Origin of the sequence: Pseudoduganella sp. LjRoot289 (assembly GCF_964252925.1) — a bacterium.
GTDB lineage: Bacteria > Pseudomonadota > Gammaproteobacteria > Burkholderiales > Burkholderiaceae_D > Rugamonas.
The window spans coordinates 5,623,945-5,679,259 of record NZ_CAXUPN020000001.1; the positions used below are offsets into that span (position 1 = coordinate 5,623,945).

Here is a 55,315-nt window from a genome sequence, read left to right on the forward strand (position 1 = left end):
CCTGGCCGCTGGACGACGTGATGGCGCTGTTCGAACTGCCGTTCAATGAACTGATGTTCCGCGCGCAGGAAACCCATCGTGCCCACTTCCCGGCGGGCGACGTGGAACTGGCCACGCTGCTGTCGATCAAGACCGGCGGCTGCGAGGAGGACTGCAGCTACTGCCCGCAGGCCGCGCGCTACGACACCGGCGTCGAAGCCAAGAAGATCCTCGGCATCGACACCGTGCTGGAAGCGGCGCGCCAGGCGAAGGAAAACGGCGCCACGCGCTTCTGCATGGGCGCCGCATGGCGCAGCCCGAAAGAGCGCGACATGGACAAGGTCGAAGAGATGGTGCGCGAAGTGAAGGCCCTGGGCCTGGAAACCTGCGCCACGCTGGGCATGCTGGAAGAGCAGCAGGCCGAGCGCCTCAAGGCCGCCGGCCTGGACTACTACAACCACAACCTGGACACCGCGCCCGAGTTCTACAACAACGTGATCTCCACCCGCGAATACCAGGACCGCCTGGACACGCTGGGCCACGTGCGCAACGCCGGCCTGAAGGTATGCTGCGGCGGCATCGTCGGCATGGGCGAGACGCGTTTGCAGCGCGCCGGCCTGATCGCGCAGCTGGCCAACCTGAACCCCTACCCGGAGTCGGTGCCGGTCAACCACCTGGTGCAGGTGGAAGGCACGCCGCTGCACGGCATGGACCCGCTGGACCCGTTCGAATTCGTGCGCACCATCGCCGTGGCCCGCATCACGATGCCGAAGGCGCGCGTGCGCCTGTCCGCCGGCCGCCGCCAGATGGGTGAAGCGGTGCAAGCCATGTGCTTCCTGGCCGGCGCCAATTCAATCTTCTACGGCGACAAGCTGCTCACCACCGACAACCCGGAAGCGAACGACGACCGCGCGCTGCTGGCCAAGCTGGGCCTGAACACGCGCGCCAGCACGCTGGAATCGGTGCAAAAAGAAAGCTGCGCCTGCTGACTTGTCGTTCCCGCGTCTGCGGGAACCCATGCTGAGTATGGATTCCCGCAGACGCGGGAATGACACATGCGCGAACACTCACAAAAAAAACATCTGGCCACAAGCCGAATAGAGAGAGACCATGTTCAAGAAAATCCTGATTGCCAACCGTGGCGAAATTGCCTGCCGCGTCGCCGCCACCGCGCGCCGCCTGGGCATCAAGACCGTTGCCGTGTATTCGGAAGCGGACGCCAACGCCAAGCACGTCGCCGTGTGCGACGAAGCGGTGCTGATCGGTCCCGCCGCAGCCAAGGAAAGCTATCTGCGCGGCGACAAGATCATCGCCGTGGCCAAGGCCACCGGCGCGCAGGCGATCCATCCCGGCTACGGCTTCCTGTCCGAAAACGCCGAGTTCGCGGACGCGTGCGCCGAAGCGGGCCTGGTGTTCATCGGGCCGCCGGCGTCGGCGATGCGCGCGATGGGCTCCAAGTCCGCCGCCAAGTCGCTGATGGAGAAAGCCAGCGTGCCCTTGGTGCCGGGCTACCACGGCGACAACCAGGATGCGGATTTCCTCAACGGCGAAGCCGACAAGATGGGCTACCCGGTGCTGCTGAAGGCTTCGGCCGGCGGCGGCGGCAAGGGCATGCGCGTGGTCGAAAACTCGGCCGCGTTCAAGGAGGCGCTGGCTTCGTGCAAGCGCGAAGCGATCAGCTCTTTCGGCGACGACAAGGTGCTGGCCGAGAAGTACTTGCAGCGCCCGCGCCACATCGAGATCCAGGTGTTCGCGGACACGCTGGGCAACTGCATCTACCTGTTCGAGCGCGACTGCTCGGTGCAGCGCCGCCACCAGAAGGTGCTGGAAGAGGCGCCGGCGCCGAACATGACCGACGCGCGCCGCGCAGCCATGGGCGACGCGGCCGTCGCCGCCGCGAAGGCGGTCGGCTACGTCGGCGCGGGCACGGTGGAATTCATCGCCAACCAGGACGGCTCGTTCTACTTCATGGAAATGAACACCCGCTTGCAGGTGGAGCACCCGGTGACCGAAATGATCACCGGCACCGACCTGGTGGAATGGCAGCTGCGCGTGGCCGCCGGCGAAGCGCTGCCGAAGACGCAGGACGAACTGAAAATCCACGGCCACGCCATCGAGGCGCGCATCTACGCGGAAAACCCCGAGAAAGGCTTCCTGCCGTCCATCGGCACCCTGCGCCACATGGACACGCCGGACGCGGTCAACTTCGAGCTGGGCGGCGTGGCTGGCTTTCCGGCCGGCGTGCGCATCGATTCCGGTGTGCGCGAAGGCGACGCCATCTCGCCGTTCTACGACCCGATGATCGCCAAGCTGATCGTCTGGGGCGCGGACCGCAAGCAGGCGCTGGCCCGCATGTCGCAGGCGCTGGCGCAGTACCAGATCGTCGGCCTGGCGGCCAACATCGCCTTCCTGAAACGCCTGGTCGAGGGCCAAGCCTTCGCCACGGCCGACCTGGACACCGGCCTGATCGAACGCAACCACGAGGCACTGTTCCCGGCCGCGCAAGCGGCGCCCGCCGGCGCGCTGGCGCTGGCCGCCGTGGCGCTGATCGAAGCGGAGAAGGAGGCATCGGCCGCGCAGTCGGGCGCCAACGCGGCCGATCCGTGGGGCCAGGCGCTGGGCTGGCGCATGAACACCGCCTATACGCGCAGCCTGTCCTTCAGCGACGACTACGCGGCGGCGCTGCCGTCGAAGGCCTACGACGTGCAGCTGACCTACCGCGACAGCGACTGGGTGTTCCAGCTGCCGGCCGGCCCGGACAGCCAGCCGGAACGCCTGAGCCTGATGTCGCAGCAGGGTTCGGAGTTCAGCATCAAGCTGGGCGACACGGCCTGGCACGGCAGCGTGCGGCGCGACGGCGACTTGTTCCACGTGTTCACCGGCGGCGCGCACTACGCGCTCAACTACAAGGACCCGATGGCGCACGCCGGCGAATCGGAAGCCGAAGGCGGGCGCCTGACCGCGCCGATGCCGGGTAAGGTGGTGGCGGTGCTGGCCGAAAAGGGCCAGTCCGTGAAGAAGGGCGATCCGCTGGTCATCATGGAGGCGATGAAGATGGAACATACCATCTCCGCCCCGCACGACGGCCTGGTGGAAGAGGTGCTGTACGCGGTGGGCGACCAGGTGAGCGATGGCGCGCCGCTGCTGGCGTTCAAAGCCGCTTGAGAAGGAGACACGCATGCGTATTTTGCTGCACAGGGTAGACGGCCAGACCGAACCCTGGGTGAAGGACTTCGCCCGGCATCTGCCGGAAGCGGAGATTGTGCTGTGGCGGGCGGGCGAACCGCACCCGCCCTGCGATTATGCGGTGGTGTGGGCGCCGCCGGAGGCGATGCTGAGCGACCTGGCGGAGGTGAAAGCCATCTTCCTGACCGGCGCCGGCGTGGACGCCATTTTGAAGTTCGACTCGGCGCTGCCGCAGAACGTGCCCATCGTCCGCCTCGGCGATGCCGGCATGGGCGTGCAGATGGCCGAATACGTCACGCACTCGGTGCTGCGCTACTTCCGCCGCTTCGACGAGTACGAGACGCAGACGCGCGCGGGCCAGTGGACGCCGCTGCCGCCGCACAACCGGGAAGACTTCGCAGTGGGCGTGCTGGGACTGGGCATGCTGGGCACGCGCGTGCTGCAGTCGCTGAAGGAATTCGGCTTTCCGCTGCGCGCCTGGAGCCGCAGCGAAAAGAGCATGGAAGGGGTGCAGTGCTTCCACGGCGCCGACGGCCTGGACACCTTCCTGCGCGGCACGCGCGTGGCCGTGTGCCTGCTGCCGCTGACGAAGGAAACCAGCAACATCTTCAACCGCACCAATATGTGCAAGCTGCCCGAGGGTTCCTACCTGATCAACGTGGCGCGCGGCGCCCACGTGGCAGAGCCGGATTTGATGGCGCTGGTCAAGTCCGGCCACATCGCGGCCGCCACGCTGGACGTGTTCCGCAACGAGCCGCTGCCGGTGCAGCACCCGTTCTGGCAGGAGCCGCGCATCACCATCACGCCGCATATCGCGGCCCTGACGCTGCGGCGCGAAAGCGTGCAGCAGATCGCCGGCAAGATCCGCCAGCTCGAACGCGGCGAGCCGGTGGCCGATATCGTCAACCGCCACCAGGGATACTGAAAAATGAGCGCATTGCCCAAGCAAGTCAAAATCGTCGAGGTCGGTCCGCGCGACGGCCTGCAGAACGAAAAGGAAACCATCCCGGCCGAGGTCAAGATCGAACTGGTGAACCGCCTGAGCAGCGCCGGTTTCGCCAATATCGAAGCGGCTTCCTTCGTGTCGCCGAAATGGGTGCCGCAGATGGCCACCAGCAAAGAGGTGATGGCCGCCATCGCGCGCAGGCCGGGCACCATCTATTCCGCGCTGACGCCGAACATGCAGGGCTTCGAGGCGGCGCTGGCCGCCAGGGCCGACGAGGTGGTGATCTTCGGCTCGGCCTCGGAGGCCTTCTCGCAGAAGAACATCAACTGCTCGATCGCCGAATCGATCGCGCGCTTCGCCGACGTGGCCAGGGCGGCCAAGGACAAGGGCCTGCGCCTGCGCGGTTCGATCAGCTGCGCCTTCGGCTGCCCGTATCAAGGCGAGGTGCCGCTGGACGCCGTGGCCGACGTGGTGGGCCGCATGCGCGAGCTGGGCTGCGACGAGATCGACATCGCCGACACCATAGGCGTGGCGACGCCTTTGAAGACCAGGGCGGTGATGGAGCGCGCAATTAAAGCGTTCCGCGTCGACGGCCTGTCGGGCCACTTCCACGACACCTACGGGCAGGCGCTGGCCAACATCTACGCCAGCCTGGAAGTGGGGATTGCGATTTTCCACTCGTCCGTGTCCGGCCTGGGCGGCTGCCCCTACGCCAAGGGCGCGACCGGCAACGTGGCCACGGAAGATGTGCTGTACATGATGAACGGCCTGGGCATCCACACCGGCATCGACCTCGACATCGTGGTCGACGCGGGGCAGTACATCTCGCAGGCGCTGGGCCGCAAGGGCGCCAGCCGCGCCGGCAACGCGATCGCCGCCAAGCGCGCGGGCTGACGTTGTGGCGGGTCAGGCCTTGCGGCTTACCCGCCCATATTAAATAAAGCGCCGCCGGAATAGAAAAAACCCGCTTGATGTTGCCATCAAGCGGGTTTTTAAATTTTGGTCGGAGTACAAGGATTCGAACCTTGGACCCCCTGGTCCCAAACCAGGTGCGCTACCGGGCTGCGCTACACTCCGAAGAAGCAAGATAATACAAGCTGGGTTTTCTTCGGTCAAGGGCAGGAATGAAAAAACTTCGGAATTCCGCGTTTTTCTTCAATGTGGGACACTATCTGCATCTTCTTTAGGCACAACACCATGCGCCTGCACGCTTTTTACGCAACAGGACGTTACGGCGCCCCGGCCAGCCGGCCGGGCGGCATTGCCATCGGCGTTGCGATTTCCATCGTGCTGCACTTGATGTTGCTGTACGGAACGCGGCTCAACCGGGAAGCCAGGCCAAACGCTACGGCGCCGCCGGAAACGATTACCGTGTGGCTGCGGCCGGTCCCCGTGGTCCAGCCGTTGCCGCCGCCCCCCGCGCCGCTGACAGCGGAAAGCGAAGCGCCGCCGCCCAAGAAGCAGGTCAAGGAACGTGCGCCGCGCAAGCCAGCGCCAGCAAACGCACCGGCCGCGCCGGCTAAGGTCGCGGAGCCGGGCATGACCTGGGTCGCACCGGCGCCGGCGCAGCCGGCAAGCGCCGATCCGTTCGCGGAGCCGGCGGCAACGCCGCCCAGGTTCGACATGGACGCGGCCAGGCGCGCTGCGCGCAAGGTTGCCAGCGAACGCGATCCGGCCAAGGCGGGCACGGCGGTGGGACAGTTCCCGGAGAAGCCGCTGGCCAGCGAAACGCCGCTGGCGCGCAGCATCTCGCGGTCGGCGCGCGCCGATTGCAAGGACGGCATCCCGGGCGGCTTGCTGGCTCCGGCCCTGTTGCTGATGGATAAGAAGGACCACGGCTGCAAGTGGTAGCCGTCATTCTGCATCGGTGGACCGCCGCGCATACGGGCATCCATAGGATACTTGCTGCGAGGTTCAGTATGGATTCCCGCCTGCGCGGGAATGACAAGGTGCGGGCTTATTCGCCGGCGGCGGCCTTCATCTGCAGCGCGCGCTCGTACAGCGCATTTTTTTTCCGGCCGGTGATCTGGGCGGTCAGCGCGGCGGCCTGCTTGAGCGGCAGCTCGGCCACCAGCAGCGCCAGGATGCGCTCGGCTTCGGCGTCCTGCTCTTCCTCGGCTTCGGCCGCGCCTTCAACCAGCACCACGTACTCGCCCTTCTCGCGGTGCGGATCAGCGCCCAGCCAGGCCGCGGCCTCGGACAGCGGGCAGCGGTGGATTTCCTCGAACAGCTTGGTCAGCTCGCGCGCGAACACCACCTGGCGCGTGGGTTCGAAAGCGGCCGCCAGCGCGGCCGCGCATTCGACGATGCGGTGCGGCGCTTCGTAGAACACCATGGTCGCGGTGACGTTGCGCAGCTGCTGCAGCACGGTCTCGCGCTGCTTGGCCTTGGCTGGCAGGAAACCGATGAAGTGGAACTGGTCGTTCAGCAGGCCGCTGGCGGAAATCGCCGTCACGGCCGCCGAGGCGCCCGGCAGCGGCACCACGCGCAGGCCTGCCGCGCGCACCGCGTCGACGATGCGCGCGCCCGGGTCGGACACGGCCGGCGTGCCCGCATCCGACACCAGCGCGATGCGCTCGCCGCCCTGCAGGCGCGCGATCAGCGTCTCGGCCACTTCGCGCTCGTTGTGCTGGTGGGCCGCGATCAGCGGCTTGTGCAGGCCGAAACGGGTCATCAGCTGGGCCGTGTTGCGGGTGTCCTCGCAGGCCACCGCGTCCACCAGGCCCAGAAGATGCAAGGCGCGCAGACTTATATCAGTGACATTACCGATCGGGGTCGCCACTATATACAATGTTGCGATAGGATAGCTCTGGTTAGCTGTCTCGCCCAGGACGGGCAGGGTGGCGATGCTGGTTGCTTGTACTGTCATGGAGGTTGGATGCTGCCTAAAAGAGTGAAATTGCTGCTGTTGTGCATGGCAGCCAGTCTGACCAGCGCTTGCAGCACGCCTTGCGACGCGCCCGGCAAATTGTGCGCGCCTGTGTCATCAATTACAAGCCCGGCGCCGCAAACGCGGCCCCAGGCCGCGCCGGAGCGCCCGCCGGAGCCACCGCCGCCTGCCGTGGAAACCTTCGCCGTGCCGATGCCGGGCACGCAAAGCGGCGTGGGCATGGCTCCCCCGGCGCAGCCCGGCGCAGCGCTACCGGCACCGGCTGCCGGCGGACCGGACTACCGCATCGGCCTGATGCTGCCGCTGCATTCGGACGCGCTGCGCCAGCACGCCGACGCCCTGCGTGCCGGCTTCATGGCGGCCTGGGAGCGCGACCGCGAGGGCGTCGCCGTCACGCTGATCGAAACCGGCGACGCGGCCCAGGACGTGCTGGCCGCCTACACCGCCGCGCTCGAGCAGCAGGACATGATCGTCGGCCCGCTGGCCCGTTCCGCCGTCACCGCCGTGGCGGCCAGCCCGCTGGTGAGCAAGCCCACCATCGCCCTGAACCATCCGGACGGGCGCGGCGAGACTGCGCTGCCGCCGCAGATGCTGGTGGTCGGCCTGTCGGTCGAGGACGAGGCGCGCCAGAGCGCCGACTGGGCCGCGCGCGAGCATCCGGGCGCCGTGGCCTACATCCTGTCGAGCACGGCGCAGTACCAGCGCCGCAGCGCGGCCGCCTTCGCCGCGCAATGGCAACGCCTGGGCGGCAGCGCCAAGATCGCCGAACTGAACGTGCTGAACGGCTACCTGAGCGACGGCGAACTGGTGGCGCTGCGCGCGCGCCTGCAAAGCGAGCCCTCGGCGGTGCTGTTCGCCGGGCTCGATGCGGACCAGGCGCGCCAGCTGCGCGTGGCGCTGTCGGCGCCGCCGCTGGGCGAGCTCGCCATCTACGGCACCTCTTCCCTGAACCCCGGCAAGGCCAGGCAGTTGCCCGGCCCCGAGCTGGACGGCGTGCATCTGCTGGACCTGCCATGGCAGCTGCAGCGCGACCATCCGGCGGTGATGGTCTATCCGCAACTGGCGGCCAAGGACGCCGACCTCGAGCGCGTGTACGCGCTCGGCATCGACGCCTTCCGCGTGGCGCGCGAGATCGCCAGGGCCGGCCAGCGCAAGTCGCCGGCCCGGTTCAAGCTGGACGGCGTGACCGGATTGCTGGATGTGCGCTTCGGCGACGGCCCGGCCTCCTTCGAACGGCGCGAGCAAGCCGCCATCTACAAGGACGGCGTGCCGGTGCCGGTGCAGCCTTAGCGGCCCCGGCCATGCCGCTCACCGCCAAACAGCTGCAGGGCAACGCCGGCGAGGACGACGCGCTGGACCACTTGCGGCTGCACGGCCTGAGCCTGGTCGAGCGCAATTTCCGCTGCAAGGGCGGCGAAATCGACCTCATCATGCGCGACGGCGCGGCGCTGGTGTTCGTCGAGGTGCGGCGCCGGGCAGGCAGCGGCTACGGCGGCGCCGCCGCCAGCATCACGCCGGCCAAGCAGAAGCGCCTGATCCACGCCGCCCAGTTCTACCTGCTGCGCGTCAAGCCGCTGCCGCCGTGCCGCTTCGACGTGGTGGCGATCGATGGCAAACAATTAAGCTGGCTGAGGAATGTGCTCGAAGTCCGCGCCTGACCGGTCAGCATCGAAGTGTAAGCATATTTAACAGCGCTTGTCCGGTCCCGCGCGCGACTGCACTATAATCCCCGACTATGAATACTCAACGCATCCTCTCCCACTTCCACGAAAGTGCCGAAATCAAGATCCAGTCCGCGACCGTGCTTGCGCAGCCGATCGGACAGGCGATTGAACTGATGTTTTCGGCTTTGTCCAACGGCAACAAGATCTTGGCCTGCGGCAACGGCGGCTCGGCCGCCGACGCGCAGCATTTCGCCGCCGAGCTGGTGGGACGCTTCGAGCGCGAGCGCTTCCCGCTGCCGGCCATCTCGCTGGCCACCGACACCTCCATCCTGACCGCCGTGGCCAACGATTACAGCTACCGCGAGATCTTCTCGAAACAGGTGCAGGCCTACGGCCAGGCCGGCGACATCCTGCTGGCCATCTCCACGTCCGGCAATTCGGCCAACGTGATGGCGGCCATCGAGGCGGCGCTGGAGCGCGAGATGCGCGTGATCGCGCTGACCGGCAAGGGTGGCGGCGCCATCGGCAAGATGCTGACCGACGCCGACGTGCACATCTGCGTGCCGGCCGACCGCACCGCCCGCATCCAGGAAGTCCACCTGGTGACCATACATGCCTTGTGCGACGGGATCGACGTCGCGCTGTTCGGAGGAGATGCAGATTGAATAAGCCAAATGCCCTTGTACGCACCCTGTTGATCGCCGCCCTGGGCGGCGCCATGCTGTCCTCCCTGTCGGCCTGCGTGCCGCTGATCGTCGGCGGCGCCGTGGCGGGCACCGTGGCCGCGTCCGACCGCCGCACCTTCGGCGCGCAGACCGAGGACAAGGCGATCGCCGTCAAGGCCGAGGTGAAGCTGCCCAACCTGGTGGGCGACGCCGGCCACGTCAACATCGCCAGCTTCAACCGCCGCGTGCTGCTGACCGGCGAAGTGCGCGACCAAGCCATGAAGGATACGCTGGAACGCGAGATCCGCGCCATCGAGGGCGTGGTCTCGGTGACCAACGAACTGGAAGTGGCCGGCCCGGCCAGCTACACCTCGCGCTCGAACGACGCGCTGATCACCACCAAGGTGAAAGCCAGCCTGGTGGACATGAAGGACATCTCGGCCAATTCCTTCAAGGTGGTGACCGAGCGCGGCAACGTCTACCTGATGGGCCGCGTGACCCAGCGCGAAGGCGGCATCGCGGCCGACGTGGCGCGCGGCGTGAACGGCGTGTACAAGGTGGTCAAGGTGTTCGAGTACATCAGCGAAGATGAATGGAAACAGTACCAGCCCAAACCCGCAGCGAACTGATCATGAAATCGCCCTCCGCCTGGATCAAACCCGCCTTGGCCGCCGCCGTCATAGCGGGCCTGGGCGTGACCGCCTACTTCTCGCTGAGCAAGCACAGCAGCGCGCCCGATGTGACCTTTGTCGGCATCAAGGGCGAACGCATCACGCCGGCCAGCCTGCGCGGCAAGGTGGTGATGGTCAACTTCTGGGCCACGTCCTGCGCCACCTGCGTGAAGGAAATGCCGCAGATGGTGGACACCTACAACAAGTACAAGGCGCAGGGGCTGGAGTTCGTGGCGGTGGCGATGAAGGAAGACCCGCCCAACTACGTGCTCAACTTCGCGGAAACGCGCCAGCTGCCGTTCAAGGTGGCCCTGGACGTGACGGGCGACGCCGCCAAGGCCTACGGCAACGTGGCCATGACGCCGACCACCTTCGTCATCGACAAGGAAGGCCGCATCATCAAGCGCTACGTGGGCGAGCCGGAGTTCCAGGCGCTGCACAAGCTGCTTGAAAAGGCGCTGCAGGGTTAACCCTGCGGGTTACGCTGCACTCGGTGCGCCCCGCTGATCTGCCCTACTGCCGCGTTCTCGTTGGGCGGGTTAGCCGGGGGCGCCGAGCCGAAGGCGTAACCCGCCAAAGCTTCAAAAACCCGTTTGCAGGGACAAATACCAGCCCTTCTGCTTCTTCTTGTTGAACACGGTGATCTCGCCCAAGTGGACGTAGGCCGCCGTGACCGAGATGTTACGGTTCGGGAACCAGGCCACGAAGGCGTCGTAATAGGCCCGCTCCGGATCCACGCCCAGGTTGTGCGGCTTGTGACGGTATTCGGCCCCCAGCGCCAGCTTGCGGTTGATCAGATAGGCCAGCGACACCTCCGGCATCAGCCTGGCGCTGTCGCCCTGGTCGCCGCCGAAACCGAGCAGGCCCATCTGGTTGGCCTTGGTGGCGCGCAAGGTGCCGTTCACCAATAGACTTTGCTCAAACAGCACCTTGGTGGCCGACAGATAATAGTCGTAGCCGCTGTCGTCCCTGGCGCCCAGCTGGGTCACGTTGGTGACGCCCAGGGCTCCCAGGCCGCCTATGCCCTTGTTCTTCTTGTACAGGATGCCCAGCGCCACCTGCGGCAGCCAGCTGTCCTGCTCGTAGACCGCATCGCCCAGCAGCCTGAACTTGAGGCCGACGATGTCCTGCTTGATGTGCAGCGCGTTCAGCGGCGCCAGCTCGCCCTTGAAGTCCTGGCGCGCCAGCGACAATTCCAGCCGGTCGCCGACGCCCACCGCCACGCCGTAGCTGCCCAGCGAATAGTCCTGCGTCTTCACGTGCGTGTAATGGGCGTTGGCGGCCCAGCTGTCGCGCGAGCCGTAGCCGGTGATCAGGGCCCACGGCGTGAGGCCGCCGCCGCCCGCGCCTTCGATCTGGCTGACGCCGCCGGTGGCCAGGAACTTGCCCATGTCGAGCTTGCCCTGTACGCCGGGCGAAGCAGTCACGATGTCACGCTGCATGGGTGCCAGCTTGGCGATCAGCTTGTTCGACACGCTGCTGGGCACGCCGTGCCGCTCCATGGCGATCTGCAAGTCTTCGGCCAGCGCGTTGAACTGGGCGTTGGTGATCTTCAGGTCGATGTGCACCGACTTCATGTCGCGCACGGTGCCCACGCCGTCCATGGTCTTGTCGCGGTATTTGCCGGTGTACTTGCACGGGCCGCCGGCGAACTCGCAGAATTGTTCCTGCAGGCGCACGTTCAACTGCTGCATGTCGAAGTCGGCGAAGGTGTCCTTGATGCGGGGGTCGGCCAGCACTAGCGCAATGAAGGTGTCGGTGATGCGCTTGATGCCTTCCTTGCCGCCCAGTCCCTGGTAGGTTGAGTCCTCGGTGTACGGCGTCTGCGCGCAGGCCAGCGAGGAAGCCAGCAACAGGGCGAGGGTGGCGGCCTTGGAAAGTTTGATCATGTCATAGCTTTGTACGAAATTCGTCCAATTTAACAGATCATCCTATACAAACGGCCGCTCACTTCTCATGTTCGCGACATCGTTGGTGCTAGACGACGCAGGGCTATGTCTCGCCACTATCGAGCTCCATTTCTTCCAACAGCGCGACGCGATCCTGCGGTGAAGCCGAGCATGCATAAGCCCGCCAGGAACATGCTGATAGTCCCGGGCTCATCAACAGCCGTGCTCGGCACTTCCGCTGCGGAGACCTTGATATTGTCGAGGAAGAGCGAAGAGTCCGTCCCCGTCGCTGCTTTGAAGTCGATGGTATGGCTACTCCCCAGCAAACCGCTAATATTGAAACTGTAGGTCGCCCAGTCCGCACCTGCCGGGGTCAACACGCCGCCACCCAGCACCTTGCCGTCCAGTGTAATCTGCACACTCTGGTGGTTGTTGGGGCGCTGTGCCATATCGAACGACACCATATAATCCGTGGCGTCGGAAGTGAAGGTCTGCGACAACTCCGCCGGCGCCCAATGCAGGCTAGCCACGTCTTGCAGGAAAACCACGGAAGAGGTCCTCGCGACGCCTCCCCATGCCGTCGAATTATTCGCAATGCCCGCGCCGTTGGCGAAGACCCATGGCGCATCGACAACATAGCCGCGATAGCCGTTCCCATAACGTTCGCCCCCCAGCGGCACATTCGAGTTATCAAAACCGCCGTCTTGAATCAGTAGAGGCGTTGCACTGGCAACTGCAGCGGCGCAACCGAGGATGGCGGCCAGAAAAACCTGTTTCATTTGTTCTCGCTTTGCTGAAAAATTCCATATGGAAATTTATTATAAGAATATATTTTCCAAAATGCAATCAATGTTCCATTTCATCATATTCGGCGAAAAACGGTAACGACGTGCTGTCTCAGGCAATTACTACTTGGGGTACAGAATCATTTGCGTGCAGCGGAACAACGCTATCGTCTTGCCTGTGTCTTTGTGCGTCACCGTCGCGTCCCAGACCTGGGTGGTGCGGCCCGCGTGCGCGACCTTGGCCGTTACTGCAATCACGCCGTCGCGCGCCGTGCCAAGGTGGTTCGATTTCAGTTCCAGCGTGGTGAAATTGAGCGCTCCTTCCGGCAGGCTGGCGATGCAGCCGTAGCCGCAGGCGGTGTCGGCCAGCGTGACCACGGTGCCGGCGTGCAGATAGCCGTTCGGCGCCAGATGGTGCGGCTGCAGCGCGACTTCGGCGCTCGCCTCGCCATAAGCGATGGCCGTGAAGCGTATGCCCATGTGTTCTGGCAGCTTGCCCTTGCCGAACTGGTCGAGCTGGTCGATATTGAATTTTTTTGGTGTGTCCATGGCGGTCTCTCGTGGCGAAAATACCAATTCTATCCGTGCCCGTCTTGCACGGCAGAGGAAAAACGGGCTAAGCAGGGCCGATTTCGGCAAAGCGGTTCCCAAGCCGCCGGATCTGGTCCATATTGTTGCCTGATTCCCCACTCAGGACGAATATGGACCACGCTATGCAATCCGAGTATGCAGCAGCCCGCCCCGGTGCGATCGCCGTGTTTGGCGCCGGTTCCATCGGTACCTACGTCGGGGGCGCGCTGCTGGCAGCCGGGACCGACGTGACGCTGCTGGGCCGCGCGCGCATGCGCCAGCGCATCGCTGAACACGGCCTGACGCTGACCGACCTGCACGGCCGCGTCGCCGCGCTGGGCGGCGCGCAAGTTCCCTACACGGACGATCCGGCCAGCCTGGCCAGCGCGGCGCTGGTGCTGGTCACCGTGAAAAGTGCCGACACGGCGGCCGCCGCGGAAGCCATCCGGGCCCACGCCCATCCTTCAGCCCTCATCCTCAGCCTGCAAAACGGTGTCGGCAACGCGGACACGCTGCGCCGCATCCTGCCCGGCTGGACCGTACTGGGCGGCATGGTGCCGTTCAACGTGGTGCAGATGCCGGACGGCCGTTTGCACCGGGGCACGGCGGGCGAACTGATGGCGGAGGCCTCGCCCGCGCTGCGGCCTTGGGTGCCCGCGTTCAGTGCGGCGCAGCTGCCCATCACCGAGTGTGCCGATTTCGCGTCCGTGCAGTGGGGCAAGCTGCTGATCAACCTGAACAATTCCGTCAACGCCCTGTCCGGCGTGCCGCTGACCGCGCAGCTGCGTCAGCGCGACTACCGCCGCTCGCTGGCGCTGATGGTGGACGAGGGGCGCGCAGTATTGGCCAAAGCCGGCATTACGCCGGCCAAGGTAGTCAGCGTCGGCCCGCGCGCCTTCACGCTGCTGCTGCGGCTGCCGGACGCGCTGTTCACGCGGGTGGCGGCGTCGATGCTGAAGATCGACCCTGAAGCGCGCTCATCGATGTGGGAAGACTTGCAGGCGGGCCGCAAGACCGAGGTACATTATCTGAACGGCGCAATTACCGCGCTGGCGTCCTCGCTGGGAATGGATGCGCCCGTCAACCGTCGCATGACCGAGCTGGTCACTGCGGCGGAAGAGGGCAGGCAGGAATCCCTGAGCGCGGCGGAGATGTACCGCGCCCTGGCGGCGGCGCGCGCTTAGGCAGGCGCCAGCACCTTGTGCGCCTGTTCGTCGGCGTGGTACGAGGAACGCACCATGGCGCCGACGGCGGCGTGCTTGAAGCCCATCTTGTAGGCTTCCGCTTCGAACATCTTGAACACGTCCGGGTGCACGTAGCGGCGCACCGGCAGGTGGCTGTTGGACGGCGCCAGGTACTGGCCGATGGTCAGCATGTCGATGTCGTGCTCGCGCATGTCGCGCATCACCTGCAGGATTTCCTCGTCGGTCTCGCCCAGGCCGACCATGATGCCGGACTTGGTCTTCACGCCCGGGTACATGGCCTTGAAGTCCTTGAGCAGCTTGAGCGAATGCATATAGTCCGAACCCGGACGCGCTTCCTTGTACAGCCGCGGCACGGTTTCCAGGTTGTGGTTCATCACGTCCGGCAAGCCGTTGGCGAACAGGTCCAGCGCCTTCTGCAGGCGGCCGCGGAAGTCCGGCACCAGCACTTCGATCTGTGTTGCCGGCGACAGTTCCTTGGTCTTGGTGATGCACTCGACGAAGTGCTGGGCGCCGCCGTCGCGCAAGTCGTCGCGGTCGACCGAGGTGATCACCACGTAGCTCAGGCGCAGCTTGGCGATGGTGTTGGCCAGGTTTTGCGGCTCGTCGGTGTCCAGCGGGTCCGGGCGGCCGTGGCCGACGTCGCAGAACGGGCAGCGGCGGGTGCACTTGTCGCCCATGATCATGAAGGTCGCGGTGCCCTTGCCGAAGCATTCGCCGATGTTCGGGCAGCTCGCCTCTTCGCACACGGTGACCAGCTTGTTCTCGCGCAGGATGTCCTTGATCTCGTAGAAGCGGGTCGACGCGGAAGCAGCCTTCACGCGTATCCAGTCCGGCTTCTTCAGGCGCTCGATCTGCTCGATCGGCGTGATCTTGATCGGGATGCGCGAGGTCTTGCTGGCGCCTTTTTGCTTTTCGCTCGGGTTGTAAGCTGGGGCGGTGCTGGAAGGGGTCTCGGTGGTCATAGGCTTAGGTTGGTACAGTCGTAGATACGGTTTCTTCGGCGGGCACGGCGCTTTCCAGCACGCGTACCAGTTCGTTGGCCAGCGCCAGCTGCACGTCGGCGAGCGGCGCTGCCACCCCCATGGAGCGCATGTCGATGGTTTCCAGCCCGGAATAGCCGCAAGGGTTAATCCAGGTGAACGGGGCCAGGTCCATCGCCACATTCAGCGACACCCCGTGGTAGGTGCAGCCGTTGCCGCGCACTTTCAGGCCGAGCGCGGCGATCTTGGCGCCTTTTTTCGGGCCGCCGGCGATGTAGATGCCGGGCGCGCCGTCGATGCGTTCACCGCCGAGATTATACGCCTGCAGCACATTGATGATGGCTTGCTCGATTTTATTGACGAACTGGCGGGCGTACAGCTTGCCGCCGGGCTTGTTGCGCCGCAGGTCCATCATCAGGTAGATCACCACTTGGCCGGGGCCGTGGTAGGTGACTTCGCCGCCGCGGTCGGTCTGCACCACGGGGATGTTGCCCTCATTGCTCATCGCTGCGGCCAGCAGGTGGCCGCGGTCGGCACCCAGGCCCAGCGTGAACACGGACGGGTGCTCGACGATCCATAGTTCGTCGGGCGTGTCGGGCGTGCGCGCGTCGGTGAACGCGCGCATGGCCGCGAAGGTGGGTTCGTACTCGGCTGGACCGAGGTGGCGTATCAGCGCCGGGGCTATGGACATGGGCGGGACAGGTTTGGAATCCCCGCCATTATAAGTCAGTGCTGAAATACTTTCCTGGCTTTGCTTATTTTTGCGGCACCAGCTTCAACCAGTCCTGCACGGCGGGGCGCTGCCACTGGGCGTCGGCGTAGTCCTTGAGCCGCTGCGGCACCTCGTCGCCGCTCTTGATCAGGCGCTGCAGCATGATGGCCAGGTCGGTATCGGCCACGCACCAGCGGGTGAACAGGCTGGGGCCGTCCACCAGCTTGCCGGCGGCGCGTATCAGCTTGTCGGCAGCGGCGCGCGCCTCGGCCGACAGCGGCTGCGTGGCCGGTTCGTAGAACACGGTGATGGTGCTGCGCTCCTGGCGGATCGGCATCAGGTCGCTGCGCAGCCAGGCCTGGATCTGGCGCGCCTGGGCGCGGCGCTGCGCGTTGCGCGGGTAGACGGCGTGGTATTCGGGCGCGGGGAACACTTCGTCCAGGTATTCGCTGATGGCGCTGGACTCGGTCAGCACGAAGCCGTCGTGCACCAGCGCCGGCACGCGCGCGGTCAGCGCCAGGTCGCGGAAGGGCGCTTGCAGCTGGGCGCCCGCGTCCAGGTCGACCGTCTTCAGGTCGAAGGCCAGGCCTTTTTCCTTCAGGGTGACGAACACGGACAGGGCGTAGGGACTGGTGAACTGGCTGTCGACGTACAGGGTAAGACTCATGGCGCGCTCCGGCGATTGGTAGGGTTCCTCACATGGTAAGGCTTGCCGTTGTGGCCACATAACGATATATTTTGGCAGTCCTTGCTAATTCCATTCACAACGAGCTGCCCACGATATGCGCGAGCGCCTGCCCACTTTCCAGCAACTGCGCGCCTTCGAGGCGGCGGCGCGGCACGAGAATTTTTCACGCGCCGCCGACGAACTGCATCTGACGCACGGCGCCATCAGCCACCAGGTGCGGGCGCTGGAGCAGGAGCTGGGCACGCCGCTGTTCCTGCGCAAGGGCCGCAGCGTGAAGGTGACGGTGGACGGGCGGAAATTCGCGCAGGTGCTGGCCAAGGCTTTCGACGACATCGCCGCCGGGGCCGACGCGCTGCGGCCGGGCCGGGGCCGGGGCGGGCAGCGGCTGACGGTATCGGCCATTCCTTCGTTCGCGGCGCGCTGGCTGGCGCCGCGCCTGGGGCAGTTCATCGAGCAGCATCCGGACATCGAAGTGCTGTTGCAGGCCAGCGGCCACATGCAGGACCTGGAGCGGGAGGCGATCGACGTCGGCATCCGCTTCGGGCGCGGGCGCTATCCGGGCATGAAGGTGGACCGGCTGATGGGCGACATCTACTATCCGGCGGCCAGCCCCGCCTACCGGGGCGGCGCGCTGCCCCGGACGCCGGCCGAGCTGGCCCAAGCCACCCTGCTGCGCTCGAACGAGCCATGGCTGCCGTGGTTCCGCGCGGCCGGGCTGGCGCTGGCCGAGCCTTCCGGTGGCGTGATGTTCGAGGATTTGTCGATGCTGATACGCTCTGCCGTGGACGGCGACGGCGTGGCGCTGGTGCGCCATGTGGTGGCGATGCAGGAGATTGCTTCCGGGCAGCTGGTGCGGCTGTTCGACATCGCCACGCCCAGCCCGGACGATTACTACTTCGTCAGCCCGCCCGGCGCGGCGGACAAGCCGCAGGTACGGGCGTTCCGGACGTGGATGCTGGCCGAGATGGCGGCCTTCGCCGCCGAACTGCGGCTTACATGACGATCTTGACCATCGGGTGCGCCGACAGCTCGGTGTACAGCGCATCCAGCTGGGGACGGCTGGTGGCGCGCACGGTGACGGTCAGGCCGGTGTAATTGCCCTTGGCGGACGGCCGCTCTTCCATTTTGCCTGCGTGGAAGGTCGGGTCGTGCTTGACGACCAGGGCCAGGATGGTGGGCGCGAAATCGATGTGGGTCGGGCCCATCACCTTGATGGGGAAGTCGCTCGGGTACTCGATGAGGGATTCGGTGCCGGCCGGCGGGAGCGTTGTTGCCATGATAATTCCAGATAGTGAATGCCAGCCGATATTGTAACGCGGTCGCAATATCGGCGGCGCTGGCGGGTTACGCGGGCTCCGGACTCGACGTCCCCCCGCTAACCCGCCCTACGGCAAGACCGGCCTCACCGTCATGCGGCGGCGGTTTTGCCCGACAGGCGCTGCAAACGGGCCAGCGCGGACTCGCCGCCGGCCGCGCCGGGGTTGCTGACGGACTTGCGGATCGCGTCCAACTCGGCCGCCTGGTCGTGCGGGCGCTGGCCGATGTCGGCCACGATCTTCATGCCGGCCGCTTCATTGCTGACGGTCTGGGCGCGGCGGGTCAACGCGTTCAGTGCGCTGGAGTTGCCTTGCAGGCCCTTCAGCCCGTTCAGCTGCTCCTGGCGCTCGGCGCGTACCTGCTGCAGGTCGCGCTGGGCGTTGGCCGAGGCCAGCGCCTGCAACGCTTTTTTGGCGGCGGCGTCGAAGTCGGCCAGCTGCTGCGACAGCGCGTCGACGATCTTCTGCAACTCGTTCATGTACTCCTCGGCGTCGGCCTGCTCCTGGATCTCCAGCGGCAGACGGGCCTTGTTGGACTCCAGCTCGTCGCAGAACAGGTTGATGGTCGCTTCCGAGATGCGGCCCGAGGCCAGGCGCTCGCCCAGCGTTTCGGCGGCCTTCTCGTCGTTGGCGATCAGCTCCTGCAGTTTCACCACGTCGGCATGCTCCTTTTCAAAGGAGGAGCGGGCGGCGGCCAGCTTCTGGGCCGTGGCGCGCAGGGTGTCGGCCAGGCGGTCGCGGTCGGCCTCGGTCGCCGTTTCAGGATCGAAATTGGCAATCGCTTCGGAGACGCGGTCGCCCAGGGCGCCGAAGTGTTTGGTGATCAGACGCGCGGTTAAACCCCAGCCATTCGAGTTGCTCATGTTGTCTTTCCTTTCGTTAAGATGAAACTGCTGTGTGCGTGCCGTTATTGGATGACGACACGTTCTTGCTCAACCGGTATGCCGATGACGAAGTCGACATGGATACCGCGTTTTCCTGCGTCGCCGTTCACGCTGCGGAGGATTTCCGTCGTGATCAGCAAAAACTCCCTGCCCGCCCCGTCCAGTTCGCGGACATAGGGCATCAAATACATCTGCTGCTGCAACCCGCTCTGGCCGGCGGCGTCGTCGATGCGGGTTTCCGTGCCTTCGAACGGGGGCACGAAATCCGCCTCCGGGTTGCCGGCGTCGCGCAGGTACTCCAGCCCTTCCTCGGCGCCGAAGGCCGCGTCCAGGTCCTGCTGGTCCAGGCCGTGGTCGCCCAGCTGGGCGCGCCACAGCGTGTAGCTGCGGTCGCCCAGGCCGTAGCCGGCCTCGCCGGTGTAGGCTTCCTGGTCCTCCACCGTTTCCGGCACCACCCGCGCCAGCTGGGTGCAGTACAGGATCTCGGCCACGTCGCCCTGCTCGTTCACATACACTTGCAAAAACTTCTCGTCGGCCTCGTCGCCCTTGTCCAGGTAGTAGCGGAACAGCTTGCCGGACAGGTTGAGCTTGATGCGCGCGATTGCCAGGATGCGGGTGTCGCCGCCGTTGGGCATGCGTATCAGCGAACCGGCGGCGCTGGCGCGCAGCAGTGGCGACTGCTGCAGGCTGACCACGCTGCCGATCCGCGCGCCCAGCGGCAATTGCTGGTCGGCCGGGGCCTCGGTCATGCCGCGCTTGCTGGCCGCGCCGCGCACATAATCAACTGCATCTTTCCAACCCATCTCAATCTCCCAAAGTGTAGTTAGGGCCTGCTTTCGGCTTCATGAAGCGACGGCTGACGATGCGCCAGCCAACGTAAGCCAGACCGATCATCAGCGCCCAGCCGAACCAGCCCAGGCCGCCGGATTCGCGCCTGGGCGCCTGCTCGGCTTGCGCGGCAGCCGTGCCGGCCGTGGTAGCGGTGGCGGCGGCCGTGGCGCTGTCGGCGCCGGTGCCGTCCACCGGGCCCAGTGCGCCGATGTCGGCCGGCACATTACCCGGCGCCGGCGCCTGGGCCTGGCCGCGGTTGGCATGGGCCGGGGCGCTCAGGATGGAGCCGAGCACGGCGCCCGCCGCCGCCGCGCCGGCGGTCGCCAAGCGGCCGTTACGGTCGTAGCCACGGTTGTCGTAGCCGCGGTTGTCATAACCTCTATTGTCATATCCCCGGTTGTCATATTGCGGCTGGCTGCCATACTGTCCTTGCTGGCCGTATTGCGGCTGCTGCTGGGGCTGGCGCGGCATGACCGGATCCAGCGGCGGCAACGGACGCTGCGCTTCGTTCGCCGCGCGCCGGCTTTCCATGCTGCGCAGCGCGTTTTCCTGCGCCTGGCGCCGGGACAAGTCCTGCGACATCGCAGACTGGTTGCCCGAGCCTGCCGCCGCGTCCGGCGCCTTGCGGGCCGAGCCGAAGGAACCGAACGAGGTGTTGCCGCCGCGCGCAGCCGCGCTGTCCGACGTGCCGCTGCTCGAATTGCCGCTTCTTGCCGTGCTACTCTTTTGCGACGAGAATCCGCTTTTGAACGAACTGGAACTCTTGGCCGGACGCGTATCGGCATACGCGCCGTTCATGGCCAGCGTCATCGATAAAGCAAGCGCAATTGCAGTGCGGAGAGATTTGTTCATTTCCCCTGCCTCTCAAGTTGAATAAATAACAGCATAATGTCGGTGACAATCAAATGCATCGGTAATAAAGGACCAGCTTCACCATGACCCGCAAATACTCCGACATGAACCAGCACGACGCCCTCTACACAGTCGCCCGGGCTTACCCGGGCGGAATAGATGCATTGTCGCAATGCATGGGCATTTCAGTTAACGTTTTACGTAACAAATTGTCACCCACCATCGCGTCGCACTATCCCTCGTTCGAAGAGGTGTCGACCATCGTCGAACTGTGCCAGAAAGCGGGCGTGCAGGACGCCCTCTTGCCTCTGCATGCCATGCTGACCCGGCACGGCATGGCCGCCTTCGTGGTCCCCGTTCCGGCCCAGATTGCCCAGGACGACCTGTCGCAAACCGTCTGCCGCGTGATGAGCCAGGTTGGCGACGTGGCCGAAGCAGTTTCACAATCTTTACTGGATGGTAACATTACACCGGCCGAAGCGGACCTGATCGAACGCGAATTTCACGACGCGCTGTCGGCGCTGGGCGAATGGCGCGAACGCATCCGCAACCTGGCGCAGGGCAAATAGGCGCACGTCAAAAAAAGAGCCGGCTGGGAGGGCCGGCTCAAACCTATTTTTTAATTGGGAAAAGAAAAAATAGTCGGGAACAATTCACCGATGCACTGTATAAAAAACGGCTACAGGCATCCATCGAAATGAGATGAACTGCAAAAATGACGGCCTGGACGCTCGAAATCCGGGCCTGAATTGCAGCCTTGTTACCGATCTTTTTGCTCTTTCCCTTCACGGTCGCGCGACTGGCGCCGGTCCTCGCGTTGCTGTTGCTGATGTTGCGGCTGCGCCGGCTGCGGAGCGGCCTGGGGCGCAGGTTGTGGACGGGCCACCGCCTGCGGCGCCGGCTGCGGTGCCGGCTGCGGCTGGCGGAAGGCCGCTTCGCGCGGTTCCCTCTGCTCCCTCTGATGCTCCCGCTGTTCACGCTGATGGTCGCGCTGCTCCTCGCGTTGCTGCCGGAAGGGGTTGCCCTGCGGTTGTGGCTGCGGTGGCTGCGGTTGAGCTTGCATCTGAGGCTGGGCTTGCGGCTGCGGCCGGGCGGCCGGCGCTGCCTGCGGCGGCTGCGCGAACGGATGCTGGGCCGGCGGCTGCGGCTGTGCCTGCTGCATCAGGATGGACTGGCGGTTCGCGCGGTGCTCGGCGTCGCGGCGGTCGCGATCGCGATCGCGTTCACGGTCACGGTCACGGTCACGGTCATCCTCCCGGTCCCTGTCCTGGCGCGCGCGGCGCTCCATGTCGGCGGCGGCCGGCTGCAGCGCGCGTTCGGCTTGCTGCGGACGCGGCAAGGCGGCCGGCGCCGGGGCGGCGGCTGGCGGCTGCGCGAACGGCATGGCTTGCGGCTGGGTCTGGATTTGCGAACTTTGCTGGCGGCCCGCGCCAAAGCGCTGCTGGCGCCAGTCGTCACGGTCGCGCCGGGTTTCGATCACGCGGCCGGGCACCACGCCCCCGGGCGACATGCGCGTCACCGGCAGCGGCGCGGTCGACAGCGGCACGTTGCGCGCATCGTTCGGCGCCAGCGAAATACGCGGCGCCTTGTTGACATTGACGGTGCGGCGCGCATCGAACTGCTCGCGCGGCAGCACCGTCACGCCCTCGCGGCGCACTTCGCGCTGCGGCTTCCAGTTCACGCTGCCGTGGTGTTGCCAGCCGAGGCGGCGTTCATAATCGGGCGAGACGCGGTAGCCCGGCACGAAGCTGTCGCGCGGGGTCAGCGGATACCAGCCCACGCCCGGCCCCGAACGGCGGTCGGCGAAAGCGACGCTCCAGTTGCTGCCGCCAACCCAGCCCACCAGGGCCGGCGCCCACACGGGGCGCGTGGTCGAGCGGCCCGGCGCCCAGTACCAGCGCGTGTCCAGCATCACCCAGCGACCGTAGTGCGACGGCGCGTAGCCCCACGGTAAATCGTCGACCCAGGTCCAGCCCCACGGGTCCAGCCAGGTCCAGCGGCCGTCGCGGTAGGGCGCCCAGCCGGCCGGCACCGAACGGGGCGACCACAGCGGACCGTATTCCGGGTTGTCGCGCCAGCTGCCGTACTGGTCCAGTTCTTCGTAGCCGGTGACGTCGGCCGTCACGTAGCGCAGCGACTGGGAGTTCTCGTCGCGCTTGTCGCGCGCCTGCACCCAGTCGTCGAAGCTGTCGCGCAGCGCCACGCCGGTGGCGACGCGGTCCGGATACACCAGCGCGCGCTTGCCGGCGCGCAGTATCAGCTCAGAACCGGCGCCGTCGACGCGCGCCGCGCCGGCCAGCACCGTGACCGAACTGGTGTCCGGCTGGCGCTCGCTGTCCACCCGCACCCAGCCCGGCTCGAGCATGGTGACGCGGGCCTGCGGCGTGCTCAGTTCGAAGTCGCCCAGCAGCTCGGCGCTGCGCAGGCGCACGCTGGCGGTGCCGTAATTGAGACGCAGGCGCAGGCTGTTGTCGTCCAGCGCGTCGACTTCCAGGCTGGAATCGCCGTCCAGCCGCACGGCTGCCGAACCGACGCGGAACTCCATCCGCGCGCCGGGCGCGGCGGTGATGCGGCTGCCGCTGGCCACGGGCCAGTTCAGCAGGCTGCCGCTGGCTTCCTCGCCGTCGGCTTCGACCGTCACTTGGCCCTGGGTGCTGGAAATGCGGCCTACGCGCGCGGGCGGATCCTCGTCGGCCAGGGCCAGCGAGCTGGCGGCGACCAGCGCGGCCAGCAGGATGAAATGTGCAAGTTTGCGGTGCATGGTGGCACTCCAATGTGTGATTGAACCATTTAACGCTGCAATCGCCTTGCAGACGACTGCGGTTACAAATGTTTTCACATTGTAGAACGCCGGACGGCGCCGCGACGCCGGTTTTCAGGCCTGGCTGCCGCCGCGCTTGACGAAGAACAGCGCCGCGCCCACCGCCATCAGCAGGCCGCCGAACACGCGGTTCTGGCGTTTGACGGCGGCGGCGTCGCGGAAGTAGCGCTGCATGGACGAGGCCAGGAAGGCGTAGCTGTGCATGACCACCAGGTCGATGCTGCACATGGTGGCGGCCAGGATCAGCAATTGCGGCAGCAGCGGACGGTCTTGCGCGATGAATTGCGGCAGCACGGCCACCATGAAGATGATGCCCTTGGGGTTGGTGGCATTGGTCAGGAAACCGGTCAGTATCCGCTTTTGCAGCGAGGGCAGTTCCACGCGCGCCGGTGCGGGGCCCGCGTCGGCGCCGGCAGGCGCGGCCTGCACCCTGGCCCGCCATTGGCTGAAGCCGAGCCAGATCAGGTACAGCGCGCCCACGGTTTTCACCACGTTGAACGCCAGTTCCGATGCCAGCAGCAAGGAACCGACTCCGGCGCCGGCGATGGCCAGCACCAGCAGCAAGCCCGCCTGCAGCCCGAGGATGGTGCCGCTGGCCTTGCGCACGCCATACGACAGCCCGTGCGACATCGACAGCACCGCGCCCGATCCCGGCGACACGGCGATGATGGAAGCGGCAATGACGAAAGTGATCCAGGTGCTGAATGGCATGCTGAGTTCCGGTGCGTGGAGGGAAGGGCCATTGTAGCGCGGGCGCCGGGCGGCCGCCCGGGACCGCTTCCCGGATTGCTTGCGGACAGTTGCTTATGCGGTAAGATTGATGCTGATTCCACTTTCGCCTCTTCGCGCCATGAAAACACACGCCCATCTCTGCCGCCGCCAATCCGCCATGGGAGGCCGCTGAGATGGCCGGTACCAGCCTGTTGGCATTGATCGACGACATCACCACCATCCTCGATGACGTGGCCGCCATGAGCAAGGTAGCCGCCAAGAAAACCGCCGGCGTGCTGGGCGACGACCTGGCGCTGAACGCGCAGCAAGTGGCCGGCGTGAGCGCCGACCGCGAGTTGCCCGTGGTGTGGGCGGTGGCGGTCGGTTCGATGAAGAACAAGGCCATCCTGGTGCCGGCCGCGCTGGCCATCAGCGCGTTCGCGCCCTGGGCCATCACGCCACTGCTGATGCTGGGCGGCGCCTATCTGTGCTTCGAAGGTTTCGAAAAAATCGCCCACAAGCTGCTGCACGGCGAGCACGAGGACGAGGTGCACCACGCCGAACTGGCCGCCGCCGTGGCCGACCCGACGGTCGACATGGTGGCGATGGAGAAGGACAAGATCAAGGGCGCCATCCGCACCGACTTCATCCTGTCGGCCGAAATCATCGTCATCGCGCTGGGCACGGTGGCCGAGGCCACCTTCACACAGCAGGTCACGGTGCTGGCCGGCATCGCCGTCGTGATGACGGTAGGCGTGTACGGCATCGTGGCCGGCATTGTCAAGATGGACGACGCCGGCCTCTACCTGACGCGCCGCCGCGGCGCCGGCGCCTTCCTGCGCGGCCTGGGCGGCTTCCTGCTGGCGGCCGCGCCCAGACTGATGAAATTCCTGTCGGTGGCCGGCACGCTGGCCATGTTCATGGTCGGCGGCGGCATCCTGACGCACGGCATCCCGGCCGCGCACGACGTGATCCACCATGCGGCCGAGATCGTCGGCGCCTGGCCCACCGTCGGCGGCGCGCTGCAGGCGGTCACGCCGTCCCTGCTGGACGCCATCGCCGGCGTGGTCGCGGGCGCGCTGGTGCTGGTGGGCGTGACGGCGGCCGGCCGTTTCTTGCGCCTGTTCAAACGGTCCCATTGAAATTTCTGGTCTGATACAGTTTCGGACGCCGGCCGGCGTCCCTTCCACCACACGGAGGCCTCATGAACAAACCCCTGCCGCAACGTCCCACCGCCGCCTTTGTCGGCGCTTCCTGGGCTGCCCTGCTGGTCGGCGCCATCACCTACCTGAGCGGTTTGTGGAACGCCTCCATGCAGCTCAACGAAAAGGGCTACTACTTCACGCTGCTGGCCTATGGCTTGTTCGCCGCCGTGTCGTTGCAGAAGTCGGTGCGCGACCGGATGGAGGGCATCCCGGTCACCAATCTGTATTTCGGCCTGTGCTGGATGTCTCTGCTGCTGGTGCTGCTGCTGTTATCGGTGGGCTTGTGGAACGCCACGCTGGCCCCCAGCGAAAAAGGCTTCTACGCCATGTCCTTCGTGCTGAGCCTGTTCGCCGCGGTGGCGGTGCAGAAAAACGTGCGCGACAGCGCGGGCGGCGCCAAGGACGCCGCGCCGCAGCCGGGCGACGCTTGAGCTAGCCCTTCTTTTTCTTCGGCGCCGGCAGCGGCAGCGCCGCCGCCGTGCGGCGCGCCAGCTCGGTGAGCCATTCCCGGTCGTCCCAATACTCCCCGGAGATCAGAAACCACGGCTTGGCCTGCGGATAGGGCTGCGCCTCCACCGGTTCGCCTATCCAGGCCCGGATGGCCTCGATGGGCTTGATGAAGAGCTGGTCGTCGCACACCAGCGCGAACATCTTGCCGTCGCAATAGATCGCCCACTCGCCGAACATCCTGCGCGCCGCCAGGGTACCCGCGCCCGCCATCTGGTCCACCAGAAAATCCACCGTGCCTTGTTGCGATGCCATGCCGCCTCCGCTTTTTGCCTGTGCGGCATGCTAGCACTGTTGCCGCGCCGGCGGAACCTTTCCACATTGGCCATGTCACAATCATTGCATATCCATTTCCAGGAGAAAGCGATGAGTGACCTGCAAAAGCGGCTGCACATGGCAATGTCGGCCGCGCGTATGGCGATCTGGGACTCCGTGCTGGCAGACGGAAAAATCGAGCACGGCACGGTGAACTGGTCGGCCGAGGGCGCGGCGCTGCTGGGGCTCCCGGCAAACAGCATGCGCCAGCCGTTCCGCGACTTCCTGGGCTTCGTCCACCCCGACGACCGCGATTATCTGTTCAGCCAGATGCAAAGCGCGGTCGAGCGCTGCGGCGACTATGAACTGGAATACCGCGTGCTGTGGCACGACGGTTCGCTGCACTGGCTGGGCGCCAAGGCGCAAGCCTTCTGCAACGCCGACGGCGTGCCCGAGCGCACGCTGGGCATCGTCTGGGACATCACCCAGCGCAAGCTGCTCGAGCTGCACACCGCAGAGCAGAAGGAACTGGCCGAAGTGACGCTGGCGTCCATCGGCGACGGCGTCGCCACCACCGACGCCGAGGGTAAGACCCGCTATATGAACCGGGTGGCCGAACAGCTGACCGGCTGGAGCCATGAGCTGGCGCTCGGCCTGCCGATAGAACAGACCCTGAAGCTGGTGTACGAAGCGCCGGAGCCGGCGGATCCGCAGCTGCCGCGGCCGGCGCCGCGCGATCCGGACGAGGCGCCCGACCACGTGGCGGCGCGCTGCCTGCGCCTGCGCCAGTCTATCGGCGTCAGCAACGGCACCTTGCTGGTCACGCGCGACGGGCGCCGCATCGCCATCGAGGATTCGGCCGCGCCGATCTGGTCGGCCGACGGCGCCATGCTGGGCGCGGTGGTGGTGTTCCGCGACGTGAGCCACGAGCGCAAGCTGACCCAGCAGCTTTCCTGGTTCGCCAGCCACGACACCCTGACCGGCCTGATGAACCGGCGCGAGTTCGAGCATCAGATCGCCTCGGCGCTGCACTCGGCCAAGCACGAGGGCCATGTGCACGCGCTGCTGTACATCGACCTGGACCAGTTCAAGATCGTCAACGACACCTGCGGCCACAGCGCCGGCGACGTGCTGCTGCAGCTGCTGGCCAAGATGCTGCAGGCGCAGATGCGCGACAGCGACATCCTGGCCCGCCTCGGCGGCGACGAGCTGGGCGTGCTGCTGCCGCATTGCCCGCCCGACCAGGCCATGCTGATCGCCGACCAGCTGCGCCAGTCGATCAAGAATTTCCGCTTCGTGTGGGACAGCCGCAGCTTCGAGATCGGCGCCAGCATCGGCCTGGCCGAAATCAGCCACGACAGCAAGTCGATGACGGACCTGCTGATGGCGGCCGACCAGGCTTGCTACCTGGCCAAGGAGCAGGGCCGCAACCGCGTGCATTTCTACAAGGAGTCGGACTTGAAGCTGGCCCAGCGGCAAGGGGAAATGCAATGGGTGTCGCGCCTGAACGAGGCCTTCGAACACAACTATTTCCGCCTGTTCGCCATGCCCATCGTCAACCTGGGCGAGCAAGGCCGGGCGCACGACGAGGTGCTGATCCGCATCCAGGGCAGCAAGGGCGACCTGATCCTGCCCGGCGCCTTCATCCCGGCCGCCGAACGCTACGATCTGATGGCGGCCATCGACCGCTGGGTGATACGGGCCGTGTGCGACTACGTGCGCGACGTCAACCGCCACAACGGGAACGCGCCGCACGCGCTGTATTCGATCAACCTGTCCGGCACTTCGCTCAACGACGAGGGCCTGCACGACTACATCCTGGCGCAATTCGAGGAATACGGCATCGCGCCCGAGCAGATCTGCTTCGAGATCACCGAGACGGCGGCCATTTTCAACCTGCCCAAGGCGCAGACTTTCATGACGCGGCTGAAAGCGCTGGGCTGCCATTTCTCGCTCGACGATTTCGGCAGCGGCCTGTCCTCGTTCGCCTACCTCAAGTCGCTGCCAGTCGACTATCTGAAAATCGACGGCATGTTCATCCGCGACATCAAGACCAACGCGATCAACTGCGCACTGGTGAAGGCCATCAACGAGGTGGGCCACGTGATGGGCATGCACACCGTGGCCGAGTACGTGGAGGACGAGGAAACGCTGGCCCTGGTGCGCGGCCTGGGCGTCGACTACGCGCAGGGCCACGCGGTCGGCCTGGTGCGGCCGCTCGCGCTGGCGGTGTAAGCACGACCTGCCAGCCGAGGCAAAGCCGGGGATTTTTGATCTACATCAATAAAATTGCTTGTCGCTCTCCTTACACTGGCCGCAACCCACACGCCAGCAGGAGAGCGCCATGCGCAGCAACTTACCCGTCACCCAGCACGAAGTCGAGATTTCGGAAGACCAGGCCATCGTCTCCAAGACTGACCTGAAGGGCAACATTGTCTATGTCAACCCCTACTTCGCGCAGATCAGCGGCTTCAGCGAGCATGAGCTGATCGGCGCGCCGCAGAACATCGTGCGCCACCCGGACATGCCGGAGGCAGCCTTCGCCGACCTGTGGCGGTCGATCCAGGCCGGCACGCCGTGGACCGGCATCGTGAAAAACCGCTGCAAGAACGGCGATTACTACTGGGTCAAGGCCAACGTCACCCCGATCCGCGAAAACGGCCAGACGCTGGGCTATATGTCGGTGCGCACCCGGGCCGAGCCCGAACAGGTGGCGGCCGCCGCCCGGGCCTACCGCGACATCCGCGACGGTTCGCGCGCCATCGTCATCAAGAACGGCCAGCTGATCCATCCCGGCATCGCTAACTGGCTGTCGCTGCTCGGCCACTCCTCGCTGTCGGTGCGGATCTGGGCCGCCACCAGCGGCGTCAACACGCTGCTGCTGTTCGTCTGCCTGGCCGCGCTGTTCGGGGACGGCGCCTCGGCGCTGACCCGCTACAGCATCTTCGGCGCCACCTTCATCGGCCTGCTGGTCAACGTGTTCCTGTGGTACACGCTGCGCACCAGCGTGCTGCAGCCGCTGGGCAAGGCGCTCGACGGCGCGCGCGCGATCGCCGCCGGCGACCTGTCCGGCAGCTTCGAGACCGATGCCACCGACGAGGTGGGCCAGCTGCTGCGCGCCCTGCAGCAGATGAACAGCAACCTGATCGCCACCATCCGCGACGTGCGCGTCAACGTCGAGACCATGGCGGTGGCCACGCGCCAAATCGCCGCCGGCAACGCCGACCTGTCCGGCCGCACCGAGGCGCAGGCCGCCAGCCTGGAGCAAACCGCCTCCAGCATCGAGCAGTTCGCCGCCACCGTGAAGCAGAACGCCGACAATTCGGTACAGGCCAACGCGCTGGCGCTGGCCGCGTCCGGCGTGGCGGTGGAGGGCGGCCAGATCGTGGCCGAGGTGATCGCCACCATGGACGACATCAACACCTCCTCGCGCAAAATCGTCGACATCATCGCGCTGATCGAGGGCATCGCTTTCCAGACCAACATCCTGGCGCTGAACGCGGCGGTCGAAGCGGTGCGCGCCGGCGAGCAGGGACGCGGCTTCGCCGTGGTGGCGGGCGAGGTGCGCAACCTGGCACAGCGCTCGTCGGCGGCGGCCAAGGACATCAAGCACCTGATCGACGTCTCGGTCGGCAAAGTCGGGGCCGGCATGACGCAGGTGCACCGCGCCGGCGCCACCATGGAACAGGTGGTCGGCTCGGTGCAACAGGTGACGGCCATCATGCAGGAGATATCGACCGCCTCGCGCGAGCAGAGCATCGGCGTGGACCAGGTGAACCAGGCCATCGCCCACATGGACCAGGTGACGCAGCAGAACGCCGCGCTGGTGGAGGAAGCGGCGGCGGCGGCCAACAGCCTGGCGCTGGAAGCGGGCGGCCTGACGCAGGCGGTGAGCCTGTTCAAATTCGGCCAGCGCGCCTTGGCGGGGCAGCGCGCCGCGGCGAACCCTATGCGCCCGATGCGCCCGACGCACCGCCAGGCGCCCGCGCAGAAAAGGCTGGCCGCGTGATGGACACGATGACTTTCGACGCGGGCACGATACGCCGCCTCAGCACCTCCGGCCCGCGCTACACCTCCTATCCGACCGCCGACCGCTACACGCCGGACTTCGGCTACGGCAGCTACCTGGAGGCGGTGGCCGGCCTGAAGATGCGCGGCGGCGCGCGCGGGCCGCTGTCGCTGTACGTGCACATCCCGTTCTGCGACACGGTCTGCTACTACTGCGGCTGCAACAAGATCGTCACCAAGGACCGCGCCAAGGCCGCCACCTACCTGAGCTACCTGAAACAGGAAATCGGCATGCAGGGCAAGCTGTTCTCCGGCATGAACCAGGTCGGCCAGCTGCATTTCGGCGGCGGCACGCCGACCTACCTGAGCGACCGCCAGATGGAGGACCTGATGGCCCACCTGCGCAAGAACTTCGAGTTCGCGCCGGACAGCGAGGGCGAGTATTCGATCGAGATCGACCCGCGCACCGTGACGCCGGAACGGGTGCGCTCGCTGCGCGCGCAGGGGTTCAACCGCGTCAGCCTGGGCGTGCAGGACTTCGATGCGGAGGTGCAGAAGGCCGTCAACCGCATCCAGCCGGAAGCGGAGACGCTGTCCATCATGCGGGCCGCGCGCGACGCCGGTTTCCGCTCCATCAGCATCGACCTGATATACGGCCTGCCGAAGCAGACCCTGGACACCATGCGCCAGACGCTGGCCAAGGTGGTGGCCGCCAGTCCGGACCGCATCGCCCTGTACAACTACGCGCACCTGCCGCACCTGTTCAAACCGCAGCGCCGCATCCTCGAGGCCGACCTGCCGCAGGCCGGCGTCAAGCTGGACATGCTGGCGCTGTGCATACGGCAGCTGACGGCGGCCGGTTACGTCTACATCGGCATGGACCATTTCGCCAAGCCGGGGGACGACCTGGCGGTGGCGCAACGGCAGGGCCGCTTGCACCGCAACTTCCAGGGTTATTCGACGCACGCGGAAGCGGACCTGGTGGCCTGCGGCGTATCGGCCATCAGCTCGGTGGGCAACACCTACAGCCAGAATGAAAAAACGCTGGACGCCTACTACGAGCAGCTCGACCAGGGCCGCCTGCCGGTCGCGCGCGGTATCCGGCTTTCCACCGACGACCTGCTGCGGCGCATCGTGATCCAGAAGCTGATGTGCAATTTCGAACTGTCGATCGCGTCGATCGAGCAGGCCTGCCCGATCCGCTTCGCCGATTACTTCGCGGCCGAACTGGCGCAGCTGCGCGCGCTGGAGGAGGACGGCCTGATCGCCATCGACGCGGAATGGCTGTCGGTGACGCTGAAAGGGCGGCTACTGGTACGCAACATCTGCATGGTGTTCGACCGCTACCTCGGCATGCCGCGTCCGCAAGAAGACGCCGGCGCCGCGGCGCAGCCGCTGCGCTATTCGAAAACCATCTGAGGACGCGATGAACGCCTTGAACCTGCTGCCGGTGTTCGTGGTCGGACTGGCCGGCAGCGTGCATTGCATCGGCATGTGCGGCGGCATCGTCGGCGCGCTGTCGGCCGCACCGGGGCGCGCGCGTCCATCGGCGCGCGTGATCCCCATCGTGCCCGCGGCGTTTGGCGCGCAGCCGACGGCGCTCGCCGGCGTCGACCTGCGCGCAGGCCAGGGCGCAGCCGCGGCCGCGGCCCCAGGCCGCGCGTCCGGCGCCGGTGCCGCCTTCGCCACAAGCCACGGTTCAGGCGCCGGCGCAGGCTCTATGCCAGGCGCCGGTACCACCGCCGGCGCCTTGCCCTGCGCGGAAGAGCGGCTTCCGGCAGGCGGGACGGCGCTGCGCATCCTGGCCTACAACACCGGCCGCATCGGCAGCTATATGCTGGCCGGCGCCATCGCCGGCGGGCTCGCCGGCGGTGCTGCCAGCCTGGCGCGGATCGCGGCCTGGCAGTCGGCCGCCTACTGGCTGGCCAACCTGATGCTGGTCGCCCTCGGCCTGTACCTGAGCGGCGCCTGGCGCGGCCTGGCGTACCTGGAGACGCTGGGCGGCAAGCTGTGGCGCAAGGTCACGCCCCTGCTGCGCCGCCTGCTGCCGATGGACACGCCATGGAAAGCCCTGGCGCTGGGCGGCCTGTGGGGCTGGGTGCCCTGCGCCATGGTGTACAGCGTGCTGCTGACCAGCGCCCTGAGCGGATCGCCCGCGCAAGGGGCCGCCGTCATGCTGGCCTTCGGCCTCGGCACGCTGCCGATGCTGGCCGCACTGGGCCTGCTTGGCGCGCAAGTGCGCCTGCAGCTGCAGCGGCGCGCCATACGCGTGGCCAGCGGCCTGCTGGTGCTCGCCTTCGGCCTGCTTGGCCTGCTGCGCGCCAGCGGCGCCGCCGCGCCGCTGCTGCAAGCGTTCGGCCTGCCCGACGCCGGCGCCCACGGCTGGCTCGACGCCTTCTGCGCCGGAGGCCAGCCATGATGCGCGACACGAGCGACACGAGCGACACGAGCGTCACCGCGCGGCCCCATCGCCCGGCCGACGCCGCCACACAGGCGGCACGCGCCGCCTCTTCCGCACCGCCCATCTCCGCCTCATCCGCGTCATCCGCCTCATCCGCGTCACCCACCGCGTCCGCCGCATCCGCCGCATCCGCCGCGCCGGCGGGCTTTGCCGCCACGACGGCATCTGCCGCATCGGGCACGTCCGCCGAGGCCGCTTGCTACCACTGCGGCCTGCCACTGCCGCGCGGTGTACGCTGGTCGGTACGCATCGATGGCGAGGAGCACGCCATGTGCTGCCCGGGCTGCGCCGCCGTCGCGCAAGCCATTGCCGATGCGGGCCAGGCGGATTACTACCGCGACCGCACCGGCTACGCCGCCAACGCCGCGCAGGCGCAACCGGTGCCGCCGGAACTGGCACTGTACGACAACGACGATCCGCGCTTCGCCCCCGGCGGCGGCAAGCGTGGCAAAGCCGGCCAGGACGGCGACGCCGAAGCGATACTGCTGGTGGAGGGCATACGCTGCGCCGCCTGCGTGTGGCTGATCGAACGCCGCCTGCTGCAGCTGCCCGGCGTGCGGCAAGCCAGCATGAATGTCGCCACCGAGCGCCTGCAGGTACGCTGGTGCAAAGCCCTGTGCAAGCCGGCCGACATCCTGGCCGCGCTGCACGGCATCGGCTACCGCGCCTGGCCCTATGAGGCCGCGCGCCACAGCAGGCAATTGCAGCAAGCCACACGCGCGCTGGGCCGCCAGCTCTTCGTCGCCGGCCTGGCCATGATGCAGGTCATGATGTACGTCGCCCCCGCCTACCTGGCCGACGACGGCACGCTGGACGACAACATGGCCGCGCTGATGCAGTGGGCCAGCCTGCTGCTGACGCTGCCCGCCGTCTGCTACTCGGCGCAGCCCTTCTTCCGTGGCGCCTGGCGCAGCCTGCGCGCCCGCGCGCCCGGCATGGACGTGCCGGTGACGCTGGGCATCGCCGCCGCGTTCGGCGCCAGCTGCCTGGCCACCTGGCGCGGCCGGGGCGAGGTCTACTACGACTCGGTGACCATGTTCATCTTCCTGCTGCTGTGCAGCCGCTACCTGGAGCTGGCGGCGCGGCGCAAGGCCTCGGCCGCGTTCGAGCGCATGCAGCATGCGCTGCCCGCCGCCGCTTCCCTGGTGGCGGACTGGCCATTGGGGCGCGGCGCCGGCACCGTGCCCGCATCGGTGCTGCGCGCGGGCCATGTCATCCTCGTCAAGCCCGGCGAGGCCTTCGCCGCCGACGGCAAGATCATTGAAGGCGCCACCTCGGTCGACCTGTCGCTGCTGACCGGCGAGAGCGCCCCGCAGCGCCTCGGACTGGGCGCAACCGTCCCCGGCGGCGCCATCAATGCCGGCCAGGCCGTGCTGGTGCGCGTCAGCAAGGCTGCCGGCGACAGCACGCTTGCCGGCCTGCTCAAGCTGGTCGAAAGGGCCGGCCAGGACAAACCCCGCATCGCACTCTGGGCCGACCGCGCCGCATCCTGGTTCGTGGCGGGGCTGCTGCTGTTCGCGCTCGGCGCCTACGCCTGGTGGAGCTGGTACGACGCCGCGCGCGCCTGGCCGGTGGCGATCGCCGTGCTGGTGGTGTCCTGCCCTTGCGCGCTGTCGCTGGCCACGCCGTCGGCGCTGGCCGCCGCCACCGACCGCCTGCTCGGCAAGGGCATATTGATCGTGCGTCCGCACGTGCTGGAAACGCTGCACCGCGCCACCCACGTCGTGTTCGACAAGACCGGCACGCTGACGCTGGGCAAACCTGCCGTCCAGCGCGTCGAAGCGCTGGGCCACGGCAGCGCCGGCGCCGCGCTGCAGATCGCCGCCGCGCTGGAAGCCGGCAGCGCCCATCCCATCGGCAGCGCCATCGCCGCCGCCGCGGCCGAGGCCAATGCGGTGGCGCGCTGGCATGCCAGCGATATGCGCGAAGAGCCAGGGCAAGGCCTGGAAGGCACGGTCCAGGGCCGCCGCTACCGCCTGGGCAGCGCGTCCTTTGTAGCCGGCATCGCCGGCCCCGCCAGCGGCACCATCCAGTCCGCTGTCTATCCCGGGGCCAGACCCCAGAGCGGGAAAAGCAGGCATGAACCCGGCGAGGACGAAGCGCCGGAAGCGGGGATGACGCCGGTCTATCTCGGCACCGGCGGCGAATGGGTCGCGCGCTTTCTGCTGAGCGATGCGCTGCGGCCGGACGCGCAGAAGACGGTCGACTATTTCCATGCGCAGGGCAAGCAGCTGGTGCTGCTCAGCGGCGACAGCGATGCCCTCACGCAGCGCGTGGCGCGCAGCCTGGGCATCGCGGTGGCGGCGGGAGAATTCCTGCCCGAGCAAAAGCTCGCTTTCGTGCAGGATATGCAACGGCAGGGCGCCGTGGTGGCCATGGTGGGCGACGGCATCAACGACGCGGCCGTCCTCAACGCCGCCGACGTTTCTTTCGCCATGGGTAGCGGCGCCGCGCTGGCGCAGGCCCACGCGGACACGGTGCTGATGAATGGCCAGCTCGGCGCCGTGGCCGACACCGCGCGCGCCGCAGCCGCGACCATGCGCGTGATCCGCCAGAACCTGGCCTGGGCGACGCTGTACAACGTCGCCGCGATACCGGCCGCCGCACTGGGCTATCTGAACCCCTGGCTGTCCGGCGCGGGCATGGCGCTCAGCTCCGCCGTGGTGGTCGTCAACGCCTTGCGCCTGCGCCGGGAGAAATGATGGAAGCCTTATATTTGCTGGTCCCCTTGAGCGTCGCCCTGGTTTTCGGCGCGCTGTGGGTGTTCTTCAAAGCGTCCGATGACGGCCAGTTCGACGACCTGGTCGGACCCGCGCTGCGCGTGCTGCAGGACGACGACTCGTAGCCCGTCTGGTTCGGGCAATTTTGATCCACATCAAAGTTTTTTAGTGTCCACCCACGTAACCTTTGAGCCACATCATCAAAGCGTTCTCGGGAGAACACAAAGTGGATCATACAGATCAAGCACGGAATCACCACAAGGCGTACAACTACAAGATCGTGAAGCAGTTCGCGATCGCCACCGTCGTCTGGGGCATCGTGGGCATGCTGGTCGGCGTCATCATCGCCGCGCAGCTGGCCTGGCCGGCCCTGAACCTGGACGTGCCCTGGCTGACCTACGGCCGTTTGCGGCCGCTGCACACCAACGCCGTCATTTTCGCCTTCGGCATCTCCGGCCTGTTCGCCACCTCCTACTACGTGGTGCAGCGCACCTGCCAGGTGCGCCTGTTCTCGGACAAGCTGGCCGCCTTCACCTTCTGGGGCTGGCAGGCGGTGATACTGAGCGCGGTCGTCACGCTGCCGATGGGCTACACGCGCGGCAAGGAATACGCCGAGCTGGAATGGCCCATCACCATCCTGATCGCCCTGGTGTGGGTGGCCTACGCGGTGGTGTTCTTCGGCACCATCATCAAGCGCAAGGTGGAACACATCTACGTGGCCAACTGGTTCTTCGGCGGCTACATACTGGCCGTGACCTTGCTGCACGTGGTGAACGGCATCAGCATGCCGGCCTCGATGTGGAAATCCTACTCCGCCTACACCGGCGTGCAGGACGCGATGATCCAGTGGTGGTACGGACATAACGCGGTGGGCTTCATCCTGACCGCCGGCTACCTGGGCATGGTGTACTACTTCATCCCGAAACAGGCCGAGCGCCCCGTGTATTCCTACCGCCTGTCCATCGTCCACTTCTGGGCGCTGATCTTCACTTACATGTGGGCCGGCCCGCACCACCTGCACTACACCGCGCTGCCCGACTGGACCCAGTCGCTGGGCATGGTGTTTTCGCTGATCCTGCTGGCCCCGTCCTGGGGCGGCATGATCAACGGCATGATGACCTTGTCGGGCGCCTGGCACAAGCTGCGCACCGATCCCATCCTCAAGTTCATGATCGTCTCGCTGTCGTTCTACGGCATGGCCACCTTCGAGGGCCCGATGATGTCGATCAAGACCGTCAACGCGCTGTCGCACTACACCGACTGGGGCATCGCGCACGTCCATGGCGGCGCGCTGGGCTGGGTCGGCTTCATCACCATGGGCTCGATCTACTACCTGCTGCCGCGCCTGGCGGGCCGCAAGGAAATGTGGAGCGTGAAGCTGATCGACCTGCATTTCTGGGTCGCCACCATCGGCATCGTTCTCTACATTGCCGCGATGTGGATCGCCGGCGTGATGCAGGGCCTGATGTGGCGCGCGGTGAACCCCGACGGCACGCTGACCTACACCTTCGTCGAGAGCGTGAAGGCGACCTATCCCTACTACGTGGTGCGCTTCGGCGGCGGCCTGCTGTACCTGAGCGGCATGTGCGTGATGGGCTACAACACCTGGATGACGCTGCGCGGCCGCGACGCCGTCACCGCCCGCATCCCCGAGCTGAAGGCCGCCTGAATTTCAGCGCTGAGTTTCAGCACAATGACTACGGAGCTAAGAAATGAAATTTTCGCATGAATGGATAGAGAAGAACCCCTGGCTGCTGATCGTGCTGGTGACGCTGGTGGTGTCGGTCGGCGGCGCGGTGGAAATCGTTCCGCTGTTCTTCCAGAAGTCCACCACCGAACCGGTCGCAGGCCTGAAGCCGTACAGCCCGCTGCGGCTGGCGGGGCGCGACGTGTATGTGCGCGAAGGCTGCTACAACTGCCACTCGCAGATGATACGGCCGTTCCGCGCCGAGACGGAACGCTACGGCCATTATTCCGTGGCCGGCGAATTCGTCTACGACAGGCCTTTCCAGTGGGGCTCCAAGCGCACCGGCCCGGACCTGGCACGCGTGGGCGGGCGCTACAGCGACGAATGGCACCGCACCCACCTGGGCAACCCGCGCGACGTGGTACCGGAATCGAATATGCCGAACTACCCGTGGCTGGCCAGGACCGCGCTCAAGCCGGCCGACATCGTACCCAAGCTGCGCGCATTGCAGCGCCTGGGCGACCCGTACTCGGACGCCGAGGTCCAGGCCGCGCCGGCCGAACTGGAAGGCAAAACCGAAGAAGATGCCCTGATCGCCTACCTGCAAGGCCTGGGCACGCAGATCAAGACGAGGAACTGACATGGATACCCTGTTTGAAAACGCCAGCCGCGCGATGACCGTCGTATCGTTCATCACCTTCCTGGGCATCGTCGCCTGGGCTTATGCGCGGCGCAACCAGGCCGCCTTCGCGCAGGCCGCGCAACTGCCGTTCGCCGACGAGGAGAAGGACCATGTCTGACTTCACGAGCAGCTTCTGGAACATCTACATCGCCCTGCTTACACTGCTGGGCGTGTTCGGCTGCGGCGTGCTGCTGTATTCGCAGTCCAGGCACAAGACCAAAGGCGGAGAACTGACCACCGGCCACGTGTGGGACGACGACCTGACCGAACTCAATACGCCCATGCCGCGCTGGTGGATGTGGCTGTTCTACATCACCATCGTGTTCGGCCTGGGCTATCTGTACCTGTATCCCGGCCTGGGCGACTATGCCGGCAAACTGGGATGGCAGTCCGGCGGCCAGTACGGCGCGGAACTGAAGAAGGCGGAGGCCGAGTACGGCCCGCTGTTCAGCCAGTACCTCAAGCAGGACTTGAAAGCGGTGGCGGCCGATCCCAAGGCGCAGGCCATCGGCGAGCGCCTGTTCCTGACCTACTGCGCGCAGTGCCACGGTTCCGACGCACGCGGCAACAAGGGCTTTCCCAACCTGACCGACCAGGACTGGCTGCACGGCGGCACGCCGGAAATCATCAAGACCACCATCATGAACGGCCGCCACGGCGTGATGCCGCCCATGGGCGCCGCGCTCGGCTCGGACAAGGATGTGGAGAACGTGGCGCACTATGTCCTGAGCCTGTCCGGCGCCACCGCCGATCCGATCAAGGTGGTCTTCGGCAAGAGCAAATTCAACGCCTGCATGGGCTGCCATACCGGCGCCGGCACCGGCAACCAGGCGCTGGGCGCGCCCAACCTGACGGACAAGGTATGGCTGTTCGGCGGCAGCGCCGAGACCATCATGGAAACCATCAACAAGGGCCGCAACAACACCATGCCGGCCTTCGGCGAATTCCTCGGCGAGGGCAAGGTGCACGTGCTGTCGGCCTATGTGTGGGGCCTGTCGAACCAGGGCAACCAGGGCAACAAAGATGAACGCGCCGTCGCAAGTCATTAACATGTACGCCGCCCGCGAGGAGATCTATCCTCGCGAGACGGCGGGCCGCTACGCCAGCCTGCGCTGGGTCTGCGTCTGGCTCACGCAACTGGCCTTCTACGGCACTCCGTGGCTGGGCTGGAACGGCCGCCAGGCATTGCTGTTCGACCTGGCGGCGCGCAAGTTCTACATCTTCGGCCTGGTGCTGTGGCCGCAGGACTTCATCTACCTGGCGGCGCTGCTCATCATTTGCGCCTACCTGCTGTTCCTGGCCACGGCCATCGCCGGCCGCGTATGGTGCGGCTTCGCCTGCCCGCAGACGGTGTACACCGAGATCTTCCTGTGGATAGAACGCAGGTTCGAAGGCACGCGCAGCGCCCAGATGCGCCTGGCGAAGCAAGGGCCCAGCTTCAACAAAGCCTGGCGCAAGGGCGGCAAGCACCTGGCCTGGGGCGCCGTGGCGCTGTGGACCGGCTACACCTTCGTCGGTTACTTCACGCCGGTCAAAGCGCTGGCGCTGGAGGCGCTGCAGCTGAGTTTCGGTCCGTGGGAATGGTTCTGGGTGCTGTTCTACAGCCTGGCCACCTACGGCAACGCGGGCTGGCTGCGCGAGCAGGTGTGCAAATACATGTGCCCCTACGCCCGCTTCCAGAGTTCGATGTTCGACCGCGACACCCTGATCATCACCTACAACGCAAAACGCGGCGAGCCGCGCGGCCCTCTGGGAAAAAAGGCGGCGAACGGCGCAGGGGGCGCCGGCGGCAGCTGCATCGACTGTTCCATGTGCGTGCAGGTTTGCCCGGTCGGCATCGACATCCGCAAGGGCCTGCAGTACGAATGCATAGGCTGCGCCGCCTGCGTGGACGCCTGCAACGGCGTGATGGACAAGACCGGCCAGCCGCGCGGGCTGATCCTCTACAGCACCGACCACGCGCTGGCCGAAGGCTACACGCCGGCGCAGATCCGCCGCCACGCGCTGCGCCCGAGGGTGCTGGTGTACGCGGCCATCCTGGCCCTGATCGTGGGCGCCGTGGGTAGCGCGCTGTGGCTGCGCACACCCCTGAAGATGGACGTGATACGCGACCGGGGCGCCATGGGGCGCGAGGTGGAGGACGGCATGATAGAGAACGTCTACCGCCTGCAAATCATGAACACCTCGGAGCGGCAACACCGCTACCGTATCAGCGTCTCCGGCCTGCCCTCGCTGGCGCTGGTCACGCCCGCCGAGGTGGCGCTGGCCGGCACGGAGACGCGGGCCGTGCCGGTCCGCCTGCGGGCCGCACACGGCGATGGCGAAAAAGGCTCGAACAAGATAGCGATCGAACTGACGGCGCTGGACGATCCGGCGCTGCGGGTGAAGGAAAAAGCGGTATTCATCGTACCGCGCAGATGACAAGGAAAAGATGATGCAATCCCCTGCAATAAAGAAACCCAGGGACTCCGCGCCGCGGCCATGGTGGGAGCAGCGCTGGCCATGGCTGCTGATGCTGGGGCCCTTCATCGTGCTGCTGGCGGGCTTCTACACCGGCTGGCTGGCCTTCTCGCAAGCGGATGCGCTGGTGGCGGGCGACTACTACAAGCGCGGCAAGGCCATCAACCAGGACCTGCGGCGCGACAAGGCCGCCAGCGCGCTGGGCTTGTCCGCCGTGCTGCGTTACGACGTGGCGCGCGGCATCCTGACCGGGAAGATCGACAGCGCGCAGCACGCCGTTCCCCGGCGCGTGACACTGCGCCTGGCGCATGCCACGCAGCCGGCCAAGGACATCATGCTGGAATTGAAGCCCGCCGAGGACGGGGTTTTCGGCGCCGTGCTGCCGATGCTGGAGCGCAGCCGCTGGCAGGTGCTGCTGGAGAGCGGGCAGCGCGAGTGGCGCCTGGAAGGCAACTGGAACTGGCCGCTGCAGCGCGAAATCACCGTGCGGGCCGATTGACGAAGGTCAGCCGCAGCGGTCGGTGCCGGCCGTGATGGCCTTCAGGCGCGGCGGATCGAGCAGCTCGATTTCGCGGTTGCTCACCCTGAGCAAGCCTTCCTTCTTGAACCTGGACAGCAGGCGGCTGATGCTCTCGATGGTCAGCCCCAGGTAGTTGCCGATTTCCTCGCGCGACATGCGCAGCTGGAACTGGGTGGCCGAATAGCCGCGCGCCTCGTAGCGCGAGGACAGGTTGACGATGAAGGCGGCGAAACGCTGGGTGGCCTGCATATTGCCCAGCAACAACATCACGCTCTGCTCGCGCGTGATCTCCTGGCTCATCATGCGATGGAAATGGCGCAGCAAGGTTGGCATATCGGCCAGCAATTGCTGCAGGCTGGAGAACGGTATCTCGCACACCTCGCTGTCTTCCAGCGCCAGGGCGTTGCAGTGGTGGCGGTCGGTGCTGATGGCGTCCATGCCGAGCAGCTCGCCGGCCATCTGGAAGCCGGTGATCTGCTCGGCGCCGTCCGGGTTCACCTGGTAGGTCTTGAAATGGCCGAGACGGATCGCATACAGGCTGGTAAAGGCGTCGCCGATGCGGAACAGCGTGCCGCCGCGCGGCACCTTGCGGCGGCGGCCGATGATCTGGTCCAGGCGTTCCATGTCGGCTTCGCCCAGTCCCATCGGCAGGCAAAGCTGGTGCATGCTGCAGGTGGCGCAGCTGGCGCGCAGCACGTCGACCGTCATGCCGGGGATGGTCAGGGAGGGCAGCTCGATACTCATGCGTCCAGTGTAATCGATCCCGCCCTGCCGCACGCCTAATCCGCAGTCAGGCGATCAGGTATTCCCGCGCCATCTGGCGCGCGCGGTGCAAACGGCTTTTCGCCGCCGGCACGCTCAGGCCCAGTTCCGCGGCGATTTCGGCGATGCTCATCTCGGCGAAGTCGCGCAGCAAGATCGCCTGGCGGTAGTCGGCCGGCAACGACTCAAGCGTCTGCACCAGGTCCAGGCGCAGCCCGGCCGTGTCCTGCGCGGCCAGCCACTGCTCGGCGCGCTCTTCGTCGTAGGGGTCGTAGTTGAGCGCGATCCGCCCCAGGCGGCGGCACTCGCGCTGCACCACCTTGAACATCCAGCCGGAGAAGGCCGCCAGCACGCGCAAGGAAGCCAGGCGGCGCGACAGTACCAGCAGCGCTTCCTGCACCGCGTCGTCGATGTCGCCGGCCAGGCAGGAGCGCCGGGCGTAGCGGCGGATATCGGGCTGGCACAGGCGCAGCAACTGGGCCAGCGCGGCCGGATCGCCGCCGTGGGCGGCGTCCAGCACAGGCCAATGTGTTTCAGAGAGTGCCATTCTTTTTCACTTTATCGAGACGGCGCCCAAACATGGCGCACATGGGGCAGAAGCCGAACAAGCCCGTGGCCGCGATGCCGCCGGCCGATGCCGCCAGCAGGGCGCCGGCCATACCGCCAACGCCGAGCCAGGCGATAGCCGCCGCCAGCAGCCCGGCTGCCACGCGCAGCACGCGCTCGCCGCTTGTCACATTCTTAACATAGAACATTTTGCCCTCCTTTGGGATAGTTGGCTAGATGAGGACCAGCCTCCCCAGACCAGAGGCGGGCGCGCCGCATCTGGATTCGCCGCTTGCCGAATATTTTTCAAAATATTTTTCTTTTCCGGCCGGGCGGGTTAGGCTACGCCCATGACCGCCGCAAAAAAACCACCCCGTCCCCCCATCCTGGACCAGCACCTGTGCTTCAAGCTGTATTCGACATCGCTGAAGATGACGCAGCTGTACAAGCCCATGCTGGCCGAGCTTAATCTCACTTATCCACAATATCTGGTGATGGTGGTGCTGTGGGAGGAGGAGGGCGTGGGCATCAAGGACATCGCCCAGCGCCTGCAGCAGGACTCCGGCTCGATCACGCCGCTGGTCAAACGGCTGGAAGCCGAAGGCTATCTGCTGCGCGGGCGCGACCCACAGGATGAGCGCAACCGCGTGCTGACGCTGACGCAAAAGGGCAAGGATTTGCGCGCGGCCGGCCTGCGCGTGAGCGAGCGGATCGCCCACGCCTGCGCCATCACGCACCAGGACGTGGAGCAGTTGGCCAACGGACTTGATAAACTGAACAGCAATCTTTCCTGAATTGCCATTCCGCCGGTGTGCGGTGCGCCTTGCAAAAAGGCTACTTTGATAGGAGAATTCCCCAGCCCTCCCGACTAAGGACGACATGAAACCGCTCGGCATCAAAGTCAAGGTAGCACTGGCCACCAGCATCACGTCCGTCGTGATGGTGGCACTCGTGACAGTGGTGCAAATGCAGCGCATGCAGGAGGATTTCACGCGGGTGCTGTTCGCGCAGCAGACGGCGCTGATCAACCGCACTGCCGAGGAGCTCGACGACAAGCTCCACATGCTGCTCGGGATCATCGCGCTGTCGGCGCGGAACCAGCCGCTCGGCATCGCCCGCGACCCGGCCGCGCTGCGCGCCTACTACGCCGACCGCGCCGTCCTGTCGCTGTTCGACGACGTGCTGATCCTCGACCCCAAGGGCGAGGTGATCGCCGACTTGCCGGTGGTGCCGGGGCGGGTCGGCGTCAGCGCCAGCGACCGCGCCTATTTCAGGAAAGTGATGGCCACGCGCCAGCCGCTGATCGCCGAGCCGGTGCTCGGGCGCACCAGCAAACGGCCCATCGTGCAGATGGCCGCCCCCATCCTGGACCAGAAGGGCGAGGTGCAGGCGGTGCTGATCGGCGTGCTGCAGCTGTACAAGGACAATGTGCTGGGGCACCTGCGCACGGCCAAGGTGGGACGCACCGGCTATTACTTCGCCGTCACGCGCGCTGAAATACCGGTGTACGTGCTGTATCCCGACATGGCCCGCCTGATGAAGCCGCGCCCTTCCAACGCCAATCCCGCCACCACGCGCGCGCTGAACGAGGGCTTCGAGGGCACCGTCATCAGCACCAACAGCACCGGCCTGCGCGCACTGAACAGCTTCAAGGCGCTCAAATCGGTGGACTGGGTGCTGGCGGCCTCGCTGCCGGTGGAGGAGGCCTTCGAGCCCTTCGAAGGCATGCTGGCGCGGCTCGCCGGGTGGAGTTTCCTGGCCTCGCTGGCCGCGGCCGCGCTGATAGGCTGGCTGACCATGCGCCTGATGTCGCCGCTGGCGCAGCTGCGCGCCGCGATCCAGCAGATGCGCGGCAAGGATGGCGGCTTCACGCCGATACCGGTGCGCAACGAGGACGAGATCGGCGAACTGACCAGGGCCTTCAACAGCTTGATGCAGGAGCGCCAGACCGCCGACGCGCGCCTGCAGGACGTGATCGAGCTGGCGCCCAACGCCTTCGTGGTGGTCGACGAGGGCGGCCGCATCGAGACCTTCAACCGCCAGGCCGAGCGCTACTTCGGCTACCTGCGCCAGGAGGTGCTGGGCCAGCCGGTGGAAATGCTGCTGCCGCCGTCGCAGCGCGACGCGCACGCGGCGCTGCGGCAAGGCTTCGCGTCGACCCAGCTAACGCCCGAACCGGTGCGTATGGGCGTGGGCCGCACCCTGTTCGGTCAGCGCAAGGACAACAGCCGCTTCCCGGTCGAGATCGACCTGAGCGCGATCCGCACCAGCGCCGGCAACAAGGTGCTGGCCATGATTTCCGATATCACGGAACGCTACCGCCTGCGGCTGGAAGTGGAGGCGCGCGCCGCCGAACTGGAACAGGCGCGCGACCGCGCCGAAGCGGCCAACCGCGCCAAGAGCGACTTCGTGGCCAACATGAGCCACGAGATCCGCACACCGATGAATGCGGTGCTGGGCATGTCCTACCTGCTTGGCAACACCTCGCTGACGGCACAGCAGCGCAAATTCCTGTCCATGGTGCAGACTTCGGGCCAGACCCTGCTGGCGATCCTGAACGATGTGCTGGACTTCTCCAAGATCGAGGCGCGCCGCATGGAACTGGCGCCGACCGATTTCGACCTGGACGAGGTGATGAGCACCCTGGCCACAACGATGACGATGAACGCCGGCGACAAGGAGCTGGAACTGGCCATCGCGGTGGAGCCGGACGTGCCGCGCCTGCTGCACGGCGACGCGCTGCGCCTGCAGCAAATCCTGGTCAACCTGGCCAGCAATGCCATCAAGTTCACGCAGCAGGGCGAAGTTGTGGTGCGGGTCCACGTGACCGGGCGGGAAACGGTCAAGGAAGGCGCCAGGGCCACGCTGCGCTTCGAGGTGAGCGACACCGGCATCGGCATCGGCGAGGAGCACCTGAGCCAGCTGTTCAACGCCTTCACGCAGGGCGACGAAAGCATCACGCGGCGCTTCGGCGGAACCGGCCTGGGTCTGACCATCACCAAGCGCCTGATCAATCTGATGGGCGGCGACATCGCCGTCGACAGCGAGGTGGGGCAGGGCAGCCGCTTCTGGTTCAGCCTTCCTTTCGGAGTGCTGCCTCCGGCGGAGAAGCGCCAGCCGGCGCTGGGTCCCTTGCGCCTGCTGGTGGCGGACGACAGCGGCACCAGCCGCGACCTGGTAGGCAAGCTGATACGTGCCTGGGGCTGGGAGGCCGACGAGGTCGCGTCCGGGCAGGAGGCGATAGAGCGCTTCCGCACGCAGCAAGGGAGCGGTGCGCCGTACGACGTGGTGCTGGCGGACTGGCATATGCCGGGCATGGATGGCACAGCCATCGCCACGGCCATCCGCCAGGCATCAGGACCGGAGGCGCAGCCCATCGTGGTGATGGTGAACGCCTTCGCCCGCGACAAGCTGGAAGAGATTTCAGGCGCGGCGGAGGCGGACGTGGTGCTGGTCAAGCCGATCACCAGTTCCAGCCTGTTCGACGCCCTGCACCAGGCGCTGGTGGCCAAGACCGGCGGCGAGGATGGTTCGGCGCACCCGGCCAACATCGTCGACCGCTTGAAGGGTGTGCACTTCCTGCTGGTGGAGGACAATCTGCTGAACCAGGCGGTGGCACGCGGCATTCTGGAACTCGCAGGCGCCACGCTGGACGTGGTGGGTGATGGCCAACAGGCGGTCGACGTGATGCGCGCAGGTTCGAACCGCTACGACATCGTGCTGATGGACATGCAGATGCCGGTGCTGGACGGCTTCAGCGCGACCGCGATGCTGCGCCGTGAATTGAAACTGAGCTTGCCGGTGATCGCGATGACCGCCGGCGTACTCGCCTCCGAGCGCGACCGCTGCCTGGAGGCGGGCATCACCGATTTCATACCCAAGCCGGTGGTGGTGGAGGAAATGCTGGCGGTGATACAGCGCCACCTGCCGGGCATGCGCGGCGCGCACTCCGCGGCAGGATCGGCTGCGGGTGCAACTGCGGCTTCGGCTTCGGCTTCGGCTTCGGCTGCTGCTTCTGCCGGTGCCGATGCGGCCGCCGCCATGACGACTTCCATCCAGTCCCCCGCAGCCGGCGCCGAGCAGGTGTTCAGCATGGACAGCCTGATGCGCGTGATGGGCAAGGATCCGAAGGGACGCGCGGTCATGTTCAAGATGGTACGCGGCGCAGTCGCCGGCGGCATGCAGCCGATGGACGAAGCCGACCTGGCGCTGCGGGACGGGCGGCCGGCGGACGCCGCGCCGGTACTCCACAGCATGCGCGGCGCGATCGGCGTACTGGGCGCCAAGAAACTGATCCGCGCCACGCTGGACGCCGAAAGCGCGATCTCCGAGCGGCGCACGGCCGATCTGCCTGTGCTGTTCGCCGAAGTGCGCGAAGTGCTGGGCGCCACCCTGCAGGCGGCCGAGGACTGGCTGGAGCGCGAGGACCGCTAGGCGAAGCAATCACTTACGCGACCGCCGTGTCGGCAGGTTCCCGCGTGAGCTTGTTCGAAATCAACACACTATCGCGGCCGGCATAGACTTTGCGGAAGCGTAAGTATCCACCACGGCTCAATGCCCATGGCTCCCGGCCTTCCGTCAGCATGCGTGGTGTCTGACCGGTCCTGCTGTATTCGATCGCCGCTTGGCGCTTGTTTTCGAACAAGCGCCCCAGGACGCTGCTGCCCGCAGTGTTTCCGGCGCCGACCGAAGCGACCGTATCGAATATGCCAAGAAAATCAAACTGCACGTCAAAGCCTCCCAGCGTCATCGCACCGGCGCGGCCGCAAAGATGGACATCCAGTTTGCACAGGGCCATCAGCCAGTTCGTAAACGCACGGGCTTGTGTCGCCCCCCGCGAGAAGCCAAACGTGGAGATATAGATCATCACGACATGAGTTTGAATGGTTCTTTCCGATCTCTGCTTGCTCATAGTTGTTCTTGGTGCCGTCGAAAAAAAACCGAAGAATAGATTGGTCTTGCAGGAATCCGCCGGGACGCCAAGTTTGGGCTTTTCACGAACTTCCCAATGATCTTTAATGGTTTGAAGGTTTGTACCACCAAAGAACGTCTTTGCATCTGCGGCCGATATAAACCTGCCTGGGATGTGTTCGATCAATTTCGCAGTCATGGTCTCTGATCCTTCAAGCCTTGAACTTTTGCTTGTGCTTCGGCCAACCCGATTTGATATTTTTCTAGCAAAAATTCGCGGTATTTTTTGTCACCCGAACTCTTATATGATTGAATTGTTTCAGGAAACCGTTCCTTCGTTATGTTCCATACTTCCTCAGCATGCTTATCGGGCGACTTTGCTAACTCCTGTATCGACTCCTTGTAAGAATCCAATAGATCTTGCTCAATTTTGATGTATAGGTCCCACCGCGCCCGCTTGTACTCCAGCGACGGTATTGGCCACCCCTTAACTGTTCCGGGCCATTTCGCGTGATCCGGCTGAAAGTCGCTCGACACGAGGCTCAATGTGCCGTCTGCGCCACGCAATACCCACAGCTCACCGGGCTTGCCGTTCACGTACGGTGGCACCTCGACTATCTTCGTCTCCTTGACTTCGGGCAGGCTACCATCCGGTTTTTCCGCAAGCCAGTGCTTGCCGTTTATCTGGACCTTGATCCCTGCACGCCATTTCGCCGGCAGGGCATAGCAGCACATAGTGCCGCAGCGGCAAACGGCGCTATCAATTCACCACCACCAAAGTTCTTGTGATTTTCCGGGTCTACGATAATGAAGCTAAACTCCTGGCCAGTGTAGTTGACGCCGTGGATACTGACCGGCACGGTGTCTTTGGCGCAGCCTGTGAGCGCTGGCAAGGCGACCGCGCACAATGCCAATAGGCGTCGGCACCCTTGCGACGCAAGACTTTTTGACTTCATTTCAGATCCCATTCAAGATTCAAGCGCGGCAGCTTGCCGCCAGCTTTCCAGTTTTGCGCCCCCGTCAAGCAACATGTCTGCGTCTGCCAGGCAGGCCCCGCACCAGTCCACCCGCAAAGCGGGGTCAAGCGCCCCGACTTCCGCCGCCTTTAGTGCGCTGGACACGATGGCATGGCCGAGGGAAGACCGTTCAGGTACGAGACCCCGGTCAGCCAGCCGAACCAGCATTTCATCGGCTTCGCTGTCGCCGACCATACGCCCGAACTGCTGGTCACTCAATTCCGGGCTATCGTCCGCAATAGCGCTGTTCGTAGCTGGCAAAACCAGTTCACGCCATTCCCCATCTCTGCCAATATACGACCAATGCGACGCCGGCCCTGCCAACTGCCCTTGCTGCTCAAGTGCGAGGGCATTGAAAATCCCTGGCAGCCGCCGCGTGTCGGGAAATCGAAAATTGAACCGCTGCCCATCCGCATATACCACGCACCAGACGGATAACCGTGCCGTCAGCTCCGCCAGTGTTTCGGATGTCTCGATGGCGCTTACCATGGGCCAGCCGCTGCACTTGGATAGCAGTGTGGGCAATGTTTTCGCCGTCACATCATATGGCAGCAGAAATGGTGATACGTCCTTCGCAGCGTCGGAGCAGCCGGGCAAGGCCTTCGAACAGTAGCGCGACGGAACCGGGTGGCACGGCGTTGGCGACGCTGCGGCGAAGACCTGGCACAAATACGCCATCAAGCAGCAGGTACAGATGCGTTCCGCGCACGAGCTGTGCCGCACGTATATTCAAGTACTCAAGCCAGATGGTGCGCGGCGCAGTGGCCGGCGGCATGCAGCCGATGGACGAAGCCGACCTGGCACTGCGGGAAGAGCGGCCGGCGGACGCCGCGCCGGTACTCCACAGCTTGCGCGGCGCGATCGGTGTACTGGGGGCCAAGAAACTGATCCGCGCCACGTTGGACGCCAAAAGCGCGATCTCCGAGCGGCGCACGGCCGATCTGCCTGTGCTGTTCGCCGAAGTGCGCGAAGTGCTGGGCGCCACCCTGCAGGCGGCCGAGGACCGGCTGGAGCGCGAGGACCGCTAGGGAAAGCGCAGAACTCGACTGCAGGCCGCTTCGGCTGAACGTCTATCGTGAGCCCACCGTTACTTCCCTACATAACGGAGAATTGGTTCATTTTTCGAAAGGCGCTCAAGCGGTTCAAGCGCTGCTCTCGACGCGGAACAGATGCCCGACGTCGCAAAGCCGTCGGCGGCGATTAGAGCCATAGCAAAGCAATAATCACGCTTCTTGGTGTTCATGTCTTGGCGGGCATAAAGTCCCGAAACATAAGAGCTTTCGCCGCTGTCGCGCACAAAAATTGCATCGGCTCGGTTGCCGGAATCAGCACTCTCCCCATGCCACCCGCTTTCATCAAGGATGAAATAGCCGGTATTCACCGGAAATGCGGGGTCGAATGTTTTCACATCTGAGTAAGAGAACGCTCGGCCAAAATCAATTGCCATGGACGTGTTCTTGTAGCGCAACTCGACCTTGTATGGGCAGGCTGCATATCGTTCGTTATCGATACGTGTGCGCAGCGAGGACGCAGGAATTTTTTTCGCAACGATGGACAGTCCCTCTACTTTCGCGACAGCGATATTACATACAATGTGCTCACCGGCAGATTCAGTTGGTTTCCTGCCTCCGCCGTAGGCGAAAGCGCAACCATTCAGCGCCGCGAGGGACAACAACAACGAAACTTTCTTATACATTCTTTCTCTCCACAGCCGGTGTAATTTCCGACACGCTATCAAGCAATACCGATACAAGCACCGACAAGTGAGACCGGCGCTCAAAGAGTCCTGTCCACGGCCCATCCTCGGCTCCATTTACATTGTATGTGACACGTCTCAGATCTGCCTCGGCGACTCCTTGGTCAGCCATGCGGCTAATGTTAATGTTCGCAGGACGCCTGCCAGTGGCTCGACTTACCCAATACAAACCGGCAGTATCAACGCAACTATACGGATCGGTCGCAAGCAATACATTGTTTGGCTCTAGAGTAAACGCCGAAGTTCCTGAGCGGCCCCGATATTGACTATATTTCTCGTAGTTGGTTCGCCCAGTTGTCTGAATCAGGCCCCGCCCCTTGAACCTGATACCGTCTCCAGCGTGGGTGTTTCCTAGATCCGCGCGCCCTTGATATTCGGCTCCGCTGGCCAATTCTTGATCCCATCGCAACACGCCCGACTCGCGATAGATTTGCGCCAAAAAGTGTGCCAAGCGCTGGCGCTGATCGACACCATATTTTCTGCACACTTTCATGAAAACAGCTGCATTGCGTGTTGCGATGCGCTGTTGGGCAACCGGGTTTGGAATGCTCGCCAATATTCTTGCCGTACCGCGGGCGCCTTGCTCCGTTTGGTAGGTCGCAGGAACACACCGGACCAATTCGCGCTCATTGAGCCATCCACATTTGCGGAAGTGCGACACGAATTGAACAGGATGCCAATGCCACAACGGAGTTCTCAGCAGCTCCAGATCCATGGTCAAGGCTGCAATATGATTTTTGAGCTCGCTGAAGTCAACCTCCGTCATTGCCATCGGATTTTCGATAGTCTTCTGCTTAAGCCATCCCCAGCGCTGCTCCTCTGTCCCGGCTGACCACTCGGACGGAAATTTGCACACCATTTTGGACAGTTTGCCAGCTATCGCGCTGTCGTTGAGCAAGACAGCCGCGTTGATCGGATCTATAGTTACGCCCGTAGGACTAATCACAGCTTTCAAGGCAGCGGAATCACATCGGCTATCTTGATCCGCAGAGTCATCAATCAACTTCCAACCAGACCAATGCGGAAAATCGGCATCGCTGTATTTCGTCACTCCCGCCGCATTCAAATTGACCCAGCCTGTCCCTCCTGGATAGTTGACCCTTCGCCAGTGAGGAACGTCGTTTGGCGTGAGCGTTTCAGTCCCGACATTGAGAACGCGACCAAACTTGATCAACTCAAGAACGGCACAGGGTGCGGGACGGCCGGCAGCAGGGAAGGCACTACTTATGCGCAGCGCATCAGCATAGGCGTCATATTCCGCCTCAGCTTCCTGCAAAGCAGTTCCAACGGCACTGCCATCGACACGAAGTGTGGACAAGTATGCAATGCCACTAGCATAGTGCAGGCCTATCACGACGGGCGAGCCATACTCATGGACCGGTTCTAAATCTATCGGCGGCGGCAGGGAGGATTGCGGCGTAGGCTTCGGCGGCTGGCGCTTTGCCACTGCGAATTGCGGCAAAGGCTTGGTGTCGTACACAGGGGTTGCAGCAGGCAGCACAAAAAACACTTCGCCGTACACCGAGTCGCTCCGGCCATTACGGTCGAGTGGCAAGTCTCCAGACTGCCGGCCGAACAGCCTCGCGGTGTTTTGATCGTCGCTGACAACTTCAAAATGGATCTTCCGTATCAGTCCCCCATATATCTGCCCAGCCTGCCCAATTTCGGCTTTCCTGCAAATTCTGGACCCGACTTTAACGCCCGCTGATATTTCAGACAAATGCATGTACAACGAATAGAACGTCACGAAAGATGCATTGCGACCTTCGCCTATCGATGTCTCATGCCGAATAATCACGGCCCCGTTGTCAGTCCAGCCGCCACGATAATTGAGCGGATGCGCAAGATCCGTGACCCGTTGAACAGGGACTCGCTTAAAGACAACCGTGCCATCGGCGATTGCCCGCACGCGCTCTGTTGCGTTTCCGCTAGCTGGCGCGGTTAAGTGCAGTCCACCATGCCAAGCCAAGTTGAAGCTAACAGGGAAAGAACCATCGCCAGGCGCACCGCCGACCATGGCAGTATTGATCCAATCGGACTCAGACTGGTTTGCAGCCTTGCTAGGCAAAAAAGGGGGACTAAGCAGCATACGTTGAATTATCTCAAATAGAGAACGGATATCTACTCCGCAACAAGAGGTCACCGGCAGGCATCAAGGGCATTTCATAGCTGATTCTGGTGGGCCCAATAAAGCTCTTCCTACCCGCGTGCACCGTGATCTTGCCAGGGCATTGCATGGTGATATTGCCGCCATCGATGGTGATGTTGGCGCCGCCTGCAGTAGAAAGAGTGATGCGCTTCGCAGCGGCCCAGTCGATGTGGGCGCCAGCACTGGCAATTTGGAGGTCGTCGCGCGCCTGTACCTTCAGCACGTCGGCCTGCGCTTGCATGTCGATAGCGTCCTGCGCGGCGATGAGCTGCATGCCGATGCCACCCTCGTCCGCAGCGACCGCCCCGCCAAGGATGCCGATGGCTTGGCCGCTATGCACGCGCATCTGCCCACCCGTGGCGAACTGGCTGTCGCCGCCGCTCATCACCGTGGCGGTTTCGCCATTGGCCAGTTGTACATCCTGCCCGGCGGTCACGCCCAGGCCTGCCTTGGCCGAAATGGCGATCACCGGATCCGTGCTGTGCGGCAGCTTGCCGGCGCCGGGGGCGGTGTTCTTGTCGGCGGCGTCGGCCCTGGCGCTGGCGAGCGCGTCGCCGGCGACCATGCCGGACACGGCTGTCAGCATCGCCGCCAGCGGCGCGGCCTTGTCGTCCAGGACGCTGCTTGCGGCCTTCTTCGGGCCGGTATGGCCGGCCAGCGCCACCGTCTCGTGCTTCTTCGCCGCGTCGCTGAAGGTCTCGGCTATCTTGACGGCCTGCTTCAGCAGCGCGATGCCGGCGCCGTTGTCGCCCACCGGTTCGCGCGCGCCCGCCGCGTGGGCGATCTTGTAGCTGCTTACCAGCAGACCGGCGCCCGCGCGCACCACGCCGTATGCGTCGGTGCGCAGTTCGGCGCCCTGGCCGCGCAGGCTGCCACGGTGGTTGTCGGCATTGTGGATCAAGTGGCCCAGATTGAGTTCGCTGGCCGCGTGGCTGCTCTTGAGCTGGACGCGGCCTTGCGCGTCGGTGTCGTCGAACAGCAGCTGGTTGTAACCGCTGCCGCCGAACTCCTTGCTGCGCACGCCCCACTGCGCGGCGTTGCTGCGGTGGCCGGCGCTGTCGGCCGAGGCGCCGTGCCATAGCGGGCTGTTGCCGCCGGCCAGGTTGCCCTGCCCCGCCACGGCGTGGTCGTGCGCCTTGCCGAACGGCTGCTCTCCATCTCCCTCGTCGGCCTGCCCGCCCGGCGTGCGCGCAACGCCGCCTTCGCCCTGCCCGTTGTACAGCGCGCCGACCACGACGGGCCGGTCGATGTCGTTCTCGATGAATTGCACCAGCACTTCCTGGCCGATGCGCGGCAGGAACTGGAAGCCCATGCCGCCGCCGGCCGAGCGCTGCGCCACGCGCACCCAGCAGGTGGCGTCGCCGCTGTCCTGCCAGTGGAAGCGGATGCGCACGCGGCCCAGCCGGTCGCAATAGATTTCGTCCACGCCGTTCGGGCTGTCGCCGCCTTCCGGGCCCACCACGATGGCCGTTTGCGCGCCGCGCGCGGTCGGGCGCGGATGGCTGCGGCCGTCGCTGCCAGGCAGTTGCGGGCGCCACGGCAGTTCGGAAGCAATGGCCTCGAAGCTGTTGGCGTAGCCGCTGCCGGACGCCTGCTCGATGACTTGCGCGAAATCGGCCGCATCGTCCGGCGGCACGCTTTCAAGCAGCAGTTCAGGAATGGGGCCGAACAGTTCGGCGAGCGCCTGCGCCACCGGCAGCGGCAGGTTGTTGACGCCGACGCTGCGCACACGCACCACGGTGTAGGCCGGGTCTACACCGCCCTGTTGCAGCGGGCCTCCGGTGACGGTGATCGAGGTGCCGGCGCGCAAGGTGCGCACCGTGGAGCGGCCGCGCCAGGACTGGGCGCGCGCCTCGCGGCCCTGCATCTGCAAGTCGGCGTAGCGCTGCGCCTGGGCGCCGCTGGCGTAGTGGTATTGGCCGGGCGCGTCGTAGCATTCCACCGCCGGCCCGCTGATCCCCTTCATGCGCGACAATGAGCTCGAACCATACACGCGCTTGCCCTTGTAGTCGTAGCTCAGCAGCGTGGTCATGGCGACGCTGGTGGCGCGCTTCGCCTGCAGGGACTGGATCGTGTCCTGCTGCTCGCCGGCCCGCGCGCCGTGGAAGCGGATGCCGCCGCCGGCTTCGCTGCTGGCGTCTTCGGGCACCGCGCAGCGCCGGCTGCTGTCGGCGAACAGCACCATCTGCGCGCCGTCCGCGTCCTGTTCGAAGCGCCACGCCAGGCCTTCCTCGGCCAGCAGGCGCTCGACAAAGGCCAGGTCGGATTCGCGGTACTGGCAGCAATAGCTGCGCGGGACGGCGTCGGCCATGAAGGAGGCGGTTTCCTCGCTCCAGCGCCAGCGCGCCAGCGGCATGTGGGCGCCGAACACGTCGTCGACGATATCGGGCACACTCTTGTCTTGCCATACGCGGCTGTTGCGCACCTCGCCGAGCCGCCACACCCAAGGGGTCAGGCGCAGGCGGTAGCGGGTGTAGCCGCCATTGCTGCCCAACATGGCCACCCGCGTAACGTCGCCACTGAAGCTGGCACGGCTGCCGTCGGCCAGGCTGATCTCCAGCGTGGCGGGCTGGCCCAGCAGAGACCTGCGGTCGATGTGGGCGCTGGTGGAGAGCACGATCACATCGCGCGGGCCGGTGCCCTGCAATGCGTCGTCGGCGGCGAAGGCCTCGACCAGCAAGCCGCTGGCGCCGAGGTCCTGCCCGCCGTCGCCCAGCGTCAGCGCGTACAGGCGGCTGTCGCTGGAGAACTGCGCCAGGGCGGCGGTAATTTGGGCCGAAATCGCTTGCATGTTGCAACTGTGAACTAGTTAAATATTCGACAATTTACTATATTCAACAAGTTCCGGTCGCACTTTTGACGGCGGCGCCGAACCTTCTACGGAAACGGCATCAGGCCTGCCGCGCGGCGCGCTTGATCGCTTGCGGCGGCTGGCCGAAGGCACGCAGGAAGGCGCGGCGCATGCGCTCCGGGTCTGCGAAGCCGGTCTCGCGCGCCACCACGTCGATCGGATGGTTGCCCGCCTCTATCATGCCGCGCGCCGCCTCCACCCGCAGCACCTCCACCGCGCGCGCCGGCGACTGCCCGGTCTCGATGCGGAAGGTGCGGCTGAACTGGCGCCGGCTCAAATGCGCCGCATCCGCCAGTTCGTCCACAGACAGGGGCTTGTGCAGATTGCCCTTGGCGTAAGTGAGCGCCGCCTGGATGCGGTCCGACTTCGGCTCCAGCTCCAGCAGCGCCGAGAACTGCGACTGTCCGCCGCTGCGGCGGTGGTACACCACCATCTTGCGCGCCACTGCGCGCGCCAGCTCCACGCCATGATCGCTCTCCACCATCGCCAGGCACAAGTCGATGCAGGCCGTCATGCCGGCCGACGTCCAGACCCGCCCGTCGTTGATGAAAATACGGTCCTCCTCCACCTTCAC

At 65.6% G+C, this 55,315-nt stretch carries 54 protein-coding genes, 1 tRNA gene and 1 pseudogene (2 of these 56 running past the window's edge); 30 read left to right on the top strand and 26 right to left on the bottom strand.

The genetic code is table 11. The annotated features are described in order from the left end of the window. The 4 genes from bioB to ACSQ8Y_RS24070 form a co-directional block, all read left to right on the top strand. Positions 1-968, top strand: partial view of a biotin synthase BioB gene (gene bioB, locus ACSQ8Y_RS24055; protein WP_436268928.1) — the 3' portion only. Its footprint begins 76 nt before the window's first position; the window shows 968 of its 1,044 coding nt (coding positions 77-1,044); its start codon lies beyond the left edge, outside the window; the stop codon is at positions 966-968. A gap of 121 nt (positions 969-1,089) precedes the next feature. Further along, a complete protein-coding gene (locus ACSQ8Y_RS24060; RefSeq protein ID WP_436268929.1) occupies positions 1,090-3,144 on the top strand; it encodes an acetyl-CoA carboxylase biotin carboxylase subunit in 2,055 nt (684 codons plus the stop codon). A 13-nt stretch (positions 3,145-3,157) separates the two neighbouring features. Further along, positions 3,158-4,090, top strand: a complete 933-nt coding sequence (locus ACSQ8Y_RS24065; RefSeq protein WP_436268930.1) for a 2-hydroxyacid dehydrogenase — start codon at positions 3,158-3,160, stop codon at positions 4,088-4,090. A gap of 3 nt (positions 4,091-4,093) precedes the next feature. Continuing rightward, on the top strand, positions 4,094-5,005 hold the full coding sequence (locus tag ACSQ8Y_RS24070) for a hydroxymethylglutaryl-CoA lyase (RefSeq protein ID WP_436268931.1): 912 nt from the start codon (positions 4,094-4,096) through the stop codon (positions 5,003-5,005). A 106-nt stretch (positions 5,006-5,111) separates the two neighbouring features. Here the strand turns inward: ACSQ8Y_RS24070 and ACSQ8Y_RS24075 are convergent. Then, positions 5,112-5,188 (bottom strand) — tRNA-Pro (locus tag ACSQ8Y_RS24075). A gap of 120 nt (positions 5,189-5,308) precedes the next feature. Here ACSQ8Y_RS24075 and ACSQ8Y_RS24080 point away from each other — a divergent pair. Beyond that, the gene (locus ACSQ8Y_RS24080; RefSeq protein WP_436268932.1) at positions 5,309-5,962 is read left to right on the top strand and encodes a hypothetical protein; all 654 of its coding nucleotides are present in this window, start codon (positions 5,309-5,311) and stop codon (positions 5,960-5,962) included. Positions 5,963-6,068: 106 nt separating this feature from the next. Here ACSQ8Y_RS24080 and rsmI read toward each other — a convergent pair whose 3' ends face one another. Further along, the gene (gene rsmI, locus ACSQ8Y_RS24085; RefSeq protein WP_436268933.1) at positions 6,069-6,980 is read right to left on the bottom strand and encodes a 16S rRNA (cytidine(1402)-2'-O)-methyltransferase; all 912 of its coding nucleotides are present in this window, start codon (positions 6,978-6,980) and stop codon (positions 6,069-6,071) included. Positions 6,981-7,172: 192 nt separating this feature from the next. On the opposite strand from rsmI, the gene ACSQ8Y_RS24090 reads away from it, so the two are divergent. From ACSQ8Y_RS24090 to ACSQ8Y_RS24110, 5 genes are all read left to right on the top strand, one after another. Then, the gene (locus ACSQ8Y_RS24090) at positions 7,173-8,291 is read left to right on the top strand and encodes a penicillin-binding protein activator (protein WP_436268934.1); all 1,119 of its coding nucleotides are present in this window, start codon (positions 7,173-7,175) and stop codon (positions 8,289-8,291) included. Positions 8,292-8,302: 11 nt separating this feature from the next. Further along, positions 8,303-8,659, top strand: a complete 357-nt coding sequence (locus tag ACSQ8Y_RS24095) for a YraN family protein (RefSeq protein ID WP_436268935.1) — start codon at positions 8,303-8,305, stop codon at positions 8,657-8,659. A gap of 77 nt (positions 8,660-8,736) precedes the next feature. Further along, positions 8,737-9,330: a phosphoheptose isomerase gene (locus tag ACSQ8Y_RS24100; RefSeq protein WP_436268936.1), complete on the top strand. Its 594-nt coding sequence runs from the start codon at positions 8,737-8,739 to the stop codon at positions 9,328-9,330. Between the two features lie 53 nt (positions 9,331-9,383). Beyond that, a complete protein-coding gene (locus ACSQ8Y_RS24105) occupies positions 9,384-9,959 on the top strand; it encodes a BON domain-containing protein (RefSeq protein WP_436269901.1) in 576 nt (191 codons plus the stop codon). 2 nt (positions 9,960-9,961) lie between these two features. Continuing rightward, complete coding sequence (locus ACSQ8Y_RS24110; RefSeq protein WP_436268937.1) at positions 9,962-10,471, top strand: peroxiredoxin family protein; 510 nt, start codon at positions 9,962-9,964, stop codon at positions 10,469-10,471. A 111-nt stretch (positions 10,472-10,582) separates the two neighbouring features. On the opposite strand, the gene ACSQ8Y_RS24115 is transcribed toward ACSQ8Y_RS24110, so the two are convergent. The 4 genes and pseudogenes from ACSQ8Y_RS24115 to ACSQ8Y_RS24130 form a co-directional block, all read right to left on the bottom strand. Next, the gene (locus ACSQ8Y_RS24115) at positions 10,583-11,443 is read right to left on the bottom strand and encodes a DUF3034 family protein (protein ID WP_436269902.1); all 861 of its coding nucleotides are present in this window, start codon (positions 11,441-11,443) and stop codon (positions 10,583-10,585) included. A gap of 45 nt (positions 11,444-11,488) precedes the next feature. Further along, a pseudogene (locus ACSQ8Y_RS24120) lies at positions 11,489-11,890 on the bottom strand (group I truncated hemoglobin); the annotation flags it as partial. 116 nt (positions 11,891-12,006) lie between these two features. Next, the gene (locus ACSQ8Y_RS24125; RefSeq protein WP_436268938.1) at positions 12,007-12,669 is read right to left on the bottom strand and encodes a PEP-CTERM sorting domain-containing protein; all 663 of its coding nucleotides are present in this window, start codon (positions 12,667-12,669) and stop codon (positions 12,007-12,009) included. 129 nt (positions 12,670-12,798) lie between these two features. Then, positions 12,799-13,224: a PaaI family thioesterase gene (locus ACSQ8Y_RS24130; protein ID WP_436268939.1), complete on the bottom strand. Its 426-nt coding sequence runs from the start codon at positions 13,222-13,224 to the stop codon at positions 12,799-12,801. A 164-nt stretch (positions 13,225-13,388) separates the two neighbouring features. Here ACSQ8Y_RS24130 and ACSQ8Y_RS24135 point away from each other — a divergent pair, with 164 nt between their 5' ends. After that, positions 13,389-14,429 (top strand): 2-dehydropantoate 2-reductase, encoded by a 1,041-nt coding sequence (locus ACSQ8Y_RS24135; RefSeq protein WP_436268940.1) that lies wholly within the window; start codon positions 13,389-13,391, stop codon positions 14,427-14,429. Here the strand turns inward: ACSQ8Y_RS24135 and lipA are convergent. From lipA to yfcF, 3 genes are all read right to left on the bottom strand, one after another. After that, complete coding sequence (gene lipA / locus ACSQ8Y_RS24140) at positions 14,426-15,412, bottom strand: lipoyl synthase (RefSeq protein ID WP_436268941.1); 987 nt, start codon at positions 15,410-15,412, stop codon at positions 14,426-14,428. The genes ACSQ8Y_RS24135 and lipA overlap by 4 nt on opposite strands. Positions 15,413-15,416: 4 nt before the next feature. After that, complete coding sequence (gene lipB / locus ACSQ8Y_RS24145; RefSeq protein WP_436268942.1) at positions 15,417-16,121, bottom strand: lipoyl(octanoyl) transferase LipB; 705 nt, start codon at positions 16,119-16,121, stop codon at positions 15,417-15,419. 64 nt (positions 16,122-16,185) lie between these two features. Continuing rightward, complete coding sequence (yfcF, locus tag ACSQ8Y_RS24150) at positions 16,186-16,809, bottom strand: glutathione transferase (protein ID WP_436268943.1); 624 nt, start codon at positions 16,807-16,809, stop codon at positions 16,186-16,188. A gap of 115 nt (positions 16,810-16,924) precedes the next feature. On the opposite strand from yfcF, the gene gcvA reads away from it, so the two are divergent. Then, entirely contained in the window at positions 16,925-17,830 is a 906-nt protein-coding gene (gene gcvA / locus ACSQ8Y_RS24155) for a transcriptional regulator GcvA (protein WP_436268944.1), read from the top strand. Here gcvA and ACSQ8Y_RS24160 read toward each other — a convergent pair. The 4 genes from ACSQ8Y_RS24160 to ACSQ8Y_RS24175 form a co-directional block, all read right to left on the bottom strand. Next, positions 17,823-18,107 carry a DUF493 family protein gene (locus tag ACSQ8Y_RS24160; RefSeq protein WP_436268945.1) on the bottom strand — a complete coding sequence of 95 codons (285 nt, stop codon included), beginning with the start codon at positions 18,105-18,107 and terminating at the stop codon, positions 17,823-17,825. The genes gcvA and ACSQ8Y_RS24160 overlap by 8 nt on opposite strands. 131 nt (positions 18,108-18,238) lie before the next feature. After that, positions 18,239-19,009 (bottom strand): hypothetical protein, encoded by a 771-nt coding sequence (locus ACSQ8Y_RS24165; protein WP_436268946.1) that lies wholly within the window; start codon positions 19,007-19,009, stop codon positions 18,239-18,241. Positions 19,010-19,053: 44 nt separating this feature from the next. Then, entirely contained in the window at positions 19,054-19,833 is a 780-nt protein-coding gene (locus ACSQ8Y_RS24170) for a DUF2491 family protein (RefSeq protein ID WP_436268947.1), read from the bottom strand. 1 nt (position 19,834) lies between these two features. Further along, the gene (locus ACSQ8Y_RS24175; protein WP_436268948.1) at positions 19,835-20,713 is read right to left on the bottom strand and encodes a hypothetical protein; all 879 of its coding nucleotides are present in this window, start codon (positions 20,711-20,713) and stop codon (positions 19,835-19,837) included. Positions 20,714-20,796: 83 nt separating this feature from the next. Between ACSQ8Y_RS24175 and ACSQ8Y_RS24180 the strand changes: the two genes are divergently transcribed. Then, entirely contained in the window at positions 20,797-21,282 is a 486-nt protein-coding gene (locus tag ACSQ8Y_RS24180) for a phage regulatory CII family protein (protein WP_436268949.1), read from the top strand. 191 nt (positions 21,283-21,473) lie between these two features. Here ACSQ8Y_RS24180 and ACSQ8Y_RS24185 read toward each other — a convergent pair whose 3' ends face one another. After that, positions 21,474-23,474: a DUF6600 domain-containing protein gene (locus ACSQ8Y_RS24185; protein ID WP_436268950.1), complete on the bottom strand. Its 2,001-nt coding sequence runs from the start codon at positions 23,472-23,474 to the stop codon at positions 21,474-21,476. Between the two features lie 114 nt (positions 23,475-23,588). Then, positions 23,589-24,245: a LysE family transporter gene (locus tag ACSQ8Y_RS24190; protein ID WP_436268951.1), complete on the bottom strand. Its 657-nt coding sequence runs from the start codon at positions 24,243-24,245 to the stop codon at positions 23,589-23,591. A 194-nt stretch (positions 24,246-24,439) separates the two neighbouring features. Between ACSQ8Y_RS24190 and ACSQ8Y_RS24195 the strand changes: the two genes are divergently transcribed. Next, a complete protein-coding gene (locus tag ACSQ8Y_RS24195; RefSeq protein ID WP_436268952.1) occupies positions 24,440-25,387 on the top strand; it encodes a DUF808 domain-containing protein in 948 nt (315 codons plus the stop codon). A gap of 62 nt (positions 25,388-25,449) precedes the next feature. Then, on the top strand, positions 25,450-25,881 hold the full coding sequence (gene yiaA, locus ACSQ8Y_RS24200) for an inner membrane protein YiaA (RefSeq protein WP_436268953.1): 432 nt from the start codon (positions 25,450-25,452) through the stop codon (positions 25,879-25,881). Between the two features lies 1 nt (position 25,882). On the opposite strand, the gene ACSQ8Y_RS24205 is transcribed toward yiaA, so the two are convergent. Beyond that, entirely contained in the window at positions 25,883-26,212 is a 330-nt protein-coding gene (locus ACSQ8Y_RS24205; RefSeq protein ID WP_436268954.1) for a TfoX/Sxy family protein, read from the bottom strand. 111 nt (positions 26,213-26,323) lie between these two features. Here ACSQ8Y_RS24205 and ACSQ8Y_RS24210 point away from each other — a divergent pair, with 111 nt between their 5' ends. The 12 genes from ACSQ8Y_RS24210 to ACSQ8Y_RS24265 all read left to right on the top strand — a co-directional run bounded on the left by ACSQ8Y_RS24210 (position 26,324) and on the right by ACSQ8Y_RS24265 (position 40,729). After that, positions 26,324-28,447 (top strand): EAL domain-containing protein, encoded by a 2,124-nt coding sequence (locus ACSQ8Y_RS24210; protein WP_436268955.1) that lies wholly within the window; start codon positions 26,324-26,326, stop codon positions 28,445-28,447. A gap of 109 nt (positions 28,448-28,556) precedes the next feature. After that, on the top strand, positions 28,557-30,221 hold the full coding sequence (locus tag ACSQ8Y_RS24215; RefSeq protein WP_436268956.1) for a methyl-accepting chemotaxis protein: 1,665 nt from the start codon (positions 28,557-28,559) through the stop codon (positions 30,219-30,221). After that, on the top strand, positions 30,221-31,639 hold the full coding sequence (gene hemN, locus ACSQ8Y_RS24220; protein ID WP_436268957.1) for an oxygen-independent coproporphyrinogen III oxidase: 1,419 nt from the start codon (positions 30,221-30,223) through the stop codon (positions 31,637-31,639). Before ACSQ8Y_RS24215 ends, hemN begins: the two co-directional genes overlap by 1 nt. A gap of 7 nt (positions 31,640-31,646) precedes the next feature. Further along, positions 31,647-32,639 (top strand): sulfite exporter TauE/SafE family protein, encoded by a 993-nt coding sequence (locus ACSQ8Y_RS24225; protein ID WP_436268958.1) that lies wholly within the window; start codon positions 31,647-31,649, stop codon positions 32,637-32,639. After that, entirely contained in the window at positions 32,636-35,383 is a 2,748-nt protein-coding gene (locus tag ACSQ8Y_RS24230; protein WP_436268959.1) for a heavy metal translocating P-type ATPase, read from the top strand. Before ACSQ8Y_RS24225 ends, ACSQ8Y_RS24230 begins: the two co-directional genes overlap by 4 nt. Further along, on the top strand, positions 35,383-35,526 hold the full coding sequence (gene ccoS / locus ACSQ8Y_RS24235; protein ID WP_436269903.1) for a cbb3-type cytochrome oxidase assembly protein CcoS: 144 nt from the start codon (positions 35,383-35,385) through the stop codon (positions 35,524-35,526). The genes ACSQ8Y_RS24230 and ccoS overlap by 1 nt, the downstream gene beginning before the upstream one ends. Before the next feature lie 101 nt (positions 35,527-35,627). After that, positions 35,628-37,070: a cytochrome-c oxidase, cbb3-type subunit I gene (gene ccoN / locus ACSQ8Y_RS24240; RefSeq protein WP_436268960.1), complete on the top strand. Its 1,443-nt coding sequence runs from the start codon at positions 35,628-35,630 to the stop codon at positions 37,068-37,070. A 43-nt stretch (positions 37,071-37,113) separates the two neighbouring features. Next, complete coding sequence (gene ccoO / locus ACSQ8Y_RS24245; RefSeq protein ID WP_436268961.1) at positions 37,114-37,728, top strand: cytochrome-c oxidase, cbb3-type subunit II; 615 nt, start codon at positions 37,114-37,116, stop codon at positions 37,726-37,728. Position 37,729: 1 nt separating this feature from the next. Further along, entirely contained in the window at positions 37,730-37,888 is a 159-nt protein-coding gene (locus ACSQ8Y_RS24250; RefSeq protein ID WP_436268962.1) for a cbb3-type cytochrome oxidase subunit 3, read from the top strand. Further along, the gene (ccoP, locus tag ACSQ8Y_RS24255) at positions 37,881-38,819 is read left to right on the top strand and encodes a cytochrome-c oxidase, cbb3-type subunit III (protein WP_436268963.1); all 939 of its coding nucleotides are present in this window, start codon (positions 37,881-37,883) and stop codon (positions 38,817-38,819) included. Before ACSQ8Y_RS24250 ends, ccoP begins: the two co-directional genes overlap by 8 nt. Then, the gene (ccoG, locus tag ACSQ8Y_RS24260) at positions 38,794-40,191 is read left to right on the top strand and encodes a cytochrome c oxidase accessory protein CcoG (protein WP_436268964.1); all 1,398 of its coding nucleotides are present in this window, start codon (positions 38,794-38,796) and stop codon (positions 40,189-40,191) included. The genes ccoP and ccoG overlap by 26 nt, the downstream gene beginning before the upstream one ends. Before the next feature lie 10 nt (positions 40,192-40,201). Then, complete coding sequence (locus tag ACSQ8Y_RS24265) at positions 40,202-40,729, top strand: FixH family protein (protein ID WP_436268965.1); 528 nt, start codon at positions 40,202-40,204, stop codon at positions 40,727-40,729. Positions 40,730-40,735: 6 nt separating this feature from the next. On the opposite strand, the gene fnr is transcribed toward ACSQ8Y_RS24265, so the two are convergent. From fnr to ACSQ8Y_RS24280, 3 genes are read right to left on the bottom strand one after another with little or no spacing between them, the layout of a single operon-like run. After that, positions 40,736-41,494 (bottom strand): fumarate/nitrate reduction transcriptional regulator Fnr, encoded by a 759-nt coding sequence (fnr, locus tag ACSQ8Y_RS24270; RefSeq protein WP_436268966.1) that lies wholly within the window; start codon positions 41,492-41,494, stop codon positions 40,736-40,738. Between the two features lie 46 nt (positions 41,495-41,540). Beyond that, positions 41,541-42,059 (bottom strand): RNA polymerase sigma factor, encoded by a 519-nt coding sequence (locus ACSQ8Y_RS24275; protein ID WP_436268967.1) that lies wholly within the window; start codon positions 42,057-42,059, stop codon positions 41,541-41,543. Beyond that, positions 42,046-42,267, bottom strand: coding sequence for a YgaP-like transmembrane domain (locus ACSQ8Y_RS24280; RefSeq protein ID WP_436268968.1), 222 nt, complete (start codon positions 42,265-42,267; stop codon positions 42,046-42,048). Before ACSQ8Y_RS24280 ends, ACSQ8Y_RS24275 begins: the two co-directional genes overlap by 14 nt. 141 nt (positions 42,268-42,408) lie before the next feature. Here ACSQ8Y_RS24280 and ACSQ8Y_RS24285 point away from each other — a divergent pair, with 141 nt between their 5' ends. Beyond that, complete coding sequence (locus tag ACSQ8Y_RS24285) at positions 42,409-42,852, top strand: MarR family winged helix-turn-helix transcriptional regulator (RefSeq protein WP_436268969.1); 444 nt, start codon at positions 42,409-42,411, stop codon at positions 42,850-42,852. 85 nt (positions 42,853-42,937) lie between these two features. Next, positions 42,938-46,492 (top strand): response regulator, encoded by a 3,555-nt coding sequence (locus ACSQ8Y_RS24290; protein WP_436268970.1) that lies wholly within the window; start codon positions 42,938-42,940, stop codon positions 46,490-46,492. A gap of 13 nt (positions 46,493-46,505) precedes the next feature. Here ACSQ8Y_RS24290 and ACSQ8Y_RS24295 read toward each other — a convergent pair whose 3' ends face one another. From ACSQ8Y_RS24295 to ACSQ8Y_RS24305, 3 genes are all read right to left on the bottom strand, one after another. Beyond that, positions 46,506-47,168, bottom strand: coding sequence for a hypothetical protein (locus tag ACSQ8Y_RS24295; RefSeq protein ID WP_436268971.1), 663 nt, complete (start codon positions 47,166-47,168; stop codon positions 46,506-46,508). After that, positions 47,165-47,704 carry a DUF3304 domain-containing protein gene (locus ACSQ8Y_RS24300; protein ID WP_436268972.1) on the bottom strand — a complete coding sequence of 180 codons (540 nt, stop codon included), beginning with the start codon at positions 47,702-47,704 and terminating at the stop codon, positions 47,165-47,167. The genes ACSQ8Y_RS24295 and ACSQ8Y_RS24300 overlap by 4 nt, the downstream gene beginning before the upstream one ends. 233 nt (positions 47,705-47,937) lie before the next feature. Then, positions 47,938-48,663 carry a DUF4123 domain-containing protein gene (locus tag ACSQ8Y_RS24305; protein ID WP_436269904.1) on the bottom strand — a complete coding sequence of 242 codons (726 nt, stop codon included), beginning with the start codon at positions 48,661-48,663 and terminating at the stop codon, positions 47,938-47,940. 68 nt (positions 48,664-48,731) lie between these two features. Between ACSQ8Y_RS24305 and ACSQ8Y_RS24310 the strand changes: the two genes are divergently transcribed. Beyond that, complete coding sequence (locus ACSQ8Y_RS24310; protein ID WP_436268973.1) at positions 48,732-49,013, top strand: hypothetical protein; 282 nt, start codon at positions 48,732-48,734, stop codon at positions 49,011-49,013. A gap of 59 nt (positions 49,014-49,072) precedes the next feature. On the opposite strand, the gene ACSQ8Y_RS24315 is transcribed toward ACSQ8Y_RS24310, so the two are convergent. The 4 genes from ACSQ8Y_RS24315 to ACSQ8Y_RS24330 form a co-directional block, all read right to left on the bottom strand. Further along, positions 49,073-49,681 carry a hypothetical protein gene (locus ACSQ8Y_RS24315; RefSeq protein ID WP_436268974.1) on the bottom strand — a complete coding sequence of 203 codons (609 nt, stop codon included), beginning with the start codon at positions 49,679-49,681 and terminating at the stop codon, positions 49,073-49,075. Then, on the bottom strand, positions 49,674-51,830 hold the full coding sequence (locus tag ACSQ8Y_RS24320) for a M23 family metallopeptidase (RefSeq protein WP_436268975.1): 2,157 nt from the start codon (positions 51,828-51,830) through the stop codon (positions 49,674-49,676). The genes ACSQ8Y_RS24315 and ACSQ8Y_RS24320 overlap by 8 nt, the downstream gene beginning before the upstream one ends. A gap of 13 nt (positions 51,831-51,843) precedes the next feature. Further along, positions 51,844-54,681: a type VI secretion system Vgr family protein gene (locus ACSQ8Y_RS24325; RefSeq protein ID WP_436268976.1), complete on the bottom strand. Its 2,838-nt coding sequence runs from the start codon at positions 54,679-54,681 to the stop codon at positions 51,844-51,846. A 100-nt stretch (positions 54,682-54,781) separates the two neighbouring features. Next, a protein-coding gene (locus tag ACSQ8Y_RS24330; protein WP_436268977.1) for a GlxA family transcriptional regulator crosses the window boundary here: on the bottom strand, positions 54,782-55,315 show its 3' portion. It continues 405 nt past the right edge of the window; 534 of the gene's 939 nt are visible here — the last part of the coding sequence; its start codon lies beyond the right edge, outside the window; its stop codon occupies positions 54,782-54,784.

Bases quoted from the DNA above. Each gene is read 5' to 3' on its own strand.
- ACSQ8Y_RS24190 (WP_436268951.1), bottom strand. From the start codon at position 24,245: ATGCCATTCAGCACCTGGATCACTTTCGTCATTGCCGCTTCCATCATC.
- ccoO (WP_436268961.1), top strand. From the start codon at position 37,114: ATGAAATTTTCGCATGAATGGATAGAGAAGAACCCCTGGCTGCTGATC.
- ccoG (WP_436268964.1), top strand. From the start codon at position 38,794: ATGAACGCGCCGTCGCAAGTCATTAACATGTACGCCGCCCGCGAGGAG.
- ccoS (WP_436269903.1), top strand. From the start codon at position 35,383: ATGGAAGCCTTATATTTGCTGGTCCCCTTGAGCGTCGCCCTGGTTTTC.
- ACSQ8Y_RS24275 (WP_436268967.1), bottom strand. From the start codon at position 42,059: ATGGCACTCTCTGAAACACATTGGCCTGTGCTGGACGCCGCCCACGGC.
- ACSQ8Y_RS24130 (WP_436268939.1), bottom strand. From the start codon at position 13,224: ATGGACACACCAAAAAAATTCAATATCGACCAGCTCGACCAGTTCGGC.
- fnr (WP_436268966.1), bottom strand. From the start codon at position 41,494: ATGAGTATCGAGCTGCCCTCCCTGACCATCCCCGGCATGACGGTCGAC.
- ACSQ8Y_RS24305 (WP_436269904.1), bottom strand. From the start codon at position 48,663: ATGGCGTATTTGTGCCAGGTCTTCGCCGCAGCGTCGCCAACGCCGTGC.
- rsmI (WP_436268933.1), bottom strand. From the start codon at position 6,980: ATGACAGTACAAGCAACCAGCATCGCCACCCTGCCCGTCCTGGGCGAG.
- ACSQ8Y_RS24285 (WP_436268969.1), top strand. From the start codon at position 42,409: ATGACCGCCGCAAAAAAACCACCCCGTCCCCCCATCCTGGACCAGCAC.
- ACSQ8Y_RS24080 (WP_436268932.1), top strand. From the start codon at position 5,309: ATGCGCCTGCACGCTTTTTACGCAACAGGACGTTACGGCGCCCCGGCC.
- ACSQ8Y_RS24205 (WP_436268954.1), bottom strand. From the start codon at position 26,212: ATGGCATCGCAACAAGGCACGGTGGATTTTCTGGTGGACCAGATGGCG.
- lipB (WP_436268942.1), bottom strand. From the start codon at position 16,121: ATGTCCATAGCCCCGGCGCTGATACGCCACCTCGGTCCAGCCGAGTAC.
- ACSQ8Y_RS24210 (WP_436268955.1), top strand. From the start codon at position 26,324: ATGAGTGACCTGCAAAAGCGGCTGCACATGGCAATGTCGGCCGCGCGT.
- ACSQ8Y_RS24165 (WP_436268946.1), bottom strand. From the start codon at position 19,009: ATGAGCAACTCGAATGGCTGGGGTTTAACCGCGCGTCTGATCACCAAA.
- ACSQ8Y_RS24180 (WP_436268949.1), top strand. From the start codon at position 20,797: ATGACCCGCAAATACTCCGACATGAACCAGCACGACGCCCTCTACACA.
- ACSQ8Y_RS24295 (WP_436268971.1), bottom strand. From the start codon at position 47,168: ATGACTGCGAAATTGATCGAACACATCCCAGGCAGGTTTATATCGGCC.
- ACSQ8Y_RS24170 (WP_436268947.1), bottom strand. From the start codon at position 19,833: ATGGGTTGGAAAGATGCAGTTGATTATGTGCGCGGCGCGGCCAGCAAG.
- ACSQ8Y_RS24250 (WP_436268962.1), top strand. From the start codon at position 37,730: ATGGATACCCTGTTTGAAAACGCCAGCCGCGCGATGACCGTCGTATCG.
- ACSQ8Y_RS24175 (WP_436268948.1), bottom strand. From the start codon at position 20,713: ATGAACAAATCTCTCCGCACTGCAATTGCGCTTGCTTTATCGATGACG.
- ACSQ8Y_RS24125 (WP_436268938.1), bottom strand. From the start codon at position 12,669: ATGAAACAGGTTTTTCTGGCCGCCATCCTCGGTTGCGCCGCTGCAGTT.
- ACSQ8Y_RS24280 (WP_436268968.1), bottom strand. From the start codon at position 42,267: ATGTTCTATGTTAAGAATGTGACAAGCGGCGAGCGCGTGCTGCGCGTG.
- ACSQ8Y_RS24065 (WP_436268930.1), top strand. From the start codon at position 3,158: ATGCGTATTTTGCTGCACAGGGTAGACGGCCAGACCGAACCCTGGGTG.
- yfcF (WP_436268943.1), bottom strand. From the start codon at position 16,809: ATGAGTCTTACCCTGTACGTCGACAGCCAGTTCACCAGTCCCTACGCC.
- ACSQ8Y_RS24100 (WP_436268936.1), top strand. From the start codon at position 8,737: ATGAATACTCAACGCATCCTCTCCCACTTCCACGAAAGTGCCGAAATC.
- ACSQ8Y_RS24290 (WP_436268970.1), top strand. From the start codon at position 42,938: ATGAAACCGCTCGGCATCAAAGTCAAGGTAGCACTGGCCACCAGCATC.
- ccoP (WP_436268963.1), top strand. From the start codon at position 37,881: ATGTCTGACTTCACGAGCAGCTTCTGGAACATCTACATCGCCCTGCTT.
- yiaA (WP_436268953.1), top strand. From the start codon at position 25,450: ATGAACAAACCCCTGCCGCAACGTCCCACCGCCGCCTTTGTCGGCGCT.
- ACSQ8Y_RS24060 (WP_436268929.1), top strand. From the start codon at position 1,090: ATGTTCAAGAAAATCCTGATTGCCAACCGTGGCGAAATTGCCTGCCGC.
- ACSQ8Y_RS24105 (WP_436269901.1), top strand. From the start codon at position 9,384: ATGCTGTCCTCCCTGTCGGCCTGCGTGCCGCTGATCGTCGGCGGCGCC.
- hemN (WP_436268957.1), top strand. From the start codon at position 30,221: ATGGACACGATGACTTTCGACGCGGGCACGATACGCCGCCTCAGCACC.
- ACSQ8Y_RS24265 (WP_436268965.1), top strand. From the start codon at position 40,202: ATGATGCAATCCCCTGCAATAAAGAAACCCAGGGACTCCGCGCCGCGG.
- ACSQ8Y_RS24095 (WP_436268935.1), top strand. From the start codon at position 8,303: ATGCCGCTCACCGCCAAACAGCTGCAGGGCAACGCCGGCGAGGACGAC.
- ACSQ8Y_RS24310 (WP_436268973.1), top strand. From the start codon at position 48,732: ATGGTGCGCGGCGCAGTGGCCGGCGGCATGCAGCCGATGGACGAAGCC.
- ACSQ8Y_RS24195 (WP_436268952.1), top strand. From the start codon at position 24,440: ATGGCCGGTACCAGCCTGTTGGCATTGATCGACGACATCACCACCATC.
- ACSQ8Y_RS24230 (WP_436268959.1), top strand. From the start codon at position 32,636: ATGATGCGCGACACGAGCGACACGAGCGACACGAGCGTCACCGCGCGG.
- ACSQ8Y_RS24110 (WP_436268937.1), top strand. From the start codon at position 9,962: ATGAAATCGCCCTCCGCCTGGATCAAACCCGCCTTGGCCGCCGCCGTC.
- ACSQ8Y_RS24320 (WP_436268975.1), bottom strand. From the start codon at position 51,830: ATGCTGCTTAGTCCCCCTTTTTTGCCTAGCAAGGCTGCAAACCAGTCT.
- ACSQ8Y_RS24225 (WP_436268958.1), top strand. From the start codon at position 31,647: ATGAACGCCTTGAACCTGCTGCCGGTGTTCGTGGTCGGACTGGCCGGC.
- ACSQ8Y_RS24070 (WP_436268931.1), top strand. From the start codon at position 4,094: ATGAGCGCATTGCCCAAGCAAGTCAAAATCGTCGAGGTCGGTCCGCGC.
- ACSQ8Y_RS24185 (WP_436268950.1), bottom strand. From the start codon at position 23,474: ATGCACCGCAAACTTGCACATTTCATCCTGCTGGCCGCGCTGGTCGCC.
- ACSQ8Y_RS24315 (WP_436268974.1), bottom strand. From the start codon at position 49,681: ATGTATAAGAAAGTTTCGTTGTTGTTGTCCCTCGCGGCGCTGAATGGT.
- gcvA (WP_436268944.1), top strand. From the start codon at position 16,925: ATGCGCGAGCGCCTGCCCACTTTCCAGCAACTGCGCGCCTTCGAGGCG.
- lipA (WP_436268941.1), bottom strand. From the start codon at position 15,412: ATGACCACCGAGACCCCTTCCAGCACCGCCCCAGCTTACAACCCGAGC.
- ACSQ8Y_RS24160 (WP_436268945.1), bottom strand. From the start codon at position 18,107: ATGGCAACAACGCTCCCGCCGGCCGGCACCGAATCCCTCATCGAGTAC.
- ACSQ8Y_RS24115 (WP_436269902.1), bottom strand. From the start codon at position 11,443: ATGCAGCGTGACATCGTGACTGCTTCGCCCGGCGTACAGGGCAAGCTC.
- ACSQ8Y_RS24325 (WP_436268976.1), bottom strand. From the start codon at position 54,681: ATGCAAGCGATTTCGGCCCAAATTACCGCCGCCCTGGCGCAGTTCTCC.
- ACSQ8Y_RS24215 (WP_436268956.1), top strand. From the start codon at position 28,557: ATGCGCAGCAACTTACCCGTCACCCAGCACGAAGTCGAGATTTCGGAA.
- ACSQ8Y_RS24135 (WP_436268940.1), top strand. From the start codon at position 13,389: ATGCAATCCGAGTATGCAGCAGCCCGCCCCGGTGCGATCGCCGTGTTT.
- ACSQ8Y_RS24300 (WP_436268972.1), bottom strand. From the start codon at position 47,704: ATGTGCTGCTATGCCCTGCCGGCGAAATGGCGTGCAGGGATCAAGGTC.